The sequence below is a fragment of the Planctomycetota bacterium genome (assembly GCA_035384565.1).
Classification (GTDB): Bacteria; Planctomycetota; PUPC01; order DSUN01; family DSUN01; genus DAOOIT01.
In genome coordinates, this window is record DAOOIT010000033.1 from 1 (window position 1) to 56,719 (window position 56,719).

General features: G+C 68.0%; 52 protein-coding genes and 1 pseudogene (1 of these 53 cut by a window edge). 15 read left to right on the forward strand and 38 right to left on the reverse strand.

Annotation, left to right across the window (positions count from 1 at the left end):
- Window positions 1–327: 327 nt before the first annotated feature.
- The 7 genes from PLE19_13315 to PLE19_13345 form a co-directional block, all read right to left on the reverse strand.
- A complete protein-coding gene (locus tag PLE19_13315) occupies window positions 328–1,935 on the reverse strand; it encodes an arylsulfatase (GenBank protein ID HPD15926.1) in 1,608 nt (535 codons plus the stop codon).
- Window positions 1,936–1,945: 10 nt separating this feature from the next.
- Window positions 1,946–2,827 carry a carbohydrate ABC transporter permease gene (locus tag PLE19_13320; GenBank protein ID HPD15927.1) on the reverse strand — a complete coding sequence of 294 codons (882 nt, stop codon included), beginning with the start codon at window positions 2,825–2,827 and terminating at the stop codon, window positions 1,946–1,948.
- Window positions 2,828–2,871: 44 nt separating this feature from the next.
- Window positions 2,872–3,987, reverse strand: coding sequence for a sugar ABC transporter permease (locus PLE19_13325; GenBank protein HPD15928.1), 1,116 nt, complete (start codon window positions 3,985–3,987; stop codon window positions 2,872–2,874).
- Window positions 3,988–4,054: 67 nt separating this feature from the next.
- Entirely contained in the window at window positions 4,055–5,395 is a 1,341-nt protein-coding gene (locus PLE19_13330; GenBank protein HPD15929.1) for an extracellular solute-binding protein, read from the reverse strand.
- A gap of 309 nt (window positions 5,396–5,704) precedes the next feature.
- Window positions 5,705–7,636, reverse strand: a complete 1,932-nt coding sequence (locus tag PLE19_13335; GenBank protein HPD15930.1) for a hypothetical protein — start codon at window positions 7,634–7,636, stop codon at window positions 5,705–5,707.
- Window positions 7,637–7,750: 114 nt separating this feature from the next.
- Window positions 7,751–8,134, reverse strand: coding sequence for a four helix bundle protein (locus PLE19_13340; GenBank protein HPD15931.1), 384 nt, complete (start codon window positions 8,132–8,134; stop codon window positions 7,751–7,753).
- A gap of 69 nt (window positions 8,135–8,203) precedes the next feature.
- Window positions 8,204–9,202: a PmoA family protein gene (locus PLE19_13345; GenBank protein ID HPD15932.1), complete on the reverse strand. Its 999-nt coding sequence runs from the start codon at window positions 9,200–9,202 to the stop codon at window positions 8,204–8,206.
- A 167-nt stretch (window positions 9,203–9,369) separates the two neighbouring features.
- On the opposite strand from PLE19_13345, the gene PLE19_13350 reads away from it, so the two are divergent.
- The 3 genes from PLE19_13350 (at window position 9,370) to PLE19_13360 (ending at window position 11,760) form a co-directional block, all read left to right on the forward strand.
- On the forward strand, window positions 9,370–10,059 hold the full coding sequence (locus PLE19_13350; protein ID HPD15933.1) for a basic secretory protein-like protein: 690 nt from the start codon (window positions 9,370–9,372) through the stop codon (window positions 10,057–10,059).
- 122 nt (window positions 10,060–10,181) lie between these two features.
- Window positions 10,182–11,249: a uroporphyrinogen decarboxylase family protein gene (locus tag PLE19_13355; protein HPD15934.1), complete on the forward strand. Its 1,068-nt coding sequence runs from the start codon at window positions 10,182–10,184 to the stop codon at window positions 11,247–11,249.
- Entirely contained in the window at window positions 11,242–11,760 is a 519-nt protein-coding gene (locus PLE19_13360; GenBank protein HPD15935.1) for a hypothetical protein, read from the forward strand. Before PLE19_13355 ends, PLE19_13360 begins: the two co-directional genes overlap by 8 nt.
- A 22-nt stretch (window positions 11,761–11,782) precedes the next feature.
- Here the strand turns inward: PLE19_13360 and PLE19_13365 are convergent, their stop codons facing one another.
- A complete protein-coding gene (locus tag PLE19_13365) occupies window positions 11,783–12,127 on the reverse strand; it encodes a nucleotidyltransferase domain-containing protein (protein HPD15936.1) in 345 nt (114 codons plus the stop codon).
- Entirely contained in the window at window positions 12,103–12,492 is a 390-nt protein-coding gene (locus PLE19_13370; GenBank protein HPD15937.1) for a HEPN domain-containing protein, read from the reverse strand. Before PLE19_13370 ends, PLE19_13365 begins: the two co-directional genes overlap by 25 nt.
- A 434-nt stretch (window positions 12,493–12,926) precedes the next feature.
- Here PLE19_13370 and PLE19_13375 point away from each other — a divergent pair, with 434 nt between their 5' ends.
- From PLE19_13375 to PLE19_13385, 3 genes are all read left to right on the forward strand, one after another.
- Window positions 12,927–13,796, forward strand: a complete 870-nt coding sequence (locus PLE19_13375; protein ID HPD15938.1) for a sugar phosphate isomerase/epimerase — start codon at window positions 12,927–12,929, stop codon at window positions 13,794–13,796.
- A gap of 123 nt (window positions 13,797–13,919) precedes the next feature.
- Window positions 13,920–15,098 carry a PmoA family protein gene (locus PLE19_13380; GenBank protein HPD15939.1) on the forward strand — a complete coding sequence of 393 codons (1,179 nt, stop codon included), beginning with the start codon at window positions 13,920–13,922 and terminating at the stop codon, window positions 15,096–15,098.
- On the forward strand, window positions 15,095–15,946 hold the full coding sequence (locus PLE19_13385) for a sugar phosphate isomerase/epimerase family protein (protein HPD15940.1): 852 nt from the start codon (window positions 15,095–15,097) through the stop codon (window positions 15,944–15,946). Before PLE19_13380 ends, PLE19_13385 begins: the two co-directional genes overlap by 4 nt.
- A 3-nt stretch (window positions 15,947–15,949) precedes the next feature.
- Here the strand turns inward: PLE19_13385 and PLE19_13390 are convergent, their stop codons facing one another.
- The 4 genes from PLE19_13390 to PLE19_13405 all read right to left on the reverse strand — a co-directional run bounded on the left by PLE19_13390 (window position 15,950) and on the right by PLE19_13405 (window position 20,064).
- Window positions 15,950–16,777, reverse strand: coding sequence for a prolyl oligopeptidase family serine peptidase (locus tag PLE19_13390; GenBank protein HPD15941.1), 828 nt, complete (start codon window positions 16,775–16,777; stop codon window positions 15,950–15,952).
- Window positions 16,747–17,106: a methylated-DNA--[protein]-cysteine S-methyltransferase gene (locus PLE19_13395; GenBank protein HPD15942.1), complete on the reverse strand. Its 360-nt coding sequence runs from the start codon at window positions 17,104–17,106 to the stop codon at window positions 16,747–16,749. The genes PLE19_13390 and PLE19_13395 overlap by 31 nt, the downstream gene beginning before the upstream one ends.
- Window positions 17,107–17,288: 182 nt before the next feature.
- Window positions 17,289–18,044: a 7-carboxy-7-deazaguanine synthase QueE gene (locus tag PLE19_13400; GenBank protein ID HPD15943.1), complete on the reverse strand. Its 756-nt coding sequence runs from the start codon at window positions 18,042–18,044 to the stop codon at window positions 17,289–17,291.
- Between the two features lie 79 nt (window positions 18,045–18,123).
- Entirely contained in the window at window positions 18,124–20,064 is a 1,941-nt protein-coding gene (locus tag PLE19_13405; protein ID HPD15944.1) for an alpha-L-arabinofuranosidase C-terminal domain-containing protein, read from the reverse strand.
- Window positions 20,065–20,292: 228 nt separating this feature from the next.
- Between PLE19_13405 and PLE19_13410 the strand changes: the two genes are divergently transcribed.
- Entirely contained in the window at window positions 20,293–21,204 is a 912-nt protein-coding gene (locus tag PLE19_13410) for a GGDEF domain-containing protein (protein HPD15945.1), read from the forward strand.
- A 25-nt stretch (window positions 21,205–21,229) separates the two neighbouring features.
- Here the strand turns inward: PLE19_13410 and PLE19_13415 are convergent, their stop codons facing one another.
- From PLE19_13415 to PLE19_13425, 3 genes are all read right to left on the reverse strand, one after another.
- Window positions 21,230–24,982, reverse strand: coding sequence for a hypothetical protein (locus PLE19_13415; GenBank protein ID HPD15946.1), 3,753 nt, complete (start codon window positions 24,980–24,982; stop codon window positions 21,230–21,232).
- A 77-nt stretch (window positions 24,983–25,059) separates the two neighbouring features.
- Complete coding sequence (locus tag PLE19_13420; GenBank protein ID HPD15947.1) at window positions 25,060–26,010, reverse strand: hypothetical protein; 951 nt, start codon at window positions 26,008–26,010, stop codon at window positions 25,060–25,062.
- An 11-nt stretch (window positions 26,011–26,021) separates the two neighbouring features.
- Entirely contained in the window at window positions 26,022–28,565 is a 2,544-nt protein-coding gene (locus tag PLE19_13425; protein ID HPD15948.1) for a hypothetical protein, read from the reverse strand.
- Between the two features lie 150 nt (window positions 28,566–28,715).
- Between PLE19_13425 and PLE19_13430 the strand changes: the two genes are divergently transcribed.
- The 3 genes from PLE19_13430 to PLE19_13440 are packed head-to-tail and all read left to right on the forward strand — an operon-like array spanning window position 28,716 to window position 31,612.
- A complete protein-coding gene (locus PLE19_13430) occupies window positions 28,716–29,549 on the forward strand; it encodes a hypothetical protein (protein ID HPD15949.1) in 834 nt (277 codons plus the stop codon).
- A gap of 4 nt (window positions 29,550–29,553) precedes the next feature.
- Window positions 29,554–30,498, forward strand: a complete 945-nt coding sequence (locus PLE19_13435) for an NAD-dependent epimerase/dehydratase family protein (protein ID HPD15950.1) — start codon at window positions 29,554–29,556, stop codon at window positions 30,496–30,498.
- Window positions 30,499–30,511: 13 nt separating this feature from the next.
- Window positions 30,512–31,612 (forward strand): pyridoxal phosphate-dependent aminotransferase, encoded by a 1,101-nt coding sequence (locus PLE19_13440; GenBank protein HPD15951.1) that lies wholly within the window; start codon window positions 30,512–30,514, stop codon window positions 31,610–31,612.
- Window positions 31,613–31,790: 178 nt separating this feature from the next.
- Here PLE19_13440 and PLE19_13445 read toward each other — a convergent pair whose 3' ends face one another.
- The 7 genes from PLE19_13445 to PLE19_13475 form a co-directional block, all read right to left on the reverse strand.
- Window positions 31,791–33,266 carry a transglutaminase-like domain-containing protein gene (locus PLE19_13445; GenBank protein HPD15952.1) on the reverse strand — a complete coding sequence of 492 codons (1,476 nt, stop codon included), beginning with the start codon at window positions 33,264–33,266 and terminating at the stop codon, window positions 31,791–31,793.
- An 18-nt stretch (window positions 33,267–33,284) separates the two neighbouring features.
- Entirely contained in the window at window positions 33,285–34,718 is a 1,434-nt protein-coding gene (locus tag PLE19_13450) for a phosphomannomutase/phosphoglucomutase (protein ID HPD15953.1), read from the reverse strand.
- On the reverse strand, window positions 34,715–36,727 hold the full coding sequence (gene ftsH, locus PLE19_13455) for an ATP-dependent zinc metalloprotease FtsH (protein ID HPD15954.1): 2,013 nt from the start codon (window positions 36,725–36,727) through the stop codon (window positions 34,715–34,717). The genes PLE19_13450 and ftsH overlap by 4 nt, the downstream gene beginning before the upstream one ends.
- Entirely contained in the window at window positions 36,717–37,250 is a 534-nt protein-coding gene (gene lptE, locus PLE19_13460; protein ID HPD15955.1) for an LPS assembly lipoprotein LptE, read from the reverse strand. Before lptE ends, ftsH begins: the two co-directional genes overlap by 11 nt.
- Window positions 37,247–38,197, reverse strand: a complete 951-nt coding sequence (gene bamD, locus PLE19_13465; GenBank protein HPD15956.1) for an outer membrane protein assembly factor BamD — start codon at window positions 38,195–38,197, stop codon at window positions 37,247–37,249. Before bamD ends, lptE begins: the two co-directional genes overlap by 4 nt.
- 53 nt (window positions 38,198–38,250) lie before the next feature.
- Window positions 38,251–38,928: a hypothetical protein gene (locus PLE19_13470; protein HPD15957.1), complete on the reverse strand. Its 678-nt coding sequence runs from the start codon at window positions 38,926–38,928 to the stop codon at window positions 38,251–38,253.
- Window positions 38,929–39,021: 93 nt separating this feature from the next.
- On the reverse strand, window positions 39,022–40,284 hold the full coding sequence (locus PLE19_13475) for a hypothetical protein (protein HPD15958.1): 1,263 nt from the start codon (window positions 40,282–40,284) through the stop codon (window positions 39,022–39,024).
- Window positions 40,285–40,517: 233 nt separating this feature from the next.
- Between PLE19_13475 and folK the strand changes: the two genes are divergently transcribed.
- The 3 genes from folK to panC are packed head-to-tail and all read left to right on the forward strand — an operon-like array spanning window position 40,518 to window position 42,509.
- Window positions 40,518–40,991 carry a 2-amino-4-hydroxy-6-hydroxymethyldihydropteridine diphosphokinase gene (gene folK, locus PLE19_13480; protein HPD15959.1) on the forward strand — a complete coding sequence of 158 codons (474 nt, stop codon included), beginning with the start codon at window positions 40,518–40,520 and terminating at the stop codon, window positions 40,989–40,991.
- A complete protein-coding gene (locus PLE19_13485) occupies window positions 40,988–41,638 on the forward strand; it encodes a deoxynucleoside kinase (protein ID HPD15960.1) in 651 nt (216 codons plus the stop codon). Before folK ends, PLE19_13485 begins: the two co-directional genes overlap by 4 nt.
- 22 nt (window positions 41,639–41,660) lie before the next feature.
- On the forward strand, window positions 41,661–42,509 hold the full coding sequence (gene panC / locus PLE19_13490) for a pantoate--beta-alanine ligase (GenBank protein ID HPD15961.1): 849 nt from the start codon (window positions 41,661–41,663) through the stop codon (window positions 42,507–42,509).
- Window positions 42,510–42,723: 214 nt separating this feature from the next.
- On the opposite strand, the pseudogene PLE19_13495 reads toward panC, so the two are convergent.
- The 5 genes and pseudogenes from PLE19_13495 to PLE19_13515 form a co-directional block, all read right to left on the reverse strand.
- Window positions 42,724–42,960 (reverse strand): annotated as a pseudogene (locus PLE19_13495) (four helix bundle protein).
- Window positions 42,961–43,762: 802 nt separating this feature from the next.
- Window positions 43,763–44,098, reverse strand: coding sequence for an HU family DNA-binding protein (locus PLE19_13500; GenBank protein ID HPD15962.1), 336 nt, complete (start codon window positions 44,096–44,098; stop codon window positions 43,763–43,765).
- A 354-nt stretch (window positions 44,099–44,452) separates the two neighbouring features.
- A complete protein-coding gene (gene eno / locus PLE19_13505) occupies window positions 44,453–45,760 on the reverse strand; it encodes a phosphopyruvate hydratase (GenBank protein ID HPD15963.1) in 1,308 nt (435 codons plus the stop codon).
- Window positions 45,757–46,149, reverse strand: a complete 393-nt coding sequence (locus tag PLE19_13510; protein HPD15964.1) for a response regulator — start codon at window positions 46,147–46,149, stop codon at window positions 45,757–45,759. The genes eno and PLE19_13510 overlap by 4 nt, the downstream gene beginning before the upstream one ends.
- Window positions 46,150–46,369: 220 nt before the next feature.
- A complete protein-coding gene (locus PLE19_13515; protein HPD15965.1) occupies window positions 46,370–47,173 on the reverse strand; it encodes a sugar phosphate isomerase/epimerase in 804 nt (267 codons plus the stop codon).
- A gap of 227 nt (window positions 47,174–47,400) precedes the next feature.
- On the opposite strand from PLE19_13515, the gene PLE19_13520 reads away from it, so the two are divergent.
- Window positions 47,401–47,604 (forward strand): type II toxin-antitoxin system VapB family antitoxin, encoded by a 204-nt coding sequence (locus PLE19_13520; GenBank protein ID HPD15966.1) that lies wholly within the window; start codon window positions 47,401–47,403, stop codon window positions 47,602–47,604.
- On the forward strand, window positions 47,601–48,020 hold the full coding sequence (locus PLE19_13525) for a PIN domain-containing protein (protein ID HPD15967.1): 420 nt from the start codon (window positions 47,601–47,603) through the stop codon (window positions 48,018–48,020). The genes PLE19_13520 and PLE19_13525 overlap by 4 nt, the downstream gene beginning before the upstream one ends.
- Window positions 48,021–48,035: 15 nt before the next feature.
- On the opposite strand, the gene PLE19_13530 is transcribed toward PLE19_13525, so the two are convergent.
- From PLE19_13530 to PLE19_13575, 10 genes are all read right to left on the reverse strand, one after another.
- Window positions 48,036–49,499: an RtcB family protein gene (locus PLE19_13530; GenBank protein HPD15968.1), complete on the reverse strand. Its 1,464-nt coding sequence runs from the start codon at window positions 49,497–49,499 to the stop codon at window positions 48,036–48,038.
- A gap of 111 nt (window positions 49,500–49,610) precedes the next feature.
- On the reverse strand, window positions 49,611–50,024 hold the full coding sequence (locus PLE19_13535) for an archease (protein ID HPD15969.1): 414 nt from the start codon (window positions 50,022–50,024) through the stop codon (window positions 49,611–49,613).
- 198 nt (window positions 50,025–50,222) lie between these two features.
- The gene (locus PLE19_13540) at window positions 50,223–50,471 is read right to left on the reverse strand and encodes a hypothetical protein (GenBank protein ID HPD15970.1); all 249 of its coding nucleotides are present in this window, start codon (window positions 50,469–50,471) and stop codon (window positions 50,223–50,225) included.
- Window positions 50,472–50,523: 52 nt separating this feature from the next.
- On the reverse strand, window positions 50,524–50,970 hold the full coding sequence (gene tnpA, locus PLE19_13545; GenBank protein HPD15971.1) for an IS200/IS605 family transposase: 447 nt from the start codon (window positions 50,968–50,970) through the stop codon (window positions 50,524–50,526).
- 257 nt (window positions 50,971–51,227) lie between these two features.
- Window positions 51,228–51,938 carry a hypothetical protein gene (locus PLE19_13550; GenBank protein HPD15972.1) on the reverse strand — a complete coding sequence of 237 codons (711 nt, stop codon included), beginning with the start codon at window positions 51,936–51,938 and terminating at the stop codon, window positions 51,228–51,230.
- A gap of 88 nt (window positions 51,939–52,026) precedes the next feature.
- Window positions 52,027–53,076: a spermidine/putrescine ABC transporter substrate-binding protein gene (locus PLE19_13555; protein HPD15973.1), complete on the reverse strand. Its 1,050-nt coding sequence runs from the start codon at window positions 53,074–53,076 to the stop codon at window positions 52,027–52,029.
- 2 nt (window positions 53,077–53,078) lie between these two features.
- Window positions 53,079–53,879: an ABC transporter permease gene (locus tag PLE19_13560; GenBank protein HPD15974.1), complete on the reverse strand. Its 801-nt coding sequence runs from the start codon at window positions 53,877–53,879 to the stop codon at window positions 53,079–53,081.
- On the reverse strand, window positions 53,876–54,772 hold the full coding sequence (locus tag PLE19_13565) for an ABC transporter permease (GenBank protein HPD15975.1): 897 nt from the start codon (window positions 54,770–54,772) through the stop codon (window positions 53,876–53,878). The genes PLE19_13560 and PLE19_13565 overlap by 4 nt, the downstream gene beginning before the upstream one ends.
- Window positions 54,765–55,802 (reverse strand): ABC transporter ATP-binding protein, encoded by a 1,038-nt coding sequence (locus PLE19_13570; GenBank protein HPD15976.1) that lies wholly within the window; start codon window positions 55,800–55,802, stop codon window positions 54,765–54,767. Before PLE19_13570 ends, PLE19_13565 begins: the two co-directional genes overlap by 8 nt.
- A gap of 158 nt (window positions 55,803–55,960) precedes the next feature.
- Window positions 55,961–56,719, reverse strand: the end of a protein-coding gene (locus PLE19_13575) for a radical SAM protein (protein HPD15977.1). It continues 810 nt past the right edge of the window; only the last 759 of its 1,569 coding nucleotides appear in the window; its start codon lies off the right edge, out of view — the gene reads right to left on this strand; its stop codon occupies window positions 55,961–55,963.

The window sequence follows — 56,719 nt, forward strand, 5'->3', positions numbered from 1 at the left end:
TGATACAGCATGGGTAGATGGGCGAGAATGGGCGATTCTCGCGGTTCCGGCCATATTCGCTCATCTGCGCGATGAGCAAGTATGGGAGCGGGAATGGCCGGAAAGCGTAAGGCGTTGAGGCATAGAGGGTTATGGTGAGATCCCGCCGTCGCTGCCGCCCGCGTCCCACGATGTCCGGCGGTTGCCACGCCAGGATCACCAAGCCCTGATGAGCTAAGAATGTCAACTGTCGGCTGGCAATAGCGCTTCGGCAGGAATGAGGGGCGAACGGGCGCTTCCTCAGGGGCGGGAAGGCGGTTGGTTGCGGAGGCGGGTTGCGCTCGCTCTCTACTTCTGTGCCTTGCCCGCCTTGCCGCCCTTCTCGGCGCCGGCGCGACGCACGGGCCACGGCTCGACACTGGCGCGCTTGGCCCAGGCGTCGTAGAGGTCGGAGAGTTCCTTCACCTTGTCGGGGTTGGCGGCGGCGAGGTCGTGGAGTTCGGTGCGGTCGGCCTCCAGGTCGTAGAGTTCCCAGCCGCCGGGGTGCTTAGAGACGAGTTTCCACTTGCCCTGGCGCACGGCGCGATTGCCCTCGTGCTCCCAGAAGAGGACGCGGGGCACGGAGGCCCCGCCCACATTCTCGAACGCGGGCAGCAGGCTCCTGCCCTCCAGGGGCTGAATCTCCTTGCCGTTGAAGGTCTTGGGATATTCGGCGCCGGCAACATCAAGGCAGGTGGGCATAAGGTCAATCGTGTGGCCCACCTGATGGGTCAACGTGCCGCCGTTCTTGATGACGGCGGGCCAGTGGACGACGAGGGGCGAGGCGATGCCGCCCTCGTGGGTCCAGTGCTTGTAGAGGCGGAAGGGGGTGTTGCTGGCGTTGGCCCAGGGCAGGTGGTAGCTGAGGAAGGAGTCCACGCCGCCGGGGGGGACGCCCGGCTTGCCGCGGTCAACGGCCTCGGCGCAGCCGCCGTTGTCGGTCAGGAACAGGATGAGGGTGTTGTCGAGCTTGCCCAGCTCGCGGAGCTTGGCCACCAGCTTGCCGATGTTCTGGTCCATGCGGTCCACCTGCGCAGCGTAGACGGCCATGCGCAGGTCCCACATCTCCTTGTCGGCCACGTCGTCCCAGGCGGGGGCCGCCTTGTCGCGGGGCGTCAGCGCCCACTTGGCGTCCAAGATCCCCATTTCGATCTGGCGGCGGTGGCGCTCCTCGCGGAGCTTGTCCCAGCCCTTCAGGTAGTGGCCTTTGTATCTCGCAATGTCGTCGGGCCAGGCGTGGAGGGGCCAGTGGGGGGCGGTGAAGGCGAGGTAGAGGAAGAAGGGCTTGTCGCCGCGGCCGAACCGTTCTACGTATTCGATGGCCTTGTTGCCGAAGGCGTCGGTGGCGTAGAAGCCCTTCTCGTCGGGGTCTGTCTGCTTGTCGTCCTCGGCGAAGAGGCGGCCCTGGTCAATCTTCCAGTAGTTGGAGCTGCCGCTGACGAGGCCGTAGTAGCGCTGGAAGCCGCGGTCCACGGGCCAGTGGGGGCGCTGCTCGCCGATGTGCCACTTGCCGACCATGAGCGTGGTGTAGCCTGCGGGCTTGAGGGCCTCGGCGATGGTCACGCAGCGGTCGTTGAGGAAGCCGCGGTAGCCGGGCACGCCGTAGTCGCCGACCATGTGGCCGACGCCGGCCTGGTGGGGGTAGAGGCCGGTGAGGAGCGTGGCCCGCGACGGGCAGCAGCGGGGGGTGTTGTAGAACTGGGTGAAGCGGAGGCCGCCCTTGGCCAGGGCATCGAGGTGGGGTGTGGCGATCTCGCTGCCGTAGCAGCCGATGTCGGAGAAGCCCATGTCGTCGGCGAGGATGATAATGATATTCGGCCGCCTCGCCGGCGCGGCACTGACCGGCACGTTCCTGAGGAGGTGGCAAGAAGCTGCGAGTGCGCCCAGGAACCCGCGCCGGCTCATTCCACGTGGCATGAGTCTCCTCCTATCCTTTCACGGCGCCAAGCTGGATGCCCTTGACGATGAACTTCTGGGAGACGATGAAGAGGAGGATCAGGGGGATGATGTTCATGACGCTCGCGGCCATGATGAGGTTGGTCTGGCGGCCATACATGGTGTCGAAGTACAACATGCCGATGGGCAGGGTGCGCAGGTGCTCGCTCTTGATGAGAATCAGCGGCCAGAAGAACGAGCCGTAGTTGCCCAGGAACGTGAAGATGCCCAGGGTGATGAGGCCCGGGCGGGCCAGGGGCAGAATCACGTCCCAGAAGACCTGCCAGTGGCTCGCGCCGTCCATGGCCGCGGCCTCGTCGAGCGAGGGCGGAATGGTGAGCATGAACTGGCGGAGCAGGAAGGTGCCGAAGGCGCTGAAGGCGGCCGGCACGATCAGCCCGGCGTACGAGTCGAGCAGGCCCAGCTTCACCATCAGCGCGTAATTCGGGATCATGGTCACCACGCCGGGGATCATCAGCGTGGCGAGGTAGAGGCGGAACACGTGGTCGCGGCCCCGCCACCTGAGGCGCGCGAAGGCATAGGCCGCCATCGAGCTGGTGAGGCACTGGAGAAACGTGACCCACGCGGCCACGAACAGGCTGTTGAAGTAATAGCGGCCGAACGGAATCTGCTCGAAGACCTTGGGGTAGTTGCTGGGGAGCCACTTGGTGGGGAAGGGGTTGAGCTGCTCGACCTCGGCGAGCGGCTTGAAGCTGGCGAGGACCATCCAGAGGAAGGGCACGAGCATGGTGGCGGCGATGAGGCCGAGCATCGCGTGGCTCGCGCCGAAGCGGCCGCGGCGAAACCACCAGCGGCGCCAGGCGGAGGGAGCCGAGAGTTCCGCGTGCACGCAGGCACGCCCTACCTTACCCATGCGTCCGTTCTCTCCCATTCGCGCCGATTCGCGCGATTCGCGGTCTAATAGCTCAGTTCCTTGGCCCCGAATTTCCAGTTGACGAGTGTGACGGTGAAGATGATGGTGAAGAGCACCCAGGAGATGGCCGAGGCGTAGCCCATCTGGAACTCCTCGAACGCCTTGGTGTAGATGTGATAGACGAGCGTGGTGGTGGTGCCGGCCGGGCCGCCGTAGGTCATCACGCGGGCCTGCTCGAAGCCGCCCTGGAGCCCGCCGATGAAGCTCATGACGACGATGAAAAACGTGGTCGGCGCGAGCTGGGGCCAGGTGACGTTCCAGAAGGTGGCCCAGCGCCCCGCGCCGTCAATCTGCGCGGCCTCATAGAGCTCCTGAGGCACGTTGGACAGGGCGGCGAGGTAGAGGAGCATGTTGTTGCCGCCGATGGCGATCCAGACGCCCATGAGGATGATCGCGTCGCGCGCGCCCAGGCCCCACTGCTCGCGGCGGAGGCCCACCGTTTCGACCTCGAGACCTCTGGCCCACGGCCAGACGACGAGGAACAGCACGAAGGCGCACGCGGCGCCCGCGAGAGCGGCCCGGGCCGGCACCCGCACGAACGCGCGAAGCAATCTGCCCGCGCCCAGCAGCCCGAGCCCCACGGCGACCACCACGGCGAGGCCGAAGATGTTCTTGGTCGAGAGCAGCCACACGGGGGCCTGGACGTTCCGGAGGCCCACCGCGCCGAGGACGGCGTTGATCGCGGCGTTGATGGGGCCGAAGTCGGGGTTGTACAGCGCCTTCCACAGGATCATCAGCGCCACGCCGCTGGTGAAGGTGGGCAGGTAGAAGAGCGTGCGGTAGACCACGATGCCGCGCAGGTTCTGGCTGAGCAGCAAGGCGAGGAGCAGCGACCCCGCGATGGCGAACGGCAGCCCCATCATCAGGTACACAGTGTTGAGGAAATAGAGCCAGAACTGCTGGTCGCCGAAGAGCTCGGCGAAGTTCCGCAGGCCGATCCAGCCGAAGGGCACGGTGCGCTGGAGGTCCCAGTTGGTGAACGCGATGGCGAGCGAGAAGAGCACCGGCCCGGCGGTGAAGACGAGGAAGCCGAGGAGATTGGGCATGAGGAAGCCCATCGCCGGCCAGAAGTCGCGCTGGTGTCCGCTCGTGGCTTTCACGTGCCTCCGTTCCCCTGCCGCAATCTCGCGCAGGTTGGCAACCTGCGAGAGGTCTTCTCGTGGCCGGTCACTTGCGCGTCAGCGCCTCGTAGCGCTCGCGCAACTCAGGGTCGCGCCGAACGGTCTTCTCGATCTCCTCGTTGATCTGGCGTGCCGCGGTGCGCAGGGCGTCGGCGGCGGGTTTGGTGCCGTTCTTCACCAGGTCGAGCTGCTTGGCGATGATGCGGCCGGCGGCGTTGCCGTTGACGAACGGGCTCACCTCGTCGGGGAGGCCGTACTGCATGATGTCGCGCCACACCGCATTGAAGTCCTCATTCGGGAACTGGGGGTCGTGGAGATAGAGGTCGGTGTAGCAGTAGCGGATGACGGGTGCGAGGGCGTCGGCCTGGCGGTTGATCAGCTCGTTGTATTCCTTGCCGGCCAGGTACTTGAGGAAGGCGACGGCCTCGGCGCGGCGGGGACTGTTGCGGTTCACGAGGGTCGAGCGGCCATAGCCGCGGAAGACGCGTTGGGGCCCGTGGGGGCACTCGACGGCGCCCAGGCGCAGCCCCTCGTAGTTGCGCAGGGTGCACAGCCACCAGCGTCCGCCGAGGGCCATGGCGGCCTTGCCGCCGCCGAACCAGGTGATGGTGCCCGAGCCCCAGCCGCCCGCGGTGGCGATGGCCGCCTCCTCGACGGGGTTCGGCGCGACGTGATGCTTGTAGACGAGGTCCTGCATGAGCTGGACGGCCGCGATGTTCTCGGGGCTGTCGAGGGTGCAGCGGGTGCCGTCGGGGGTGTAGACGCGCCCGCCCCACTGGAGGCAGAAGTGGCGCCAGTTCCACCAGTCCATCATGAACCCGAAGTGCTCGATGCGGCCGCTCGCGCCCCGGACCGTGAGCTTCTGCGCCAGGGGGATGAAGTCGTCCCACGTCCACGGCCCCTTGGGATAGGGGATGCCGTGGCGGTCGAAGAGGTCCTTGTTGATCCAGAGGGCGTTCACCGAGGCATTGGTGGGGAAGCCGTAGGTGCGTCCCTCGTAGAGGCAGTTGGGGTGGGCGGCGGCCCAGCAATCCCTCTCGACGCTGATGCCGGCCGCCGCCAGTTCGTCCGTCACGTCCATCGCGATGCCGCTCTTGACGTAGGCGGAGAGCTGGAAGCCGTCGTAGCAGTCGAAGAGGTCGGGTCCCACGCCGCCGATGCACTGCACGATGACCTTCTGCATGCCGACGTTGGAGGGGTCGAGGCGGAGGGCGTACTGGGGATGAAGCTGGTTGAAGACGGCGATCTGCTCGCGGCGCGCGGGGTTGTCGTCGCTGATCCACACGAGCGGCGTCTTGCCCTCCTCGGCCAGGCGCGGCTGGAGCAGCCACGCCACGCCCGAGAGCAGGGCGAGAACCGCAAAGGCGCCGGCGAAGACGTATTTCATCAGGACCGCCTGACTGCAATGCCCCGGCTCCCGCGGGCATTCTAGCCCGGCGGCGTCGGCGGGTCAAGGAAGCCTTGCGACGCAGCGGCGCGGCCATCGTGCTCAGGGCGGCTCCGAGCGCGGCGCACAGGCTGCGCACGGAGCCGGGCGGGAGCGGACACGACGTGAACGGACCCTATGGACGTGGTAGACAAGGCTCCGGTCCCTCCTCGGTCCGTCCCGTCCATCGCGGCCATCCCGTCCGTAGAGTCCACCACGCCTGCGAGCCCCCTCCCGCGGCGGGGCTGCCTGGGAGGCGTGGGGCGCTCTCTACCTGAGCAGCACGAGCATCAGCCCGACCAGCCCCAGGCAGATAGCCAGGGTGACGAGGAAGCCGACCCACGACTGGGTGGAGGGCTTGACGAGGAAGAGCCCGCCGGCTGTGCACAGACGCTTCTCGGGCGGCACGGCCTGGTCGAGGGGCAGCTCCAGGTTCGCCTCCTGGCCGATGGGGGTGTAGATCCTCTTCAGGAAGGCGTCCACGGCCTCGGCCTTGGGCCGCCGCGTGAGCAGACTGCCCACGACGCCGCCCACGAAGCCCGTGAGCAGCGGCAAAGCCGTGACCACAAACCGGCTGCACACCAGAACGTCCCGGCCCCCGCTGTCCTTCGCCCAGTCGAGGAGGCCCTGGGCCGTGAGACGCTGGAAGAGCGCGCCGTCGGCGGTCCAGGAGCGTGCCCCGTCGGCCACGGTGAGCAGGCCGGCCTGCACGAGGCCCTCCTGGCTCCATCCGAGGAGGTGGCGGGTGAAGAGGAACGAGGCGGCGGCCAGGAGGATGCAGCCGAAGACGCCGCCGGCGTTCATGCGCCGCCACAGGATGCCCATGGCCGAGGCGATGCCGATGAAGGACATGATGTTGACGTAGTCGAGGATGGCGCCGACCACGCTGTGGCGCAGGTAGATGGCCATGCCCGTGGCGGCCGCGATGATGGCCAGGCCTGCGAGCTTGGTGACCTGCACGCACTGGTCGTCGCCCGCGTGGGGGCGGATGTAGCGCCGGTAGATGCTCTGGGAGAACAGCCCGGCCACCGTCACCTGGATGGCCGAGCCGGTGGACATTCCCGCGGCCATCACGCAGGCGAGCATCAGCCCCTGGAGCACGGGGCTGAGGAGCGCCCGCACCGAGTCGCCGAAGGCCGCGTCGGGCTGCACGCGCTCGCCCGTGCGGAAGAGGAACACGAGCCAGCAGAGCGCCAGGATGCACCAGCCCATGGTGCAGATGCGCTTGAGCACGTTGCCGTAGGTGAAGCCCATGCGGCCCTCCCACTCGGTCTTGCCCGCGCCGCACACGGTCATCAGGTGGGGCTGGGCCAGCATCGAGATGGGCGAGTTGATGCACAGCAGCAGCACCGTGGCCAGCGAGAAGGTCTTGAGGTCGAAGAGGCTCAGATAGTCCAGTTGCGCCGTGCTGCGCTCGGAGAGGGCTTTCACCGCGCCCGACCAGCCGCCCACCTGGGGGAGCGCGAGCGCGGCCGGGATGGCGAGGAACGAGAGCGCGATGATCATCAGCCCCTGCACGAAGTCCGTGCGAATCGCGGCGATGATGCCGCCCCAGTAGCTGTAGACGATGAAGACGGCGGTGGTGGTGAGGAGGATGCCGTAGAACCACATGTCGGCCTCGCGCTTCGGCACGCCGCGGGCGGCCCACGCGGGCGCCTTTTCGGCGGCGGCCCCCGCGGGTGCGGCCGCCGGGGCGGCCGCGGCCGGTGCGCCGGGCGTCGGCTTGGCCTCAGTCACTTCGGCCTTGCCCATCATCCCCTGCACCGTGCGCGCGGTGGCCAGCAGCATGCTGGCCGTGGCCACGGTCATGCCCACGGTGGCCATGACGACGTAGAGGATCGTGGCCGCCTTGCCGAACCGCTCCTCGAAGTAGTCGGCGAGCGTCAGGCAGCGCATGCGGCGGATGATCGGCGCGATGAGCCAGTAGAAGGGGGTGCCGAACATCCACATCCACGACACCCAGATGCCCGAGGCGCCCGACTTCACGGTGGCGCTCATCACGCCGGTCACGTCGCCGGGGTGGGTGCCGGCGCCGAAGGCGTGCATGATCATCATGGGCACGCCGAACTGGCGTTTGCCCATGAGGAAGCCCTCGCGCCCCTTCGCCTCGCGCTTGCTCCACCAGCCGAGGGCCAGCATGCCGGCGAAGTAGAGGACGAGCACGAGCCAGATGACGTAATGAAGGCCGAGGATTTCGTTCATTGCCAAGTCCTAACCATCGCCCGAAGCCACAAGCCACAAGCTACAAGCGGCAAGCTCCGAACAGAGAGACCGAGGGTGCGAAAGGGCTCGCTGGATGCGAGCCGACACCCCCGTTCACCTTCGGCTGCCATCTCTCTCGAGGTCACCCGTGATCCTCGCAATGAGGCCAGTGAGGACTCTGGCCGCCTCCTCCTTTGCAGCAGCAAGCTCGGCGGCCTTGTCTGTCGGAAGGTAGCCGAGACGATGAGCGAAGTCGAGCAAGTACCCTGCCTCCTCGATGGATGCTTCGGCACGGTTCAGGAACAGCAGGTAGTCCCGTTGCGTGCGCCTCCCACTCCCCTCGACGATATTCGTCGGGGCCGAGAGGGCCGCACGCCGAACCTGCGAGGTCAGCCCGTACTGCTCATCGCGCGGAAATGTGCGCGTGGCCGCGTACACGGCGATCGCAAAGGCATCGGACTTCTGCCACGCCTTGTTCCTGCGGTAATCCTTGCCCACGATCTGTCCTCTTGAGCGGCGGACCCATCTCCAGCTTGCAGCTTGCAGCTTGCAGCTTGTAGCTTGCAGCTACTTCCCCTCGGCGTAGGCCGCATACCGCTCCGCCACCTTCCCCTCCTTCTCATCCCCCACATGGAAGAGCACGCGGTAGCGCAGGGTGAGTTCCTTGCCCTCGTCGAGGGTGTAGGTGCCCTTCTCGGGGTTCTTCTTGTCGAAGCTCTGGATGGCGAAGGGGTTCGAGCCGAGCAAGCCGTAGGTGCGCGAGTGCCAGTAGACGCCGTCGGGCTGGCCCTGCATCTTGTGCCGGAGGTTCGAGGGGTGGTCGAAGATGGCGTAGCCGTAGCGTTTGCCGTCCACCTCGCCGGAGGCGTCCACCCACAGGGCGCGCTTGCCCCACGAGGCATTGCCCTCGTCGCCGTTGGAGTTCACGAGCCGGCCGTTCTTGCCGTCCTTGTCGGCGCGGAACTCCGTGCGCATGCGGGTCGAACACATGCCGCCTTCCTTGGTGTCGCCGAAGACCACCTGGCCGTACTTCGCCTGGAGAGTGATCTCCAGGTCGAGGACGCGATAGGTGTCGTCCCTCGGGCGCGGGATGCGCACGGTGCGCACCTCGGCCAGTATGGGCTTCTTCTCGGCGTCGGTCCAGTCGAGGGTTTCGCGGAAGAGGCCCATCTCGGCGCCGCTCTCGACGGCCTCGAAGCTCTTGTGGATCTGCCAGCCCGCCTTGGCTGCGTTCGACCAGTTGTCTACGCCGTTCACCGCGCCGTAGGCCACCCACAGGCTCGTGTGGTGCGGATGGTCGGGCTTGGTCTCCTTCGGGTCGCCCTCGGCGAGGGGGTAGTGGCGCATCATCTGGGTCTGGTTCGGGCCGAACACGGGGTAGAAGCAGGGGCGCAGGATTCGCTGGTTCATCGAGGGCTTGGGCGCGAAGCGATAGGTGGTGAACGGCTTGCCGTCCAGGGTGATCTCGAGGGCGTCGTCCGTCTGCTTCAGTTGCACGCCGGCTGCCTCGCTGCCCAAGGCGCTCGCGGCCGCAAGCGCCAGCAGGCACCACACAGGTGTACGCATCGCAGGGCCTCCTGGGAAAACGTCGTGCCGTCCAAGACGCAGGTAGTCTGCCCGAAACGAGCGGCCCTGTCAAGCGCGCCTGCGGTTGGCGCTGGACGCGCCGCCGCAAGCCGTGTAGAATGCGGCCATCGACGTCGTTTCCACGGACCCTGGAGAGGAAGGAAGCCATGGTGCCAGGCTCGGCTCGCGTGCTCGTGTGCTCGGCGGCGCTCGTCGCGTGCGTTACGCTGGCGGCAGGAGGCGACGCCGAGAAGGCGCGGCCGCCCGCGGCCCCGAAGCTGGAGATGACGGTGGACACCTCGGAGGCGCCCGACATGGCCCAGTGGGCGGCCGAGGCGCGAGCGCTCTGCGAAAAGAACTACGCCATGATCCTGGAGCACCTCGGCGCGCCCGGCTTCACGCCGCCCACGAAGGTGCGCCTGGTGTTCAAGCAGGACAAGGGCATCGCCGCCACCTCGGGCACCACGATCACGTGCATGCAGGGCTGGTTCCAGCAGCACCCCGACGACTACGGCGCCGTGATCCACGAGCTGTGCCATGTGGTGCAGGCCTACGGCCGCCAGCGCGTGCCCGGCTGGGTGACCGAGGGCATCGCCGACTGGGTCCGCTGGTTCAACTACGAGCCGCCGAACCGCCGCCCGCGCGTCAACCCCGCCCGAGCTCATTACACAAACGGCTATCAGGTCACCGCCGCCTTCTTCGACTGGATCGTGCGCACGAAGGACAAGACGTTTGTCAACCGCCTGAACGACGCCGTGCGCAATGGGCGCTACAAGCCGGAGTTGTTCCAGGAGTACGCAGGCAAGCCGCTCGACGGCCTGTGGGCCGAGTTCCTCGAGTCGCTTGCCAAGAAGTAGCCCCCGCCGCGACACCCGTAGCGACAAGCGACCCGCTTGTCGAAGCGCCGAGAAGCGGCGCAGCGCCCATTGCCAGCAATGGGCTCCCGACGCTCGCGGCTACGACAGATGGAGAAGAGCGCATGGCCGATCTCTTCGAGCCGCTGCCTCGGGAGGAAGTGATCAAGGCGGTGGAGCGCAAAGGCCCCCGCCGGATCCCGCTCGTCATGGCCAAGTGGTGGGGCGAGGGCCTCTGGGAGCAGTACGGCGAGCGCCTCCAGCACTTCGACCGCTATCCCCACGACGCCGCGATGGTGATGTTCAGCCCGCTCGACGTGGGCAAGATGGGCCTCTCGTGGCTCGGTGAGAATGCAGGCGTGAAGAAGGGCCACGACGCCGGCGGCCCGCTGTGGGACTGGAGCCATCTCGACGAGTTCATCGCCAGGATGCCCGACCCCGCGGCGTCGCCCGTCTTCGACGAGTTGCGCCCGCATGTCGAGCGTGCCCGCGCCGCGGGCCGCTACCTGCTCTTCGGTTGGTGGGGCCTCTTCTTCGAGCGCCCTTGGGGCCTGCGCGGCATGGCCAACCTGATGACCGACTACTACCTCGAGCCCGAGCGCATCCACCGGCTGCACGACGCGTTGTGCCGCCTCTACGTCGGCTACATCGAGCGGGCGGCGCGGGAGTTCCGCCCCGACGGCTTCTGGACGAGCGACGACTTGGGCAACCAGCGGCAGCTCATGATGAAGCCCGCCCACTTCCGCGAGTTCCTCAAGCCCTACTACGCCCGCGTCGGCGCCGCCTGCCGAGCCGCCCGCATGCACTTCTGGCTCCACAGTTGCGGCAACAACACCGAGGCCCTCGACGACCTCATCGAGGCCGGCGTGCAGGTCTTCCACCCGGTTCAGAAGCACACGATGGACGAGCGCGCCGTCGCCGCCCAGTATGGCGACCGCCTCACCTTCCTCGTCGGCTTCGACGTCCAGCACCTCCTCCGCGAGGGCACCCCTGAGCAGGTCCGCGCCGAAGTCCGTTACCTCGTGGACACCTTCGACCGTCCCGATGGCGGCCTGTGCCTGGCCGCTGGCAACGGCATCGTCGCGGGGACCCCGTTCGAGAACATAGACGCGTTTCTCGATGAGGGGGTGAGATACGGGGTGGACCGTCGCCGAAAAGCGACATGCCTGCAAGAAGGGAGAGCAAGTGACTGAGGCATTGTCCGCGATTCTTGGCGCTGCAGTCGCGTGGTTGCTGTTCCGCCTCGGTCTTCAGGCCGAGACACACCGACATGTGGGCGAGCTTTATGACAAGCTGGTGGACTACCGCAAGGAGTACCCAGAGGTCCTGTCACTGGCCCGTCTCTGGAGGCCCGAGTACCTTACGCGTGTCTACCACCAGAGGTCGGACGAAGACAGGCAGTGGGCGATGTACTACGGCTATGCCGAACTGGTCTTGGGCTACTGCACGCAAGTGTTGGTGACGAGGGGCTGCGCTCTGGCGGGGCGGGCGTACACCCAACACCATCATGGCCTCGTGAAGCTGCTGCTGACCGAACACTACCCCATCGTCAAGCAGCTGGCCGCACCTGGGGGATATGCGTCTCCCCTGATCGCCCGGTTCATCGAACGACAGAGAGCGCAAGGATGGGACTGGGAGAGCAGGCATTCGGCGCTGGACAGGGTTGCCGGGCATCAGATTGCGCCGCCGACCAGCGACGGCTAAGATGCGCGGCGCCTTGGCGCGGCTATCGACGCGCCATGGGCGGAAGAACGGGGACGCAGGTGGGGCGGATGGCTTCGAGGAAGCCGCCGCGGAGAGGGCTGGCGAATTCGGACGGGGTGTACGGGAGGGCCTGGATAGGCTCGAGAATCTCTGCCGCGGCTTCGCCCAACAGGGCCAGTGATCTCAGATAACCCATTCGGCGGAAGGCGCGCGAGACCACCACAAGATCAATGTCGCTGTCCGCGCCCGCTCGCCCGCGGGCGCGCGAGCCGAACAGGTAGATGGCCTCGGGGCGGATGCCGCGCCGCGAAATGGCGTCCGAATAGCGCGCGACAATGCCTGTTACCTTACGGCTTGCTCGAACCACTTCAGCACCTTCCTGGTCATCTGGGCGCAACGGGTGGCAAAGGCCCCGCTGAACGTGCTCGCCGAAACGCGCAGGTCGTCCGGGTATCGAGTCGGAATGCTCAGTCCCGACAACTGCCCGATGAAGGCTCTGAGTTCCTCTGGCGGATCGACGCTCGCCTTGCGTAGGAGAATCAGCAGGTCGTGCACCTTCGGCGGCAGCTTGCCTGACTTGCTCTGGATCACCGCCTTGATCGCCTTCTCGACGGCGAGATGGCACAGGAAGACCACATGCCGCCAGTGGCCCCCTCGGAGCATGGTTCGGGCGGCGCGGAGTTCCTCTCGCGCAGACGAGACCCAATGCCTGACGGGGTCGGCAGAAGCCATGCGTCGATCCTCTCACCCGCGGGGCCACTTGCGCGTATTGTATGTGACCACAGGCCGGAATGCAATTCCAGCGCGCGGAGGGCATGGCCCCCGATCCGGGCGGCTGTCACCGGGAGCTACCAGGGCCGTGCGCCCCTCCTATCTGTATCACCTCTGAGGGGGGAAGTGGTACAGACAGCCAGGAACGGCCACGGAGGGCACGGTATCGCCCTGGCGCCATACTTGCTCAACCTCGTGGGGGAGAAAGTGAGCAAGTATGGGGAGAAAGGCCGTAGAAGCCCGCGAATCGCCAAACCGCCATACTTGCTTAATCTGGACGATGAGCAAGTATGGCGGCGGGCCGTCTGGTTTTTCGGACTGCGCGGCCAGGCAGTTGGCTTTCCCCGACGGGTTTGGTATGATTGGCCGCGGGGAGAGGCTAAGGAGCGATGATGATGGGTCTTCGCAACAAGAGCGGCGTTTCACGACGTGAACTGCTGAGGTTGGGCGGGCTGGGCGCGGCTGCGAGCCTGGCCGGCTGCACGCGGTGGGCTGAGCGGCTGCGAGTGACCGAACAGCCGGCCGTGGCGGCGCCGTTCCAGGTGCGGCTCGGGCTTCAGAGCTATTCGTTGCGCTCCTTCAAGTTCGACGAGGCCGTGGCGAAGATGAAGGAGGCGGGCATCGGCTTCGTGGAGTTCTTCCCCGCCCATTTCCCGATGGGGATGAAGCCGGAAGAACTCGCCGCGGCGCAGGCGAAACTGGCCGACGCCAACATCAAGGTCAACGCCTACGGCGTGTGCGGCATCGGCAAGGACGAGGCGGGCGCCCGCAAGCTGCTCGAGTTCGCGGCCAAGGTGGGGATCGAGCTGGTGTCGGTGGACCCCGCGCCCGACGCCTTCGACGCGATTGACAAGGTGCTGGCCGACTATCCCGTGAACATCGGCATCCACAACCACGGGCCGGGCTCGCGCTGGACGACGGCCGACGGAATGCTCAAGGCGCTGGAAGGCCACCACCCGCGCTTCGGCGTGTGCCTGGACACGGGGCACCTGGCCCGCTCGGGCGACGACCCTGTGGAGGCCACCCGCAAGATCGGCGCGGCCAAACGCCTCCACGGCTTCCACTTCAAGGACGTCAATGCCCAGAAGCACGACGTGGTGGTGGGGAAGGGCACGATTGACCTGGTGGCCACCTTCACGGCGCTGAAGGAAACCGGGTTCACCGGCCCCTTCTCGCTGGAATACGAACTGGATGCGAACAACCCGATGCCTGGCATCGTGGCCTCGTTCGCCGCCATGCGCGAGGCCCTGGCGAAGGTGGTGTGATGATGGACAGGATGGACAGGGGGGACTCTGTGGACCTGGTGGGCAAGGCCCAGCAGCCTTCTTGCTGTCTCGCGCACAGCGTCCATGCTGTCCATCGTGCCCCTAGGCTCTAGGAGGTCCCCAGTGAAGGCGCTCGCTGCGCTCCTGCTCGTGGTTTCGTCGGGCGACTACGACCGCCTCGACACCCCGGTATCGGTCGCGCTGAAGCTCGGCGATGTCGGCCTCACGCCGGAGCAGGCGGGCGTGGCCCGGTTCCTGCTCGTGGAGAGGGGCACGGAGAAGGCCGAGCCGATCCTGGCCCAGTGGGACGGCGACGGCGGCCGCCTGGTCTTCGTGCTGCCGGGCAGGACACCGAAGGGCTCGACCCGCACGTTCGATCTCCAGGTGAAGACGACCGAGCAGGTGCCCGCCGCGGCCACGGCGAAGGTCACGGAAGGGAAGTGTGTGGACGTGGCGCTCGACGGCAAGCCCATCTTCCGCTATAACCACGGGGTCGTAGCCCAGTTCCCCGACAAGGCGAGCAAGTTCGACCGCGCGGGCTACTTCCATCCGCTCTGGGCGCCCTGCGGCGAGATCATCACGGGCGACTACCACCCCGACCACGCGCACCACCGCGGCGTGTGGTTCGCCTGGGTGAAGGCCGACGCCGGCCCGATCCAGGCCAACTTCTGGGAGATTCAGGAGGGGCGCGGCAAGTTCGTCAACAAAGCCCTGGCGCCGGTCAGCGGCCCTGTTTTCGCCGGCTTTGCGGCGCAGAACGACCTGGTCAGCGGCGACAAGGCGATCCTCAGGGAAACCCTCATCGCCCGCGTTTACGCTGTGCCGAGCAACCTGCGCCTCGTGGACCTCGCTGTGCGCCACGACGCGACAGACGAGGAGGTGGTGCTGGGCAAGCTGCACTACGGCGGCCTCGGCTTCCGCGGACGCGACGAGTGGAACGAGAAGAGCGCGATCGTGGACGTGTTGACGAGCGAGGGGAAGACGCGCAAGGACGCCAATGCCACGCGGGCGAAGTGGATTGACTTCACGGGCCGCTTGGGTGCCGAGGGATGGGGCGGCATTCTCGCCATCGAGCATCCCGCGAACCCCCGTTATCCCAACGGCGTTCGCGTGCACCCCTCGATGGCGTTCTTCAGCACCACGCTCGTGCAGCCCGACGCCTACACGATCAGGAAGGGCGAGCCGCTCATCTTGCGGTACCGCCTCGCGATCCACGACGGCAAGCCCGACAAGGCGCTGGCCGAACGCCTGGCCGCCGACTTCGCGACGCCGCCCACCGTCACGATCAGGAGAGAGCAATGAAGCCCAGTCGCCGAGAGTTCCTCGCCCAGAGCGTTGCCATCGGCTCGCTCGCCGCCGGCGTGGCGCTCTCCGCCGAGGAGAAACCCCGCATCCGCATCGGCACCGTGACCTATATGGTCTGCGCCCAGATGGACCTGCCCACGCTCATCAAGGCATGCGAGGACTCGGGGATGGAAGGCGTGGAACTGCGCACCACCCACAAACACGGAGTCGAGCCGAAGCTCGATGCCGATGGCCGCGCGAAGGTGAGGGAGACGTTCGCCAGGACAAAGGTGAAACTCGTCGCCCTCGGTTCGGCCTGCGAATACCACGCCGCCGACCCCGCGACGGTGAAGAGGAACATCGAGCAGACCCACGCCTTCGTGCAACTCGCCGCCGACGTGGGCGCCTGGGGCGTGAAGGTGCGGCCCAATGGCCTGCGCAAGGACGTGCCCGAGGACGCCACGCTGCGCCAGATCGCGGGCGCCGTGAGGGAGTGCGGCGCCCTGGCCCAGGAGAAGGGCGTAAAGATCGTCGTCGAGTGCCACGGCGGCGGCACGTCGCGCCTCGACCGCATGGCCAAGATCATGGAATACTGCGACCACCCGGCCGTCGGGCTGTGCTGGAACTCGAACAGCGGCGAGACCGACGCGAACGGCTCGCTCAAGCCCAACTTCGACCTGTGCAAGAAGTGGATCTGGCACGCGCACATCACGGACTGCGGGGGGAACTACCCCTTCAAGGAGTTCTTCGACCTCCTGAAGGGCATCGGCTACAACGGCTACACGATGTTCGAGACCTCGTGCAAGGGCGACCCGGTCGAGTTCCTCAAGGAGCGCCGCGCCGTGTGGGAGAAGCTGGCGCTGTGAGGCTCACTTCGCCTCGCTGCCGCCGCGGAGGAAGAAATCCACGAACCGCTGGCACTTGAAGAACTCGTCGCACACCTGGTGCCCCTTGCCTTTGATGACGATGAGCTCAGCCGGGCCGCCCAGAGCGCGGTAGCGGCGCACGAGTTCCCCCGCGTTTGCCTCCAGGGGCACCACGCTATCGCTGTCGCCGTGGATGTGGAGGATGGGCACCTTCGCCTTCGCCAGCGGCTCCAGGCGGTCAACGGGATTGTGTTCTCTCAGGCGCTCGCGCAGCTCGGCCTCGCTCAGGCCGTAGGCGCCGCAGGCGCGGGCGAGGCCCGGATAGCTCGTCAGGTCGCACACCGTATAGATGCCGCCGATGCACTGGACGCATTCGGGGTGCTCGACGGCCCAATTGTAGAGCATCAGGCCGCCGCGGCTCTGCGGCAACAGGCAGGCCTTGGGCGCGAGGCCATAGGCTTTCGTCACGTGCTCGTAGAGCGCTGTGTAGGCGGCGCGGCCCTTGGGGCTGCCGAACGATTCCCCCACCTCGATGCCGCAGATGGCGAAGCCCCGGGCGAGAAGCTGCCCGAACATCCAGGCGTGGCTCGGGTCGGGGTGGCCGCCGATGAACGTCGGGGCGTACCACAGCCACGGCTTCGTGCCGTCGGGTGCCGCCTTCGTGGGCTGAATGAGGAAGGCCCGATGGCCGCCGAGGACGAAATCGAGACGCGGCGCGCCGAACTGCTCGGAGACCTTCGGCGGCCCGGCCTCGCCCGCGCGCGCAATGCTCAGAGACGCGACGCAACAGACGGCGGCGATCACAGGCACCCCTCGTGGCGAAGAAGCCATCGCTTGATCTCCAGTCCCGCGCTGAAGCCGCCCAGATCGCCGTTCGAGCGGATCACGCGGTGGCACGGGATGACGATGGGAATCGGGTTGTCGCCCACGGCCTGGCCGACCGCTCTCGCGGCGCGCGGCGCGCCCACGCGCCGCGCCAGCTCGCCGTAGCTGAGGGTCGTGCCGAACGGGACACGCCGGAGCTCCTCCCAGACCTTTCGCTGGAATGGCGTGGCCGAAGACAGGTCTAGCGGGGTGAGGAACCGGCTGGCCTCCCCCCGGAAGTACGCTGCCAACTCGCGCACCAGTTGCCGCGCCCAATCGTGCCCGGCGCGAGCCATCCCGGGCGCGCGGGGGGAGAACTCCAGCCGGGCCAGGCCCCTCTCGCTGAATGTGGCGCCAAGCGCGCCGCGCGGGAACGGGACACGGACAGGGACGGACAAACACGGACTCACAGAACCGCGGGAGAGAGCCACCTGTCCGTGTGTGTCCGTGTGTGTCCGAGTGCGGAGCAGTCGTGTTTTCATTTCTGTCCCATCAGCTTGTGAACTTGCGGGATAACGCGAACGTTTAGGACGCGCCGCGCGAGGAACTCGTGCATTCGGAGCATCACGGCAGGCGATGGAGGCCGCATGCTGCCCGTCGCCGTCACGGGCTGGAGCACGACCGGCGCCTTGAACCACCCCTCGTTCACCACCTTGGCCACGCGCTCCAGCTCGTCGTCGGTCGCCATCGAGCTCACGACGACCTTCACCTGCACGTTGCGCGCCGCCGCAATGTGGAGGAATTGCCGATGGGCATCCCAGGGTGTGGGCTGGCCCGTCGCCGATGTCAGCTTGACGTCCATCGCTACGTGGCGCACTGCATCAATCACCTGCTCCAGGGCGTTGGGCAGGGTGCCGTTGGTCTCGAGATAGATGGGCAGGCCGAGATCGAGCAGCATGGGCGCAAGGGCGCGGATGAAGTCGGGGTAGAGCAGCGGCTCGCCGCCCGTGAGGCTCACCGAGTGGTGGAGCTTGGGCGAGGTGTTGAGGGCCGCAACCGCCTCGGCCACCTGGAAGGGCAACATCGGGTTCGGCTGCGCGACGCATCGCCGCGAGCCGGGCTCCCGCTCTACGGCGCAGGTGGGGCTCGGCTCGATGGCCTCCCGCGTATCACAGTAGGCGCAGGCGCGGTTGCAGCCGCAGAAGCGTACGAAGACCTGGCGCGTCCCGACGAGGATGCCTTCGCCCTGGATGCCCGAGAAGATCTCGAGGATGGGGGCCGATGGCTCGCTCATTCCTGCACTCAATGGTAGAGCGTGCCTGCTTGCACGCGAAATCCTCGGCATCGGTGTGCAGGCATGCACACCCTACCGCTCAGCGGCTTTCCAGCTTGGCCTTCAGCACCGTCACCGAATGGGCCGGCAGATCGAGCGGGCCGTCGAGTTTCACCCCATCGGGCAGCGGCATGGTGGTCACCAACTCGGGCTGGCCCGGGGCGTTGGTCGCGCCGAGATTGGGGCCGTTGATCCGCCAGCCCGAAACGCCCGTCGCTTTGGCGCCTTCCGCAATCTTGAGCGTCACGGAGACCTCATCCCGCGGTGAGAAGTTGATGAGGCCAATCGAGAGCGTGCCTGCCTTCCGGTCGAGCGCGGCGACGGCGTCAACCGTTGCGCCGTCCGAGACGGTCACGGGCACCAACTCGCCGTCCACGTGCGCGCGGTAGAGCGCGAGCACGTGGCCGGCGGGGTCGAGGCAGGCGTGGTTGCGGGTGGTCTTGATGGCGCCGATGACGTTCACCGTCTGCGCCCAGTTGGCCATCGCCACGAGGTCGGCGGAGCGCAGCAACTCGTGCATCGCGCGGGCGGTGGCCACGGCGTCGGCCAGGGTATAGTAGTGCTCGAAAGCGCCCACGCCGGGCGGGTCGGGCCGCGGGTTCCACTCGCGCACGATGCCCCACTCGTCCACGGCCAGGCGGAGGCGGTCAATGGCTGCGTGGCCCTTGCCGAGACGCTTGCGGAAGTCAGCTACGAGGCCCCGCACACCACTCGCCACGTGGCCGGAGTAGGCCAGGAAGCCCTCCTCACACTTCCTCAGGTCCTCGGGCGAGAAGGGCAGATTGAGCTTCCGCTCGGTGTAGTGGTGGGCGCTCAAGAGGTCCGTGTGCTCCGCGCACAGCGGCACCACCACGTCGTTCCAGCGGCCGGGCGCGCCCACGGCGATGACCTTGATGCGCGGGTCGCGCGCCCGCATGGCCTCCACGAAGGCGTTGTGGCGCAGGGCGTAGCGTTCAACCGGGACGTTGCCCAATTGCCAATTGCCGTACATCTCATTGCCGATGCCCCACCAGGTGACGCCATAGGGCTCGGGGTGGCCGTTTCTCGCGCGTTCGGCGCCCCAGCGGGTCGTCGCCGCGCCGTTCGCATACTCCACCTCGTCGGCGGCATCGGCCACCGAGCCGAGGCCCGTGTTCACGGCGATGTACGGCTCGGTGTTCACCTCGCGGCAGAAGGCCAGGAACTCGTCGAGGCCGAAATCGTTGTCCTCCACGTCGTTCCACGCCCGCTCCCAGCGGGGCGGACGCCGGTCGCGGTCGCCGATGGCGTCCTTCCAGTTGTAGCCCGACACGAAGTTGCCCCCCGGCCACCGCGTGATGGGCGGGTTGAGACGCCTGATCAGCGCCAGCGTGTCGGGCCGCATCCCCTTCACGTGGTCGGCCGGCATCAGGGAGAGGCAGGCGAGCCACACATAGGCCGGCTTCGCCAAGAGCACGGAAAGCGTCGCCCCATCCGTCGTCGCTCCCGCCTTGAAACGGAGGGGGAACTTCTGGTACTCGCGCCCCACCTTATCGAGCGCGACCGATTGCCCATCGGCCTCGGCGTCTCCCCAGGCGAGCCGAATCTCGATTGGAGCGGGCTCGCCCAGGCAGGCGAGGATCGCGTAGCCGACGTACTCCTTTCCCTCGACGAGTCCGATTCCTCCCTGTCGGATGCCGCACTTGCCGCCCTTCGCGTCCCGGAGCCAGAGCGCCAGGCACTTGTCGCCCGCGTAGGCCCCTGCCGGGTCGTTGAAGGCATCGAACGCGGCCCCCTCGGGCTTCACCACCTCCCACGACTTCCCCGGCGCGAGCAGGAACTTCCTGTCCTTCAGCTTCTCGGCCCAGATGCCGTCGCGGATGCAGCGTCCCAAGTGCTCGATGAACTGGCCGTAGAGATAGGGCGAGATGGCTGCCCCGACCTTCCGGGGCTCGACCGAGACCTCGGCTCTCCCCGCGGCTTCGGCCCCTGAGAGGCCCGCACCCAGAACCGTTGTGCACACCAAGAGACTCCTCACCAACGGACGTTGCCCGAGCATTGACGCGCCCTCCAACCAAGGCGCACAGCGGGACCTGCACGCGACACCCTATTCTAACAGCGCCTCCCGCCCCGCGCCACAGAGAATCCCGCACGGAACGCCGCCTTGACAACGGACTGATCTTAGCCCGGAATTAGAGTACACGGGCTGCTGGGGCGGTGTCGGGCCGGCAAGAAGGGGCACGGAGGCAACATGAGCGATGCGCACATTCTGCGAGCGGTGATGGACCAGCTCCACGATGGAGTCTACGTTGTGGATCGCTCCCACCGCATCACCCACTGGAACCCGGCCGCCACCGCTCTGACCGGCTACCGCAGCGACGAGGCCGTGGGACGACGATGCAGCGACGGCATGCTGGAGCACGTGGATGGCCAGGGCAGGCCCCTATGCTCCGAGGCATGCCCTCTGGCGCAGACCATCGAGGATGGGCAGGCCCGCACTGGCGAGGTCTACCTGCACCACAAGAACGGCCACCGCGTGCGCGTGGCCGTGAGAGTGGCGCCTGTGTACGACGGCGATGGCCAGATCTGTGGCGCGGCGCAGGTGTTCGCGGAGGACATCCGCGTCGTGACCGCGATGGCGCAACTGCGCGAGATGGAGCGGCTCGCCCTGCTCGACCCGCTCACGGGGCTGCCCAACCGCCGCCACCTCGAGGCGGTGCTCGCCGCGCGGCTCGAAGAGGCCCGCCGCCTGGGTGGCTCGCTGGGAGTGCTGCTCGCCGACGTGGACCACTTCAAGCGCCTCAACGACCGCCACGGCCACAGCCTGGGCGACGACGCCCTTCGGATGGTGGGCATGACGCTCGCCTGCGACGTTCGGGCCTACGACCTCGTCGGCCGCTGGGGCGGCGATGAGTTCCTGGGCATCTTCCCGCGCGTCACCCTCGACGAACTGCGCTCCATCGCCGAACGCAAGCGAGTCCTGGTCGAAGGGGCATTCCTCACGACCGACGGCGGGCCGGTGCGCGTCACCACCTCGATCGGCATTGCCCTGGGCCAGCCCGGTGAGGCGGCCGAGAGCCTGCTCGCGGCGGCGGACGAGCGCCTCTACGAGAGCAAGGCCCGCGGCCGCAACTGCGTCAGCGCTCGCGCCCCGGCCGCGTGAGCCGCCCCCGTTCCAGTGTCTCGCGCTACTCCACCATCGCGGTCCCCCACTCGGCGGGCTCGAGGCGGCTTTCGTTGGGGATGTCGTTGGTCACGTTGGCCGAGAAGCTGTTGTTGGTCCAGTAGGCGCGGAGCGCGGCCTGGGTGCCGGCGGCGTTGCCGAAGATGTAGCCGAGGTCCATGCGGACGCTCGCCCCCGCCTTCGGCGCGAAGCCAATCAACTCAAGCGGGATGGTGGCGACGGCTTTGAAGCCGCCGGGCTCCTTGTGGTAGTCCAGCTTCACGGCCTCCGTCGACTCGATGGCGTCGAAGCTCTCCTTGCCCGTGGGCGAGGTGAGGACTATGGGTTGGCCGGCGAAGCCCTTGACCTTGGGGCGATAGATGACGGCGAAGGGCTTGCCCTTCTGGCGGGTGATGAGGATTCGGATGTCGCCTGGCGCGGGGGTCTTGCGCTTGTGGTCAGCGGCCGGATCGGTGGCCAGTTGAATGTCGAGGAGGTTGCCGCCCTTGAAGACGAGGCGCGGATCGGTGGTCTCGTTCACAAGCTCGGCGGGGCTGGTGACCTCGTAGGCGATATAGAGGTTCTTCTCGTCGTATGCGGCGCGGGCGGTGAAGGCGCGGTTCGCGTCCACGGTCTTGGTGACGCCTTTGGCGAGGTCGAGGGCGGGACGCCCCCGCACGATCTCGAGCCGCTGGGCTTTGGCCTTCGCAAGCTCGTAGTCGGCGAGGGCCTTGGCCGCGAGCTTCGCGTTCTCCTCGGAGTGCACGTAGGTGCCGCCGGGCAGGCGCTTCACGGTGTCGAGGCCGAGGATCTCGGTCACGCGGCCATCCTGGTCGCCGGCGAGGAGGAAGATGCGGTTCATCCCGTCGGGCTTGACCAGTTGGCCTGTGACGACCTCGGAGGCCGTGATGTCGGGGCCGAGTCCGCCGCTCCGCCCGTCCCGCATCACCATCCCCACGTAGATGCCGTCGCGGGTGAAGATGTGGTAGGGGCCGAAGTAGGTGGCGGCGCCGGTGAAGTCGCCGGCGATGCCGAGGGGCATAGTGAGGCCGTAGAGACGGCCGGGCGTGACCATCGGCAGGCTGAGGGCCTTGTTCCAGTCAATGATGCCGCCGTAGCCCCACACGAGCTTGCCGTCGCGGGTCCAGCGGGCGAAGCCGGGCTCGCGGCCGGGGCTGAGGGTGTAAACCGCCCCGTCGCTGTCGTCGTAGATCAGGCTCGTGCCGTTGGAGTTGTTGCCCTTGAACGGCACCTCGACCCGCTGGGCGAAGTCGTAGACCGGCCGCCCGTCGGCTTCGAAGCGGACGGGCTTGAACATGAACCCCGTGTCGCTCCAGGCGTTGAGGTCGGCGTCGAGCCAGTTGAACGCCGTCTCGCCGCGGCCCGTGGGCGAGGTGGTCAGCTCGGCGGCCTGGACGGTTTGGTCGTTGTTGGCGTCCTGCCACAGGTAGGCGCCCTCCTTCATGCCCTTCATCACGGGATACAGCACGCCGCCGCCGTACGGGCCGAAGGCGATGCGGATGGTGCCCGCAAAGGGCTTGAAGATGTCGCCGTCGCGGATGAAGAGCATGTTCGAGTAGTCAATCATCCCCCAGCCGAACTGCTTTCCGTTCTTGGCGGTCATCACGCGGAAGTGGCCGGCGTAGCCGCCGGGGTTGGGCATGTCGATCATGTTCTCGGCGGTCGGCCGCCAGATCGTGCTCCAGGGCACGCACGTGCCCTTGTTGAGATCAACCTTCCAAAGGACGTTGTGGCAGTACAGCTCGTCGGGGTGTTTAGGGTCCATGTAGGCCCAGCCGAAGTAGGACGAGCCGCCGAAGAACTCGGCGACGAGTTTCCCACTGGTCGTGTCCCAGACGCTATGTCGCTTTGGCCCGTCCAGGGTCTCGGCGACCCACAGGTTGCCATTCTTGTCGAGTGCGATGCCGCCTGGCTCCAGGATGCCGTTGGGGTCATATCGCCCCACCCTCGGCCTCCCGCCCTCCTTGCCGATGCTCTTGAGGTACTTACCATCGCGCGAGAAAACCGAGATGTTCTGGAGCTTTCCGCGGTTCGCCACGTAGATCGTCCCATCAGGGGATGTGGCTACTCCCGAGGGCTCATCCACGCGAAGGCGCCTTGCGGTGTCCCTGCTCGTCAGGGGATGCATCTCCACTCCATTGCTAGTGACCACCACCAGCCCGTCGGGATGAGGTGCCAAGCGCCGGGGAGCATCGAGGCCGATCTTCAGCCAGGCTTGCGCGCTCGGATCACCGCTCTTGGCGTCGTAGGCGCACACTAGGTCGCGCTTCGTCCACGAGACGAAGACGAGTCCATTGCGGTAGGCCACAGCGGTTGCGACGTTGGACTTTTCGTCGCCACCGGGGGGCGGGGCGAGGAAGGGCTTGCCGTTGCCCCAGTTGAGGGGGCGGCCATCCTTGGCGTCGAAGACCTTGACGGAATGCTCGCCCTCGTAGCCGTGGTCGCCGACGACGAAGAGGCGCTCGCCATCGGTCGCCATGTCCTCGGCGTTGTGGCGGATGCCCCAGAGCTTCTTGCCCTTGAGGTCGGTCTTGATGATGCCCCAGCCCGATTCGCTCATGTTCCAGGAGAGGAACATCGCGTCGCCGCAGGCGCACACAGAGGTCGGATTGCCGTGGTCGCCGCCCCAGCCGCCCGTGTTGTCGTCGGTCTTGTAAGGCGGCTGGCCGCTGTTGTGGGCGGAGAGGATGAACTTGGTCTTGAGCGGCTGATGGGTCAGCCCCTTCCAGGTGTAGGTGCCGGGGGCGAGGGGCTTGCCCGCGTCGTCGAGGCCATCCCACCGCTCGACGTTCTGCCCCGCCCGCCGCGCGCCGGAGGCAACGAGGATGCGCCTGACCATCCCCGTGGCATCGGCGAGGCAGATGCTCACCTCGCTCTCCTCGGGCACGTCGTAGGCGAAGGTCAGCGGCATCGGCTTCTCGGGCGGCAGGCCCTCCTCGACAAGGTCTTTGGGCAAGTTGCCCTTGTCGGAGAAGATGATCTTGCCCCAGACGGATGACGACTGGTAGACGAAGCCCGGCCCGGCCATGACGTCGTAGCACCAGGCCCCGCCGCCGGCGGTCTTCAGCCCGTCGGGCGTGCCCCAGAATACGCAGATGGAGCCGGCCAGGATGTCGCCCGCCTTGACCGGCTTGACGCCGAAGGTGGCCCACGGGATGCGGTACTCGAACGTGTAGCCGCGGCCGTCGTCGGCCTTGAGGTAGGCGGCCTGGAACTTGTCGCGCGGGATGACCCCGTTGGCCGAGAGGTCGGGGCGGAGCGGCTTGCTGAAGGTCATCGCCCGCATCGCCACGAGGTTCGGCTCCTTGCGGTCGGTATAGTACCAGAGCATCAGCGTGCACATCTTGTCGCTCTCGTCCTTGTTGAAGGACGACTTGTGGATGGGGTAGCCGAGGGCGGGGTCGAGCGACAGGAAAATCTGGCAGACATCGGCGTCCCAGGCCTTGTCGGGGTCAACGTTTGGGTCGTGGCGGTTCATCATCGGCGAGGGGTCTCGGACGACCCCGCTGATATAGAGCGCCTCGGCGTCGTACATCAGCGCGCAGCGCGCGCTCTGCATCTCGCTCGTCTCGGAGACCACATACATGAATATCTGGCCCGAGAGGTCCCAATCATCGAGCTTCCCATCAATCACCACCTTGCCTGGGACGGGCACGGCATATGCCTTCTTGTGGCGCCCGAGGCCCGTGTCGGCCAGGGCCGTGAGCGAGGTGGCGAGAAGGGCGAGGCACACGGTCGCCCTAGGACGTAGGTGCATGGGATGCTCCTGAAACGAGGCGCCAGATGAACAGAACAAACTCGATGGACGCGTCGGCGTGTTTCGCGGGCATTTCTTCAGGCCTTTGGCGTGCCGTAGCGGCGGACGAGCTCGGCGCATTCGGCAGGCTGGTCGCTGTAGCGGTCGTAGATGCCGACGATGACGCCGTCGGTGGGCTTGATGCTGGCGAAGGTCTCGCGGAAGGCCATGTCCACCATTGCCGGGTGCTCCGAGAGGCGGCCGGCGGCGAGAATCTTGAAGGCGAGGCAGGGGCGTTTGGTCGCCTGCATGGCTTTGTACATGCGCGGCGGGTCCTCGCGGAGGTAGACCTCGCCAATTGGGATGGGCGTGTAGCCGAGGAGCTGCTTGAGGGCCTCGGCGCTGCGGTGCCGCTCGTAGACGCAGGTCATGTAGTAGTCTACGTCCCAGCCCTTGGACTCCACGTAGTCCACCACGTCGGGCATGTGGGTGGAGACGCCGACCTGGAGGCCGGCGTCGCGGATACGCTTGAGGTAGTCGTGGGCGTGGTCGAGCCGCTTGTTCTTGAAGAGCGAGTCGGTGCGCTCGCCGTGGTGCGCGATGCCGATGCAGCCGCCGGCCTTGAGGGTGTCAATCACCGCGGGGTTGTCGCACTCGATGGCGAGGAAGTGCATCTTACCGCCCTCTTCGAGGAAGCGGCGGTAGAGGGCGAGATTGCCGCAGCCGCTTTGCCAAGCGTTGATGCCGACCTCCTGGCAGCGGCGGAGGGTCTTGAGGATCTGCTCGGGCGTGAAATAGGCTTTCATCTCGCGGTTGACGAAGGTGGAGAGGTGGGAGCCGGCGTTGAAGCAGTTGGCGCCGACGATGAGGCGCGAGACAGTGTGGGGGCCGAGCTGGATCATGGGCATCTTGCCCGGCTGCTCGGCGGGGGCTTCGGCGGCAACGGCGGTGTGGGCGACGGCGCCGGCGACGACGGCCGCGGCGCCAACTTGCTTGAGAAACTCGCGGCGGCCTTCATCGGGGCACGCGTCGGGTGCGGACGGGCACATCAGCGTTCCTTTCAACTGGAAGGGGGCAGGCGTTTCTTGAGCTTCTGTGGGATTGCGGGCGACTGGGCGAGAGTCCGCACGAGGGCGGCTGCCCGCTCGATTTCGCGGTTGCGCGCGTCCACCACCGCGCCCACGATCCGCTCGCGCAGACGCCCGGCCGCGCGGCCGAGGGCCGCCGCCGTGGCCAGCCGCACCAGCGTCTCGAGGAGGATGCCGTGCTCGTTTGCGGTGAGCTGGCGGTCGGTGGCTTCGCGGTGGAGGAGTTCTTCGGCCAGTGCGGCGGCGCGCGGGGCCATGGCACTGCCCGCTGCGACCAGCACATCGGCCAGCACGCGCACCGTGGGCAGGTAGTCGCGGCGGAGGGCGATCGCCTCGGCGATGGCCTCGCGACGCGCGAGCGGCAGGTCGGGCAAGGTGCCCAGATCGCGCAGGGCCTGGAGCAGGAGATCGGTGTTGCCCGGCCCGAGCTGGAGCGAGCCGTCGGCGATCTCGCGCCAGGTGCGAATCAGGCGTTCGACCGCCCTCTCGTGGGGCACGCCGCTCGAGGTCAGCGCGATGTTGCGCAAGCCGGCGAGCACGCCGGGCACCAGCTCGGTGTAGGCAGACACCTCGCCGCCGAGGGCGTAGACCACCTCGTCCTTCTTCGTGCCCAGGCTCTTGGCCTCGATGTCCGGCAGATCGCGGTCGAGAATGCGGCCGAAGAAATCGAGCAACTCCACCTTGAGCGCCGGCTCCACGCGCGGGCTGAGGCACAAGCGGCCGAGCCCGTCCAGGGCCGCGTGAGCCATGCCCTTCTCCAGGATCAGCGAGCGCAGGGTGGCGGCGGCCGTGGCCACGACCTCTCTGGCGGCGGCCGGGCCGGAGCACATCTGGCCCAGGGTGCGGGCGAGCACGGCCCGGTCGGGAAACCCGCTGCCGAGCTGCCGAATCACGACGGAGACGGCCCGGGCCACCTGGGCGGCCTCGCGCGGGCGCAACCGAGCCGCGAGCTCGCCGAGCACCCGCGCCGCGGCCAGGCGGGAGGCGGGCCGCTCGCCCCGCTGGACCATCTCGAGGAGCGGCGGGAGCGCCGGGGCGCCCAGCTTGGCGACCATGGCCTCGATGGCGGCCAGGATGCCCGGGCTGGCGTACTCCTGAAGCGAACGCAACAGCTCGGCTGCCAGCGCCCTGCGCGTGGACGAGGGGAGCGCGGGGTCGGCCGCGGCCAGGGAATTGATCACGGCGAGGCGCGCGGCCCGGTGCCCGCGGCGGAGCGCGTCGAGCAGCAGGAGGCCGATCCGAGCCTTGACGGCGGGCGGCGTCTTCGGGCGGCCCCCCAGAATGTCGAGCAGGCGCACGAGGGCCTCCTGCGCCGCCTCGGGCGCGCCGAGGAGGCGCTCGGCCACCGCCGGCACCACCGGGTCGCCCGTCTTGCCCAGAGCGTTGAGAATCTGGAGGCACTCGACGCTCGGGTCAGCGCTGGCCTCGATCTCGGCGATGCCCTGCGCGACCGCGCGGTCGCGGGCCTCGGCCGTGGAGGCCAGCTCGATGGCGGCGGCCACCAGGGGACGACGGACGCGGTGGTCGGCGATGGAGGCCAGCTCGTGCTCGAGGGTCCGCGAGACGCCCTCGGGGTTGGCCTCGCCGAGGAGAAGCAGCACGCGGCGGACCTCGGGGCCGAGCTCCTCGGCGGCGTCGCGGAGCTGCGTGAGCAGCACGTGGACCAGCTCCTGGCAGCCGCGCGCATCGCGGGCCACAGAGCGGCAGGCGCCCTCGATGCCGCGGATGAGCAGGCGGCGAACGTCCACCGACGTCTCGTATCGGAGGGTGCCTGCGATGAGCCGCAGGAGCACGCCCAGCTCGGTGTCGGCCGCGGTGCGGAAGCGACGGCCGAGGCGCTGGGCCGCCGATTGCCGCTGCCGCTCGTTGCCCTCGGCCAGGAAGCGGGCGTCCTCGGCCACCTCGGGGGCCAGGCCCAGCGAGGCGAGGGCCTGCGCCGCCTCGCTGCGGACCTCGGCCTCCCGGTCCATCAGCGCGGCGGCGAACAGCGCCATCTTCTCGCGGTCCGAGGCGGGCGAGAGCGCCAGGCGGCGGATCGCGGTGACCTTCTCCTTCGGGTCCGCGCTCGTGCGCAGAGTCAGCTCCAACTCGGCGATGTCGCGGCGGGTGAACAGATCGTGAATCTCGCTGGGATGGAGCACCTGCCCGCGCGGCGTGAGGGCAGGCAACTGGGCGGCCTCCGGCTCCTCGGGTGCGCCTTGCTCGGCCAGCAGTTCCTCCTCCAGGGCGATCGTCTTCCAGCCCCCGGCCTCGCACACGACGAACGACCCCGGAAGCTGCTCGCCGGGCAGGGCTAGCGACTTGAGCGAGTCCGTGTCGAGCGACGCCGTGGCCTCGAACAGCCGGGGGTGCAGCACGACGTGCTGAAGTGCAGGCGAATCCCGCAGACACTCGATGGCTGCCGCCGTGAGGTCCACCTTGTGCGCCAGCAGCGCCGCCAGACGCACGGCCAAGCGGTCGCTCAGCCCGAAGCGCTCCTTGTAGAAATCTTTGGCTCCGCGCATCCCGGTCGGCATGGCTACTCCTCCGTCCCGATGGTACTAGGGAGTGCAGGGGGAGTCAAGGCGAGACAGCGGCGCGATTTGACGCAGGGCCTCTGCCCGAGTACCCTCTGTGAACATGCTAAGTCGGGAGCCTGGCCACATTCGGAAGGGGCGACGAACCAGATGAGCGCGTTTCCACGCACCAGCGTCGGCGGGGTGTCCATTTCGCGGCTGATTGTCGGCACGAATTGGTTCCTGGGCTATTCGCACACGAGCGCGGCCAAGGACCGCTTCATCCGGGAGTTCATGACCCGCGAGCGGGTGGCCGACATCCTCACCGTGTTCCTCGAGCACGGGGTGGACGCGGTGATGGGGATGCCGGTGCCCATGCTCAGCGGCGCCATCGAGGACGCCCAGTACCGCACGGGCCGCAAGATGCACCTGATCCTCACGCCCACGTTCAACATCCGCCCCGGCGGGCCGCCCGAGCAGGAGCCCGCCCCGGTCTTCGACCGCTGCAAGGAGCTGGGCGCGACCTTCTGCTTCCCGCACTCGTCGCTGGTGGACTGCCTGGTGGATCGCCTGCACCGCACGATCCGCGGCTACGACGGCTACGCGCGGCTGATCCGCGAGCGGGGCATGATCCCCGGCCTCTCCACCCATCTGCCCGAGAGCGTCGTCATCGCCGATCAGACGGGCGCCGACGTGGAGACCTACATCCAGATCTACAACTCGGCCGGCTTCCTGATGACCATCGAGGCCGACTGGTGCATGCGCATCATCCACAACGCCAAGAAGCCCGTGATGACCATCAAGCCGCTGGCGGCGGGCCGCCTCCTGCCGCCCGTGGGGCTCGCCTTCGTGTGGAACACCATCCGCGACCAGGACATGGTCACCATCGGCACCACCACGGCCGACGAGGCGCGCGAGGCGATCGAGCTTTCGATGGGCTTCCTCGAGCGCCGGAAGCCCAACGTCGAGCTCCAGACGACCCGCAGCAAGAAGGGGCTCGAGTGATCCCATGAAGTGCTTCGTCACGGGCGCCGCGGGGTTCATCGGCTCGCACCTGTGCCGCCGGCTGCTCGCCGAGGGCGCGGAGGTGGTGGGCATTGATTCGTTCACCGATTACTATCCGCGCCCGGTCAAGGAGGCCCGCGTGGCCACGCTGGCCGACCAACCCGGCTTCACCTTCGTGGAGGGCGACGTGCTGACGGCCGACCTCGACGAACTGGCGACCGGCTCCGACTTCATCTTCCACCAGGCCGCCCAGGCCGGCGTGCGCGCGAGCTGGGGCCAAACCTTTAAAATCTACACCAACAACAACGTGCTCGCCACCCAGCGAATGCTCGAGTGCGCCCGCCGCGTCAGGCCGAGGAAGTTCGTCTATGCCTCCTCGTCGTCCGTCTACGGCGAGGGCCGCGAGCGCCCGACGAAGGAGAACGACCCGAAGGTGCCACTCTCGCCGTACGGCGTGACGAAACTCGCCGGCGAACACCTGTGCCACCTCTACGAGCACAACTTCGGCGTGCCGACCATCTCGCTCCGCTACTTCACCGTCTACGGCCCGCTCGGGCGGCCCGACATGTCGATCTGGAAGTTCACCCTCGCCATGCTTCGCGGCGAGGAACTGACGGTCTACGGCGACGGCGAGCAATCGCGCGGCTTCACCTACATCAGCGACGTGGTCGAGGCCAACCTGCTGGCCGCCCGCTCGAAGCTCAGCGACACCGCGTTCAACGTCGGCGGCGCCAGCACCGTCACCGTGAACCAGCTCATCCGCCAGATCGAGCGCATCCTGGGCAAGAAGGCCCGTGTCCGCCACGAAGAGTTTGCCAAGGGCGACGCCCGCCACACCGAGGCCGACATGAGCCGCACCCGCAAGCTCCTCGGCCTCACGGCCCGCACGCCCCTCTCGAAGGGCCTGCCGCCGACCATCCAATCCATCCGCGATTTCTACGGCCTCTGAGACAGGAGCCGCCATGCTCTCCGACCGCGTGAGGCACATTGACGCCTCGGGCATTCGCAAGGTCTTCGACCTCGCGGCCACGATGAAGGACCCCATCAACCTGAGCATCGGCCAGCCCGACTTCGACGTGCCCGAGCCGATCAAGCTCGCGGCCATCGAGGCCATCCGCGCCGGCCACAACCGCTACACCCAGACCCAGGGTATCCCCGAGCTGCACGCGGCCATCCGCAAGATGCTCAAGGAACGGAAGCAGTTCGAGCCCGAGGCCACGCTCATCACCTCGGCTGTCTCGGGCGGCCTGCTGCTCGCCTTCCTCGCCACGCTCAACCCCGGCGACGAGGTGATCATCCCCGACCCCTACTTCGTGATGTACAAGCACCTGGCCACCCTGTGCGGCGCGAAGGTGGTGTTCCTGGACACGTATCCCGACTTCCGCCTGCGCCGCGAGGCCCTCGAGCCCCTACTCACCGACCGCACGAAGATGATCGTGGTCAACAGCCCGTGCAACCCCACGGGCGCTGTCTACACGGCCGACGAGCTGCGCATGGTCGCCGACCTCGCGCGGCCTCGCGACATTCTGGTGGTGTCGGATGAGACCTACGAGGCGTTCGTCTATGACGAGCCCTACACTTCGATGGCCAGTATCTATCCGCCCACGCTGCTCCTGAGCGGCTTCTCGAAGACCTACGCAATGACCGGCTGGCGCCTCGGCTACGCGGCGGGGCCAGGCGAACTCATCTCGGCGATGACCAAGCTCCAGCAATACACCTTCGTGTGCGCCCCCTCGTTCGCCCAGCGCGCGGGGCTCACCGCCCTCGACTACGACGTGTCGGACCTGATGGCCGCCTACCATCGCCGCCGCGACCTGATCTATGGCGGCCTGCGCGACGCCGGCTACGAGGTGCAGAAGCCCGGTGGCTCCTTCTACATCTTCCCCCGCGTGCCCTGGGGCAGCGACATGGAGTTCGTCGAGGCGGCCATCCGGCACAACCTGCTCATCATCCCGGGCAGCGTCTTCTCCGAACGCAAGACCCACTTCCGCATCGCCTTCCCCGTCGCCGACGCCACCATCCGGCGCGGCATCGAAGTGCTTCAACGCCTCGTGAAGCGTTAGCGACCTGAGGGCACCTTCCTGGCAGAAAGGTGCCCCCAGGCCCCGTCCAAGGACTCTCGAGTTGGTGCGAGCGTTGCGTGAGGCACGCAACGCTCGCACCAACCAGGGAGTCTTTGGGAAGGTGGGGCTGTGGGGGAGGAAGCCCTTCCTGCCAGAAAGGGTTTCCTCCCCCATACGACTACTTGGCGGGGTCGTCCACGATCTTGGCTTTGAGGCGGCCGAAGATGGCGATGATGCGGTAGAGGTTCTCGGCGCCGCCCTGGGCGAACTTGATGTGGGTGGGGTCAGCGAGGTCCTGGTTCAGCGTGGGGTCCATCGCGATCCAGTCGCCGACCCACACCTCGGGCCAGGCGTGGTAGTAGAGGCCCTCGCCGCGCTCGATGGCGGTGACGCCTGCCACCTCGCGGGCGGGGATGCCGGCGGCGCGAGCCAGCGCGACGAAGAGCACCGTGTGCTCGGTGCAATCGCCCTCGCGGGTCTTGAGCACCTCGGCCGCATTGGAGAGGGCGGCGGTGCCGACCTTGCGGATGTTGGCGTAGACCCAGGCGTTGATCTTCTTCGCGGCGGCGTAGGCGTCGCGCTCGTCGCCCACGATCTGGGCGGCGAGGGCCTGGATGGCCGGCTCCTCGCTCTGCACGAACACGGTTGGCGCAAGGTCCGTGGCGAATTTCGCTTTGTCCACCGGCAGCTTGGCCAGCTTGTCGGGCGGCACAGGTTGGGCCGTCACCTCCACGAGCCGCGAGCCGTCGGGCCCCTGGCTCCAGCGCTGGCGGCCATCCGTGAGCATCAGCTCGGGGTCTTCGACGCCCGTGAGCTGGAAGCGCAGCTTGCGCAACGTGGCCAGATCGCGCGGGGGCGGGTCCAGCTTCACGCAGCCCACGCGCACTAGGTCGGCGGAATACTGCACATCCTTGGCCTGCTTCTCGGTCTCGAGGCGCAGAATGAAGGTCTCGCCTACCTTCTGCTCGAGCACCACACCGCGCCCGTCCACTACCACGTCGCCATCCATGCCCAGCTTGGGCACGCGGTTCTCCATGACGGCCACTTGGGTGGGCACGCCGTTGAAGACGATCTGCTTGCGCTCCTTGAGGGTGATGGTGCCCTCGAACTCGGCGAGCATGAGGGGTTCGAGCATGGAGAAGGAAACCTTGTCGCCCACCTTGGCGTCGGAGGCGGCCAGGCGTTCGGCGGCGGCCCAGTCGCGCAGGCTCTCCTTGGGTTTGGGCAGCTCCTTGGGCGGCGAGGCCAGGCCGGCCATGGTCATGGTGATCACGGCCTTGTCGGGGTGGACGACGGCGGTGGCCTGGGCCTCGGTGGTGTCGGTCTTCATGCGGCAGGCGACCTCGTGCAATTCCCCCGAACGGAGATAGGTGCGGGTCTGGAAGACTCGCACGTCCTGCTTCTGCCCGAGCGCGACGAGCTTCAAACGCATCTTGAGGTCCACGACCACGGCGTCCTGCTCGCCGACCTTGCCCTCCTTGCATTCGATGAGCGCGTAGCCGGACTTCGTGCCGTCCACGTAGACGCCATACCAGTGGCTCTCGCCGAGGTGCCGCTTGACGAGGGCGTCGAAGTCAGTGTCGGTGGCGCCGGCGAAGGCGTTCGCGGCGAGGGCGGCGAAGATGGGGAGGGCGACACGGCGGCGGTAGTTCATGGGGTTCGTGTCTCCAGGTCAGGCGTTGTCGAGGGCATCGAGACGCGAGAGCACGGCGCGCAACAGGTCGGGCGCCGGCGCGAGAAAGCGCTCGGCGATGGCTCGCGGCGAGCCGGCATAGGCTTCGAAACGGAACGTGAGCAACGGCTCGGTCACCGAACAGCGGGCGAGGGCCCAGCCGTCGGGGTAGGCGATGCGGACGCCATCGAGCCGGAGCACATCCCCGGTGGCGGCCGCGGCGAGTTGCTCGAGGCGCTGCGGCCCGTCGGCGGCCTTGTAGCGCACGCGAATGTCGGGCGTGATGGCGTAGTGGGGCAGGGCGTTGACGAGGGCCGAGACGGGGCGCTCGCTCTGTCTGGCCAGTTCGGCGAGCCGGAGGACGGAGTAGAGGCCGTCGTCGCCGCCCTCCAGTTCGCGGTAGAAGAAATGGCCGCTCACCTCGCCGCCGAAGCGGGCGTTCTCGGCGATCATGCGGGTCTTGATGAAAGTGTGGCCCGAGCGCTCGAGCAGAGGGACCGCGCCGCAGGCGGCCACCACGTCGGCCACGGCCTTCGAGCACTTGAGGTCGAGCACGACCCTGTCCGCAGAACGGGCTTCAGCCCGTATCTTCTCCGCCTCGCCATCGGACGCGCGCGGCCTGAAGGCCGCACTGCGAGCGGGGTCGAGAACGTGTTGGGCCAGGAGCATGATGCTCTGGTCGCCGGTGAGGGCTCGGCCGGCGTCGTCCACCACGGCCACGCGGTCGCCGTCCCCGTCGAGGGCCACTCCGAGGGCGGCGCCGGCGCGCGGCACGGCGTCGCAGAGGGCCGACAGGTGCTCGGGCACGCTGGGGTTGGGCGCTCGGTTAGGGAAGGTGCCGTCGGGCGTGCAGAACAGCTCGACGACGCGGTAGCCGAGGCGCCGCAACACACGGGGGGCGAGGGCCGAATAGGTGCCGTTGCCGCAGTCGAGCACGAGTTTCAGCCTGCCGCCGGGCGCGGCCGAGGCGCAGAGCCACTCGATGTAATCGGCTTCGAACGACTGCACCGTCACGCTGCCGCAGCCGGCCGCGAAGCGGCGCGCGGCCAGGGTCTGCTCGACGCGGCCCATCTGCTCGAGCGTGATGGGCAATGGGCCGAGCATGAGCTTGAGGCCATTATCGCCGGCCGGGTTGTGCGAGGCGGTGACGATGGCGAGGCCGTCGGGGCGCAGGCGCCGGGCGGCGAAGTAGGCGAGGGGGGTGGGGGCGATGCCGAGGTCGGTGACGCGGCAGCCGGCGGCAGTGAGGCCCTCGATGAGCGCGGCCTGGAGCGTTGGGGTGCTCGTGCGCACGTCGCCTGCGACGAGAACGCTGGGCCGGTCGGCCTGCCCGCGGAGCACGGTGCCGACGGCGCGGCCGAGGTCGGCATAGAGCGGCTCGGCGAGTTCGGTGGGGTAGGCCCCTCGGATGTCGCAGGCCTTGAAAATGCTCATGCCGGTTGGGGCGGCTCGGCGCTCCCCTCGGCGGGCCTGGCCGGGGCCGAAGGCGTGGCGCGGCCGGCGCCGTTGTAGTCTTCGCGCTCGAGCTCGCCGCCGGCCAGAAGCGTGTCCACTTCGCTGCCGTCGAGCGACTCGTACTTGAGGAGAGCGGCGACGACGCGCTCGGCGGCCTCGCGCTGGCCGCTGAGGATCTCGCGGGCGTGGTTGTGACATTGGTCAATGATGGAGCGGATTTCGCGGTCAATGGCCACGGCGGTGGCCTCGCTGACGCTCTGCACGCGGGTGATCTCGCGGCCGAGGAAGAGGTGCTCCTCGTTCTCGGTGTAGGAGACGGTGCCGAGGCTGTCGCTCATGCCCCATCGGCAGACCATCATGCGGGCCAGCTCGGTGGCGCGCTCGAAGTCGTTCTGGGCGCCCGAGGTGATGTCGTCGCAGAAGATCTCTTCGGCGGCGCGGCCGCCGAGCAGCGAGGTGATCTCGCTGAGGATGCGCCGGCGCGGCATGATATAGCGATCCTTGTCGGGCAGGTACATGGTAGCGCCCAGAGCCATGCCGCGGGCGACGATGGCCACCTTGTGGATCGGCTCGACGTCGGGGAGGGCCTTGGAGACGACGGCGTGGCCGGTCTCGTGGTAGGCGGTGAGGCGCTTCTCCTCCTCGGCGATGACGCGGCTCTTCTTCTCGGGGCCCCAGAGCACCTTGTCGCGTGCCTCCTCGAGCTCGGCCATCGTGATGGCGGGCAGGTCGCGCCGCACGGCGAGCAGGGCGGCCTCGTTGAGCAGGTTCTCGAGGTCCGCGCCCGAGAAGTACGGGGTGCCGCGCGCGATCACCTTGAGGTCCACGCCGTCGGCCAGCTTCATGCGGCGGGCGTGCACGCGGAGGATGGCCTCGCGGCCTTTGACGTCGGGCAGGTCCACCACGATGCGGCGGTCGAAGCGCCCGGGGCGCAGGAGGGCGGGGTCGAGCACGTCGGGGCGATTGGTTGCGGCCACCACGATGACGCCGAGGTCGGAGTCGAAGCCGTCCATCTCGACCAGGATGGCGTTGAGGGTCTGCTCGCGCTCATCGTGCCCGCCGCCCAGGCCGGTGCCGCGGCGACGGCCGACGGCGTCAATCTCGTCGAGGAAGATGATGCAGGGGGCGTGGTCCTTGGCCTGCTTGAAGAGGTCGCGGACGCGCGAGGCGCCGACTCCGACGAACATTTCGACGAAGTCGGAGCCGCTGATGGAGAAGAAGGGGCGGCCGGCCTCGCCGGCGATGGCGCGGGCGAGGAGGGTCTTGCCGGTGCCGGGCGGCCCCACGAGCAGCACGCCGCGCGGCACGCGGCCGCCCAGGCGGCGGAACTTCTCGGGGCTGCGCAGGAACTCGATGATTTCGATCACCTCGTCGCGCGCCTCGTCAATGCCGGCCACGTCGTCGAAGGTGGTCTTGGTCTGCTCGGGGTTGGCGGTGCGCGCGCGGGCGCGGCCGAAGCTCAGGACGCCCGAGCCCGCGTTGCGGAGCTGGCGGATGAACATGTAGTAGAGGAGGGCGAGGATGAGGATCCAGGGCAGCATGCCGACGAGGTTGGTGACGAGCAGGCTCTGCTCGCCATAGGAGATGCGCACCCGCTCGGCCTCGGGCAGCGCAGGTTTGCCGGGCGGCTGGTTGTGCTCGTCCACCGCCTTTTGAAGGTATTCGATGACCTGGGGGCTGACGGTGATCTCGAACTTCTCGCTGGGGAAGACGCCCTGCGGGGCGCCCTCGCGCGGCGTGACGTAGAGCGTGGTGCCGTGGACGAGGAGGCTGCGGACGTTGCCCGCGCGGACCGCGTTGAGGACCTCGTCGAACGAGGGTTCCTGGCGGCCGCTGCGTCCCATGCGGCTGGGGGCGAGGCTGACCACGAGGATCACGCCGCCGATGAGCAGGAGCCAGATGAGCAGGCCGCGCGAGCGCCGAGGGGCCAGCCCCTCGTCCTCATCGCCGGCGCGGCGCGGGGGTCGGTTGCGCGGGTTATCCGCCACTGGCCTTGGCCTCCGGGGGTTGGTGTGGCCAGTGTTCGAAGGCGAGCGCGGCCACGCGGCGGGCCAGCTCGCGCACCAGCTCGTCGCGCCCGTCGCGCGGGGTCTGGCCCAGGTTCAGGCTGAATTCGACCCGCTCCACGATGCGGCGGGCCTGGAAGAAGGGGACGTTCTTGCGGGTATCGAACATCTCGACGTTGACGGAGAGCAGGTTGCGCATCTCCATCCGCTCGCCGTAGCGCTTGCGGCGCAGGGCGTGGCGCTCGAAGCTCTCGATTTCGCCGTCAATCTCGAGGTCGGCCTCGCCGGGGCGCGCGACGCGCAGGTTGGTGCGGGCGCAGATTTCGTGGATCAGGGCCTCGGTGAACTCGAAGTCGAGGTTGCGCTCGAGGGTCTTGTTGCGGAAGGTGTTGACGGAGAAGGTGCGGATGTGCTCGGGGAGCTCGAACTTCGTCTTGTAGCCGCAGCCGGCCAGGGGGAGCAGAAGGAGAATGAGGCGCGGAACGCGGGCTCGGCGGGGGGTCATCGGGCGGCCTCCTCGGGCCGGGCCTCTTCCACCAGGCGCTTGACCAGCGCGAGAATGCGCTCGGCGCGCTCGGAGTACTCCGAGTCGGGGTAGCGCGCCATGACGGCTTTCATGTAGCGCGTGCCGCCCTCGATGCTGAAGCGCTCGAAATAGAAGAGCCCCGAGTCGTAGTCGGCCAGGGCCATGGTGTCGCGCAGGCTGCGGGCGTACTGGGCGACTCGCTCGTTGCCGGACATGCGTGCGAGGTCCTCCATGTCGCGGCGCGCGGCCTCGGCGGGGGCGAGGTCGTAGGGCGGTCCCTCGGTGAGGCGCTGGTTGGCGGTGGCGCGGCGCACGCGCGCCCGGATGACGAGCGGGCTGTTCGGGTACTGGCGCAGGAGGCGGTCGTAGGCGTCGTGCGCGGCCTGGTAGTCCTCGGCGCGGTAGTGGGCCTCACCGATCTCGTAGAGTGCGCGGTCGGCGAGCGGGCCGAAGGGGGCGTGCTCGATAATGCGCTCGAAGGCCTTGACGCCCTCTTCGCGCCGGCTGACGCGGAAGAACAGGACGTAGGCGTGGCTGACGGTGAGGGCCTTGGCGATGTCGAACTCGCGCTGGAGCACGGCGGAGCGGTGCTTGGTCTGGGGGTGGGCCTCGAGCAGCTTCTCGCATTCCTGGTAGGCGCGCGGCCAGTTGCGCTGCGCCATGTGCGAGTCGATGACCACGAGGCGGGCGTCCACTGCGAGGGGCGAGGTGGGGCTTCGGCGGAGGAGGCGTTGGGCCAGGGAGCGGGCGTGGGAGTAGTTCTTGCGGTCGTAGGCCCGCTTGGCCTCGGCGAGCGTTTGCTCGGGGGTCTGGCGCGCGGCCCAGGGACCGCCGCAGCCGGCCGCCAGCAGGAGGGCGGCGCCGGCCAGGCCGCGGGCGAATCGCGCCGCCAGGCGGAGGCCGCATGGGCGGGCGGGGGTGTGCAACGGTCGTCTCCTTGCGCTCATGGCCGCCTCTCGTCGGGGGCGCCTGGCGGCTCCTAGCTCCACCACACGCGGAGGCGAAGCTCCTCGATGCGCCCGGCGATGGCCTGCTGAAGCTCGTGTCCCTGGCGGAGCAGGGCTTCGCCCTCGCTGGGGGGCAGGGCGCGGCGCCGGAGCAGAGCGCCCAAGGCATTGAGGCTGGCGCCCAGGGCAGCCAGGGCTCGCTTGCAGCAGACGATGTTGCCGCAGAGCCAGCCGCGCTCGTAGCCTAGGCCGTGGCCGTCGGCGAGGCGGGCCTGCGCATCGGCGGCCGCGTCGGCGGCCAGGCGGCCATCCTCATCCTCACCACCGTCGTCCTGGGCCGCACCCGACGGGGCAACGCCCAGGAACTGGGCCAGCGCCCGCGCGTAGTCCTTCGCCAGGCGGAAGACGGGGACGCTCTCGATGTCCTCCTCGGACTCCTCGCCGCGGGCCTCGCACTCCTCACACCCCTCGGGGCAGGAGGCGCCGAGGATGGCCTCGGGGAGGGCCCAATGCATCTCCCGGCCGATGATCTGGTCGCGCTGGGGGTGGTCGCCGAGGGTCTCGGAGAGCTCGCGGTATTTCGCGAGGAGAACGTCCTGGCGAGTGAGGAACGCCTCCCAGTCTTCCTCGCCCCAGTCGTCCCGCGCCATGCCGTCGCGGGGGTCGTCGGGGGAGGAGGGGTCCCAGGCTTCGTCGCGGTCATTTCTCACGGCCACGCCTGCCACACGTGGGGAGGGGCAACGCCACCGCCTCATGCGCCCATGATAGGCAGTTACGGGCGGAAGTCAAGTGCCGCCGGCGCGCTACCGCTCGCCCAGGTAGTGCAGGATCTCGCGCTCGCGCATGATGGTGATCTTGTTCTCCTTGGCGAAGAGGACCTCTTCGTCCTCATCCCAAGGCACTTCGCCCCGCGACTCGTCGGGCTTGGCGTCGCCCACGATCACGTAATCGGTGGTCATGGACACCTTTTCGGCGAGGGTGCAGGGGTAGCGCGAGAGCATCTGTTCGATGCGGGGTTCGAGGAATCTCCCCTTGAGGCGGAACTCGAGTTTGGTGCCGCGTTTGAAGGCGGGGTTGACGATGAGCATGCCGGGCAGGATCGGGTCGAGCTCGTCCTGCTTGATGACCTTGGCGCGGGAGATCTGGTCCATGACCTGGCGGATCTGGATCTGACCCTTCTCGCGGCGGCCGTCCTCGTCGCCCTTCTCGAAGACTGAGAAGAACATGCCCACTTCCACCCAGTCCTTGCGGCCGACGTCCACCATCACGTGCTGGCCGTCGGCGTCCGCCGTGAGGATCTTGCCGTCGGCCGGCTCGGCGCCGGTGCCGCTCACGAGGGCTTCGAGCTTCTTCTTCGGGAACTGGAGGTCCTTGATCACCTCGGCGTCCTTCTTGCGCTGTTCTTCGAGCACGCGGATGCTCTTCTCGGCCGAGGCGAGGTCCTTGGTGAGCTTGGTGGCGCGCGTCTTGAGTTCCTCGACCTCGGCGGTGAGGCGCTCGCGGATCTCATCGCGCTCCTTCTCGACCTTGGCGAGGTCTTCGCGCACCTTTGCGACGGCCTCTTGTTCGACCTTGATCTGCTTGTCCTTGGTCTTGGCGGCTTCCGCGCCGTCGCGGAGGGCGGTCTCGCGCTGCTCCTTGGCGGTGGCGAGTTCGCGTTCGAGGCCGGCGACCACTTTCTCGAGGCCGGCGCAGCGGTCGGCGTAGCCGGCGACGAGCGTCTTGAGGTCCACGAACGCCTTGGCGGCGGGGCCCTCGACGTCGGCCAGGGCCGGCAGGGGGGCCTTCTTGAGGAGTTCTTCCTTGAGGGTGGTGAATTCGCGTTCGGCGCCTTCGAGCGTGAAGCCGATGAGGCGCTCGTACTCGCGGAAGCGGTTCTGCGCCTTCTGGCCCTCCGCGGTCTTCTCCTTGAGGCGGTCCTCGGTGACCACCAGCTTCTTCTCAAGGTCCCCGACGCTGAGGCCCAGCACCACCGTGCTGCCGATGAGGCCCACCACGAGAACCGTGAGAACGATGATCGGCACAGGGGAGCCACCGCGGCCGCGAGCGATCCGGCGGGTCGCCATTCCATCCACTCCTATGCTTTAGGTCCAGACGCCGGGGGGCGCTTGAGCGCCGCCCCCGCTAGTGTGCGTATTCTACCGTTGCGGATAGAGATATGTCAAGCCCAAATGATGGGGTGGGGAAAAGTGCCGGGTGCGCGGCGATTCCGCCGTGGCTGAGCGGGCATCTTGCAAAGTGCGCAGGCTTCTGCTAGAATGCCCCGCCGTGGGCGAATCCACAGCCCGCGGGGCGCGCCATGGCGGATGCATACGTGGGCTTGGGCAGCAACGTGGGCGACCGCGCGGCCCTGCTGGCCGAGGCGCTCCGCCGCCTGGCGGGCTGCGAGGGGGTCGAACTCGTCGCCGTGTCGCCCTTCGCCGATACGGAGCCCGTGGGCGGGCCGCCAGGCCAGCCCAGGTTTCTCAATGCCGTGGCGCACGTGCGTGTCTGCCTGTCGCCCGAGGCGCTGCTCGACCGGCTGCTGGCCATCGAGGAGGCGCTGGGGCGCGTGAGGGCCGAACGCTGGGGTCCGCGGACGATTGACCTGGACCTTCTGCTCTATGACGACGTGGTGAGGCGGGGGGAGCGGCTGACGCTGCCGCACCCGCGGATGCACGAGCGGCGGTTCGTGCTCGAGCCGCTGGCCGCCCTCGCCCCGGGGGTGGTGCATCCGGTTCTGGGGCGCACCGCCGCACAACTGCTGGTCGCACTGGGGACAGAGCCATCATGAGCCGCAAGTTCACCTACATCGCCGTCGAGGGCCCGATCGGCGTGGGCAAGACCACCCTGGCCCTCGCCCTCGGCAAGGCCCTGGACGCGCGCGTGATCCTCGAGGAGTCCGAGGCCAACCCCTTCCTTCTCCATTTCTACGAGAACCCCGCGCGCTACGCCTTCCAGACCCAGCTCTTCTTCCTCGCCTCCCGCTACAAGCAGCAGCAGGAGATCTTCCAGCGCGACCTCTTCCACCAGACCACCGTCACCGACTATCTGTTCGAGAAAGACAGCGTCTTCGCCAGCGTGACCCTGAGCGACGAGGAACTGCGCCTCTACCACCGCTTCGCCAGCTACCTGGCCTCGGGCATTCCCAAGCCCAACATCGCCATCCTGCTCCAGGCCAGCGTCGAGTCGCTCATGGCCCGCATCCGCAAGCGCGGACACGACTTCGAGGCGCCGATGGAGGTGGACTACCTGCGCAAGGTGGTGGAAACCTATAACCGGCACTTCTTCGACTACTCGGCCACCCCGCTGCTGGTCGTGAATACCGACGAGGTGAACGTGGCCGCCGACCCTGCCGAGCTGGCCAACCTGATCGAGCAGATGGGCCGCCTCGAGAGCGGCGTGCAGTTCTATGCCCCCGTTGCCCGAAAAGGCCGCTGAACGCGGGGAGCCCGCCCCTTCGATGGAAATCCTCACGACCATCGCCTCCCTTCGCGCCTTCCTTCGGCCGCACCGAGCCGCGGGCCGCACCCTGGGCTTCGTGCCCACCATGGGCGCGCTGCACGAGGGACACCTGAGCCTCCTGCGCCGCGCCAAGGCCGAATGCGACCTCGCCGTCGCCAGCATCTTCGTCAACCCCACCCAGTTCGCCCCCACCGAGGACCTCGCCCGCTACCCGCGCGACCTCGAGGGCGACCGCCGCCTGTGCGCGAGCGTGGGGGCGGACGCCGTTTTCGCCCCCGCCCCTGCCGAGATGTACCCCGAGGGCGCCGCCACGTGGGTGATCCAGGACGATGCGACCGCCCGCTGCCTCGAGGGCGAGCACCGGCCCACGCACTTCCGCGGCGTGCTCACCGTGTGCCTCAAGCTCTTCCATATCGTGCAGCCCGATCGCGCGTACTTCGGCCAGAAGGACTTTCAGCAGGCCCTCCTCGTGCGGCGCATGGTGCGCGACCTCGATCTGCCGATGGAGCTGGTCGTGTGCCCCATCGTGCGCGAGGCCGACGGCCTGGCGATGAGCTCGCGCAACCGCTATCTCGACGCCGCCGCGCGGCGGCAGGCGGCGAGCCTCTCGCGCGGGCTGGAGAGGGCCCGCGCCGCCGCGGCCGTCGGCGAGCGCAGCGCCGCGAAGCTCGCCGATGTGATTCGCTCGGAGATCGTTGCCGCCGGCCCGTGCGAGATTGACTACATCGCGATCGCCGACCCCGAGACGCTGGCCCCTGTGGCCGTCGTCGAGAAGCCTGTGGTGGCCCTTCTCGCCGTCCGCATCGCCGGCACCCGCCTCATTGACAACCTCATTCTTGCCCCGTGATCGCGTGCGAGGCAGCCGCGAAGCTGCGCGTTGAAGCCAGGGCGTCGGCGGTGGGCGCTCCGGCATGAGAGATGGACACGATGGACGGAATGGACGGGTGGCAGTGTTTGGTGGATTCTGCCCATTGGGCGACATCGTCGGCGGTGGTGGGGCGAAGGGCGATGAGGCGGGCGAGGCGGGGGTCGTGCAGCTCCCAAAGCGCGAGGCGGTGGTGGCGGAGGAAGTCTTCGTAGTCGCGGCGGAGTTCCTCGAGGCTGGCGTGGGCGATGTTCTGGACGCCGGAGCGGGCGGCCTGGACCATCTGGTCATGGGTGCGGCTGCTTGGGGGGATGAAGCGTCCGCAGAACCGGACGGTGAGGTCGTAGATGAGCTGGGCCACCTGGAAGCTCTTGAGGCGCCGGTAGCCGCCGTGGGGAGGAAGGATGAGGTCGGGCGAGGGGGGCAGCTTCATTCGAGGGGCTCCTGGGGGAATGGGCATGATGGACAGTATGGACAGGATGGATCGGGGCGGGATGGGCCTGTCCATCTTGTCCATAGTGTCTATTGGCTCAGCCCCTCCTGTCCAGGAAGCCAACCGCTCGCTTCTGCCGGTGGCGCCAGGGCCTCGCGCTCGATCGGCGTTATCTTCGCACGGCAGGGCCTGGGTTTCAAGGACGGCACCAGGCCCGGCAGCGTCGCTTGACCCTGCCCCGAAGCGGGCTCGAGCGCCGGAGGGGGCGGGTGTCGTGTTGGGAGGTCTAGGCCACTTGATGGGTCTCGCTGGACCGCGAGGGCGGCAGACCTGAGGTGCTTTGGCCTCGATGGCCTGAATGACTTGCTCGCGGCCGTCAATCAGGGTTCCTGGGGGTCTGGCGGGTCTGCGGGAGGGCTCTCCCGGGTGGGTGGTGGGTGCACCCTGTCCATACTTGCTCAACCCTGAGAGGAGGGAGGTGAGCAAGTATGGGTAGAAGGGCGAGGATCGGCGATCCTCGCGGTTCCGGCCATTCGCGCTCACCTGGGGGATGAGCAAGTATGGGAGGGGGAATGGCCGGGAGCGTAAAGCATTGTGGGATATATGGTTGCGGTGTGGCCGCACTGACGCTTCAACACCAGTCCCGCGCTCTCCGACGGCTCGCGCGACGGGATTGCTGAACCCTGGGGAGCCGCGATTGAGATGCGAGCCGTGGGGGCGGCTACCAAGCCGCGGCGTATCAATGGGCGCTGTGAACGCGCACCCCACGACCACGTGCGGGTGAAGGACGCCCTTGGGTCTTCTAGACTTGCGGTGCCGCGTTGGCTTGAGCCGCAGCCTGCGCGCCGGCGCGGCGGTCGTTGATGATCCCCTTCATCCGCTTCCCCATCTTGAAGTCCACCACGGTCTTGGGGGGGACTTCGACGACCTGGCCTGTCTTGGGGTTGCGGGCCTTGCGGGCGGCGCGCGAGACCGTCTCGAAGACGCCAAAGTCGCGGAACTCGAGGCGATTGCCGTTGGCGAGTTCGTTGATGCACTCGTCGAGGAAGGCCTGAACGATGTCCCGCACGAGCATCTGACGGTGCTTGAGCTTCTCGGCAATGGTGTTCGTGAGTTCCTTCTTCGTCGTCGTTCCCATCGGCGAGCCCCCTTTCTCTGGCAGCCGCGGTGCCCCGGCAGCACGATACGCCAGGCGGGTCGGAGCGGCTGGCCGTCCTGCCTGTGGGTCCCCAGAGTTCACGCACTTATGTCTTCGCGCTTGATGCTAAGCATTGTGGCAGCACAGCGCTTACGCCGTCAGGCGTTGACACATGTAGCCATGTTCCGGGGGTATGGGAATTGTAGCATGGCCCGCGCCGTTTTGCAACGAAAAATCATAAATTTCATGAACTTATGGTGTTTGGGCGTCGGGTGGGCGTCGGGTGCATGAAGAGGCCCTGCGGGTCGCGGGGCGTCCGCAGGGCCTGAGGGTGCGAAGGGGGAAGCTCGACGGTTACCTCTTGCGCCAGAGGGCGGCGCCGTAGCGGGCCTGGGCGCCGAGTTCCTCCTCGATGCGCAGGAGCTGATTGTACTTGGCGATCCGGTCGCTGCGGCAGGCCGAGCCGGTCTTGATCTGCCCGGTGTTCGCGGCCACCACGATGTCGGCGATCGTCGCGTCCTCGGTCTCGCCCGAGCGGTGCGAGACCACGGCGGTCATGGCGTGGGTGTGAGCGAGCTGGATGGTGTCCAGCGTCTCGCTCAGGGTGCCGATCTGGTTGACCTTGATGAGGATGGAGTTCGCGGTGCCCTCGGCGATGCCGCGCTGGAGGAACTTGACGTTGGTGACGAAAATGTCGTCGCCCACGATCTGGATTCTGGCGCCGAGCGCTTCGTTGAGCTTGCGCCAGCCGGCCCAGTCGTTTTCGGCCAAGCCGTCTTCGAGCGAGCGGATGGGGTAGCGGTCGCACAGGTCGGCGTAGAAGGCGATCATCTCTTCGGCCGACAACTGGCGGTTTTCGGAGGCGAGCACGTACTTGCCGGGGGCCCGGATGCCGCGGCCCTTGGCATCCTCGCCGTAGAAGGAGCTGGCCGCGGGGTCGAGGGCGATGAAGACGTCCTCGCCCGGCTTGTAGCCGGCCTTCTCGATGGCCTCCATGATCACCTTCAAGGCGTCCTCGTTCGACTTCAGGTCGGGCGCGAAGCCGCCCTCGTCGCCCACGGAGGTCGAGAGGCCGCGCTTGCTGAGGACCTTCTTGAGGCTGTGGAAGACCTCGGCGCCGATGCGGAGCGCCTCGCGGAAGCTGGGCGCGCCGAAGGGCATGATCATGAACTCCTGGAGGTCCACGTTGTTCGCGGCGTGCTTGCCGCCGTTCAGGATGTTCATCATGGGCACAGGCAGCACCCGGGCGTTGGTGCCGCCGATGTAGCGGTAGAGGGGCAGGCCGAGGGCGTTCGCGGCGGCCTTGGCCACGGCCAGCGACACGCCCAGGATGGCGTTCGCGCCCAGGTTGGCCTTGGTCGGCGTGCCGTCGAGCTGGCACATCCGCGTGTCAATGCCGGCCTGGTCGAGCGCGTCGGTGCCCACGAGCTCGGGCGCGAGGACCTCGTTGACGTTGGCCACGGCCTTGGTGACGCCCTTGCCGCCGTAGCGGGCCTTGTCGCCGTCGCGCAGCTCTACCGCCTCGTTCTCGCCCGTGGAGGCGCCCGACGGCACGGCCGCGAGGCCCACGGCTCCGCATTCCAGCTCCACTTCGACCTCGACGGTGGGGTTGCCGCGCGAGTCGAGAATCTCACGCCCCTTGACGCCGACGATCATGGTCACGGTTTCTTTCTCCCAAAGATGTTCAGGCAGTTCCGCACCTCGCCGAGCAGTTCCTCGGGCTTGAAGGGCTTGCGGATGAAGGCGTAGGCGTCCAGCACCGAGGCCAGCGCCACCGTATCGTCGTCGCCCTTCGCCGACAGAAAGATGATCGGCACATCGCGCGTCTTCGGGTCGAAGCGCAGCTTGTCGCACACCGCCAGGCCGTCCATGCCCGGCATGGCGATATCCAGCAGCACGAGATCGGGGAGTTGCGCCTTGGCCTTCGCGATGCCCGACGGCCCATCCGTCGCTCGTTCCACCGCGTAGCCCTCGCCCGCCAGCAGGGTGGCGATCAACTGAAGCGTATCCGGATCATCGTCCACCACCAGAATCCGCTCATTGCGCGCCATGGCGAGGCTCCTCGACACGCTCCGGCCCTGAGGACACACTGCCTATTATACCGAGCACGCTTGCCCGGTCAAGTTCGGCGGAGTGCGGACGGGGCCCTCGGCCGCCGCACACCGGGCTCGATCCGGCGCAGCCACCGGCGGCCGACCGCTGCCGACATGCGCGCGGCCGCCCGTGTGGGGGCGGCCGCGTCGGGGGTGTGCGTGAGGGCGCACGCGCCGCTCAGCTACAGCAGCAGTCGTCGTCGCAGCAGCCGGCGCCTTCGGCGAGGCCCTCGTTGATCAGGTATTCGGCGCTCTGGCGCACGGCGGCCTCCATGTCCGTCGCGCAGTTGTCGAGCTCGACCAGCAGCCACTTGGTGCCGGCCTTCTCGGCGGCCTTCACGGCGGCCGGGATGTTCACCTTGCCGGCGCCCACGGCCGTGTGCGGCGTGCAGGGGCGGCCGTCCTTGTCCTTCTCGAGCGTCCCGTCTTTGACATGCAGCAACGGCACGCGGCCCTTGAGCATCGGCAGGTACTTCTCGGGGTCGGTGCCGCCGAACTTCGTCCAGTAGATGTCGAGCTGGGCGAACGCCTTCTTCGTGAGCGACATGAAGAGGGCGTGGGGCAGCTTGCCCTCGACCAGGTGGTCGAACTCGCACCAGTGGTTGTGGATGCCGACCTTGAGGCCGTAGGGCGCGACCAGCTCGGCGCCCGCCTCGACCTTGGCCGCGAACGCCTTGATGGCCTCGGCGTCCTTGAACTGATCGATCCAGCCGCCGGTCACGATGTAGCCGATGCCCAGGGCCTTCGCGTCGTCCACCACCTGGTTCAAGTTGTTCTTGTCGGGGCAGGGCATGTGGGCCGAGACGGCGATCAGGCCGAGGTCGGCCACGATCTTCGCCACGTCGGCCGCCTTCATGTTGTGCAGGCCCGCGTACTCCACGCCCGCGTAGCCCATGTCGGCCACCTTCGCCAGCACGCCGGGAAAGTCCTTCGCGGCGGCTTCGCGCAGCGAGTAGAGCTGCAACCCGAGCGGAAGGGCCATCCGATTCTCCTTATGCACCCTCGTGTTTGCGCCTGGCCTGCCCAATGCTGGCCAATGTAGGCCCATATTCTACGACTCCGCTCCCCGCCTGTCAAAGCGTGGGCCGGCTCCCCCTCACAAGGGCATCCGGGCCGCGCGGCACCACTTGACGCTACACATAGCAATGTGTAGACTGGATACCGGTGGCGAAGGGTACGCAGGGAGCCCCTGGCAGGGAGGACACGACGATGGCGACGAATCTGGCCTTGGACGATAGGCTGATCGAGACGGCGCGGCGGATTGGCCGGCACAAGACAAAGAAAGAAGCCGTCACGACCGCGCTCAAGGAGTACATTCAGTATCGGCGGCAGCTTCGCATTCTGGACCTGGCGGGGACGATAGACTACGACCCCTCCTACGACTACAAAGCCGCGCGGAGGGGGCCGCGGTGAGCGTGGTCGTTGACACCTCGGTCTGGTCGCTCGCCCTGCGCCGCAAGCGCGAGCACCTCAACAGCACTGAGACCCTGTTGGTCGCGGAGTGGGCCGGACTCATCCGTCGGAGGGAGGTCATGCTGCTTGGCCCGATTCGGCAAGAGGTCCTATCAGGAATCAGGAACGAGGGGGCATTCGCCAAGCTTCGCCTGGCGCTCCGCGCGTTCCCCGACGAGCGGCTATCCGCCGAGGACTATGAACGCGCCGCCTGGTGCTTCAACTTCTGCCAAAGCAAGGGTATCGCGGGCTCGTCCGCGGATTTCCTCATCTGCGCCGTTGCCCTGCGCCGCGACGTTGCCATCTTCACCACTGATGGCGACTTTGCCTGCTACGCCCGCCATCTCCCCATCCGCCTGCACCGGCCCGCCCTCTGAGCCCGATCCCCCGCTTTACCCCTTGATCACGCCCAGCGGCCGCATGCGGCACACCTTGCGCGAGAGGCCGGCGCGGTGCACCACGTCCACCACCTCGTTCACGTCCTTGTAGGCCGCGGGCTGCTCCTCGGCCAGGCCCTTCCAGTCGGTGCCGCGCACGATGATGCCCTTGTCCTCGAGGCGCTTGGCCACGTCGCGGCCGTGGGCGGTGCGGATGGCCTGACCGCGCGACATGACGCGCCCGGCGCCGTGGCAGGTGGTGCCGAACGTCTCCTCCATCGCCTTCTGGGTGCCGACGAGGAGGTAGGAGTTGCGGCCCATGTCGCCGGGGATGATGACGGGCTGGCCGATATGGCGGTACTCGGGCGGCAGCTCGGGATGGCCGGGCGGGAAGGCGCGTGTGGCGCCCTTGCGGTGGACGCACAGCGTGCGCTCGCGCCCGCCCACCGTGTGCCGCTCCATCTTGGCGATGTTGTGGGCCACGTCGTAGAGGAGGTCCATGCCCAGCTCGTTGGGGCTGGCCTTGAAGAACTCCTCGAAGGCCAGGCGCACGAGGTGCATGAGGGCCTGGCGGTTGGCCCAGGCGTAGTTGGCGGCGCAGCGCATGGCGCCCAGGTAGCGCTGGCCTTCGGGCGAGTTGACGGGCGCGCACGCGAGCTGGCGGTCGGGCAGGCCGATCTGGTAGCGCTGCGCGGCCTTGACCAGAGAGTGGACGTACTCGTCGCAGACCTGGTAGCCGAAGCCGCGCGAGCCCGAGTGGATCATCACGGTGATCGAGCCGACGCCGAGGCCGAAGGCGTCGGCCGCGGCCTGGTCGTACACCTCGTCCACGACCTGCACCTCGACGAAGTGGTTGCCGGAGCCGAGGGTGCCGCACTGGCCGGCTCCGCGCTGGTAGGCGCGGTCGCTCACCAGGTCGGGGTCGGCGCCCTCGAGGCAGCCGCCGGCCTCGGTGTGGGCGATGTCCTCGTGCCGGCCGTAGCCCTTGCGGACGACGTAGCGCGCGCCCTCGGCGACGAGTTTGCGCTCCTCGGACGGCGAGAAGTGGATGTGGCCGCTCTTGCCCACGCCGCAGGGCACGGTAGCGAAGAGTTTCGCGACGAGGCCGCGGAGATCGCGGCGAACGGCGTCCTCGGTGAGCTTCGTGCGGAGGAGGCGCACGCCGCAGTTGATGTCATAGCCCACGCCGCCGGGCGAGACCACGCCGCCCTCGTCGGGGTCGGTGGCGGCCACGCCGCCGATCGGGAAGCCGTAGCCCCAGTGGATGTCGGGCATGGCCATCGAGCGGCCCACGATGCCGGGCAGGAAGGCCACGTTGGCCACTTGCTCGGGCGCGTTGTCGCTCATCACCTGCTGGATCATCGCGTCGTCGGCGTAGATCACACCGTCGGTGAGCATCCCGTGCTTGTACGAACGGGGAATGCGCCAGCGGCAGTCGTCCAGGCGGTCGAGGGGGCCGTGCCAGGCTCTATCGCTCATGGAGGCAACTCCTGTGAGGATGGGGGATGAATGGGTGGGCTGGATGAATGGATGGGTGAAACAGCCGCTTGGCAACCATCCATGTATCCACCCATCCCCCTTCATTATACCTCAAACGTCGAAGAGCACGTCGGCGAGCCAGCCGTCCGGCGTCCGTTCCACCCGGAAGCCGTGATAGGTGACGGCCTTGATCTCAGTGCCGCCGCGGTGGCGGCCGGGGTCGAAGCGCTCGCCGTGGCAGCGGGCGCGGAGATGGGTCTCGCTCGCCTCGATTTCGAAGCGGTGGGGCAGGAAGCCCTCGGCGCTGAAGCGGAAGAGCAGCTCGCGCAGCCAGGTGTGGACGAGTTCCTCGGCGTCGTCGGCCTCGAGGGCGATCTCGGCGGCCAGCTCTTCGCGAGCCTCGCCGGCCTCGACGAGGATGGCGAACATGCCCTCGGCGCAGGCCGCGAGCAGCTCGGGCAGCGAGTCGCCGCGGGCGCGGATGCCCACGTCGGCCGTGTGGTCGAGGAAGTCGAAGGAGTGCACGGGCGGCTCCAGTCCTCAACTCGTCGGTCGGTCGCGCCACTCCAGTCGATCGGCAGCGTCTCTCAGCGTCCCACCGAGGAACCACAGATCGACGGGGCGGCTGGTCCGCCGGTAAAGTTGCGTGAGAAGCGAGTGCCGGAGCGGATAGACCTCAACCCGCGGCCACTCGAACGCAATGCTCTCGAAATTCCTGCGATCCTATGCAACGAACGCTGCATCGGCGAGCCGCCCCGCGGGATGTGTGATGCTGTCCATCTCCGCAAACTTCTCCAGGGCCTCCGTAGCCAGTCTGAGTTCTCGCATCCGTCTTGCCCTCTGGACCTTCCCATGGTTGGGGTTGCCCACGTAGACGGAGCCGTGGACCACCTCCGAGTAGTGGAAGCTCAGGCCGAACATCAGGAGTGCGTTCGCGAGCGCCAGCCCGTTCATCAGTCGCTTGTTGGCCACACAGAGACCCCCACGGACGCCCACCAGGCAGTCCCGAAGGGACGGTAGTGCGTCACCGCCAGATGTAACGGTCGTCGTAGGCCACGCCGTGTCGCTTGAGCAAGGCGATGAACTCCTGGCGGAAGTCTACGGCCTTGTGGTGTTCCTCCTGGGCCTGAATGTAGGCCATCAGGCGAGGAAGCCCCGAAGACGACACGGTGAAGGCGCCGTAGCTTTCCTGCCAGTACAGATCCCTGAGTTCGGGGAACGTCTCGTGGATCCACTTCGAGGAGTTGCCCTTGATGAGCTGGATGAACTTGGCGAGGGCGAGGGTCGGGCCAGCGATCGCGGCCAGGTGAATGTGGTCTCGGGTGCCGTTGGCTGCGAGCAGTTGTCCGTCGGCGTTGCGGATGATGCCGCCGATGTACTGGCAGGTTCTGGGCAGAGCCTCGGGGGTGATGAGCGGGCGCCGCTCCTTGGTGGAGAACACGATATGGTACATGAGGCTCGTGTAAGCCACGCCTTCTCTCGTGCTGTCCCTTCGGGACTGCCTTTCGTGAGTCTCGAGGTCCGGCGGCTGAAGCCGCCGGCCAAATCCTGCCGTCGCTTCGCGACAGAGAGCGGCCGTTTCACCGCCGTGCCTCGACGCCCGAAGCCGCAGCCAAGTCCCGCCGGCGCTTGACGACTGAGAGGCCAGGCTCGATCTATGAGCACCGATGCTGGGGGAGAGCATCGGTTGATAGCGGCCCCCTGTTCGTCCCGCAGGGATGGCAGAACTCACCGCCGGCTCAGCGGCACGCGGGTGGTGACGTCCTTGAGCACGAGGTCGAACTCGCGGGCGCGCGGCGGGACCACGAAGACGTAGGTCTCGATCGTGGCCTCGCCGGGGGTGAGGAGCAGGGTTTGCTTCTTCTCTTCGCGGTCGAAGGTCGAGCGCGTCATGCCCGCGATGCGGCGCACGAAGCCGTAGGGCAGCGACTTGCCGTCGCGCCCATAGCGCAACATCACGTCGGCGGTGCGCTCGTCGGCCCAGGAGAAATAGACGCGCTGCGGGCTCTTGTCGGTGGGCTCGAACTTCACGCGCACCTCGAGGAGCTGCTGGCCGGGCACGATGTGGTCCTTGCGGGCGTCGAACGGGTCGCGGTAGACGTCCACCGGCCACGCAGGGGCGATCTTCAGCGGCACGTCGGCCAGCGAGTCGGGCGCGGTCATGGCCGTGCGGATCCAGCCCTCGAACCAGGCCTGGCCGAAGAGGGCCCGCACCCGGCACCACTCCCCGCGCGCCTCGTGCATCTCCACGCGCATTCCCTCGCTCAACTCGCCGATCTGCGCCTGCTCGAACTGCACGGGCACCCGGTCCTGGATGATCACCACGTGGCGCAGGCCCGCGGGTCCCTTCTCCTTGTCTTTGGGCTCGGCTTCGCCGGCGGAGGCCGAGCACGCCAGGAGCAGCACGGTGACGGGAAGGCTGAGTTTGAGCGGGTTCATCGGTTTCCTCCTGTTCCCCACAGGCGAGGCGAATGCTCTATGGGCATCATAGACCCGGATCGGGGGCTTGTCAAGGATGGCGTGCGCGCTATCGCGCCTTCACCGCCGTCCAGATCTCGTCGTAGAGCTTGCTGTCGTCGCCCAGGTCCTCCAGGTATTCGAGCTTCTTGAGGGTTTCCTCGGGGGGATAGATGGCCGGGTTCTCGCGGTCCTCCTGCTTGAGGAGGGGCAGGCTGGCCGCGTTGGGCGTGGCGTAGCAGGTGAACTCCGAGAGGCGCGCGCCCACCTTGGCGTCGAGGATGAAGTTGATGAACTGGTGCGCGGCGTCGGGGTTCGGGGCATTCACGGGAATGGTCATGGCGTCCACCCAGATGATCGAGCCCTCCCTGGGCACGCCATAGGCCAGTTGGTCGTTCTCCTGGCAGGCCTTGAGGGCGTCGCCGCTGTAGACCACGGCGAGCGTGGCCGTGCCGTCGGCCACCTTGTTCTTGCCGCCCACGCCGCCCTCGAAGCCGAGGCACCGCGTGCTCCTCTTCGCCGCCAGGATGAGGTCGCTCGCGGCCCGCACCTCGTCGGGCTTGCGCGAGTTCACCGAGGCCCCGTGCATCTTGAGCGCCACGGCCATCATGTCGCGCATCGAGTCGATCAGCACGAAGAGGCCGGGCTGCTTCGCGGGCTCGAGCAGCAGCGACCACGACAGCTCGGCGGCCTGCGGCACCTTGTCCTTGCGATACAGCAGGCCCATCGTGCCCCACTGATAGGGGAGGCTGTACTTGCTGCCTGGGTCGTACGGCGGGTTGGCGAACTGCGGGCTCACGTTCTTCGCGTTCGGCAGCTTCGCCGCCTCGAGCGGCTGGAGGAGGCCGAGCTTGGTCAGCACGGGGATCGCGTGGTCGCTCACCACCACCACGTCGTACTGGCTGGCACCGCCGGCCTGCTGGAGCTTGGCCATCATCTCCTCGGTGGCCTCGTACACGTCCAGGCGCACGCGGATGCCCGTCTGCGCCTCGAACTCCCGGGGCAGCTCGGGGTCAATGTACTCCGAGTACATGTAGACCGTGACCTGCGGCTTCGGCTTCTCGGCCTGCGAGCAGCCGAGGGCGAGGGCGGCCAGGGCCAACGCGGCGACGCGGCGCATGGTCAATCCTTTCGATAGCGGGTCAGAGCCTCCAGCGACACGACGAGCAGCACTGTAGCAAGAACGATGAGCGTTGACAAGGCGTGGAGCTCCGGCGTGATGCCGCGGCGGAGCGAGGCGTAGATGTAGAGCGGCAGGGTGGTGGAGTCCGGCCCCGCCGTGAAGAAGCTGATCACGAAGTCGTCGAGCGACAGCGTGAAGGCCAGCATGGCCCCCGCCGCAATGCCCGGGGCGAGCAGCGGCAGCGTCACGCGGCGGAAGACGACGGATGGCGTGGCGTAGAGGTCGCGCGCCGCCTCGTCGAGCGTGCGCCCCATCGTCGCCAGGCGGCTGCCCACCACCAGCGCCACGAACGCGATCTGAAACGTCACATGGCCCAGCACCATCGTCAAGAGGCCGGGATTGAACGCCCCGCTCACGGCGCGCAGAAACTGGTAGGCCACCACCAGGGCCGCGGCGAAGAGGATGTCGGGTGTCACCACGGGCAGATAGACCAGCAGATCGAGCAGGCGGCGCACGCCCTTCGGCCAGGGGAATCGCGCCAGGGCCATGGCCAGCGCCGTGCCCAGCACTGTGGCGATGGCCGTAGAGGCGGCGGCGAGCACCAGGCTGTTCCACGCGGCCTCGAGCACGGCCGGGTTATCAAGGAGGCGCGCATACCACCGCAGCGTGAACCCGCGCCACACCGTGCCCACGCGCGAAGCGTTCACCGAGAAGACGGCCACGGCCATCAGGGGGGCGTACAGCAGCACGAAGGTGGCGATGGCCAGCAGACCCACGAGCGGGTGGATGCGGCTTCTCATCGCGCGGCCTCCTGGCGCGCCGGCCTGTGAATGACGAAGAGCCCGACGAGCGTGAGGATGAGCAGCGCGAGGCTCACGGCCGCGCCGAACGGCAGGTCGCGGCTCGCGCCGAACTGCTGCTGAATCAGGTTGCCGACGAGCATGTACTTCGCCCCGCCCAACAGGTCGGGCACCACGAACGCCCCGATGGCGGGGATGAACGTGAGGATCGTGGCCGCCGCGAGGCCGGGCAGCGTCTGCGGCACGATGGCATGCAGGAACACGCGGGGGCGCGAGGCGTACAGGTCGCGCGCCGCCTCGACCAGCGACCAGTCGAGCCGCTCGACCACCGCGTAGAGCGGCAGCAGCGCGAACGGCAGCTCGCTCGAGACCATGCCCACGAACACGGCGAACGGCCCGGGATACAACCCCGCCTCCGCCGGCACGAAGCGGAAGATCATCATCCAGCCGTACGTGCGGATCACCAGGTTGGTGCAGAACGGCACGATGGCGAGGCCGAGCAGCACGTAGCGGGTCACCCGCGACCGCCCGGCGATGAAGAAGGCCAGCGGATACGACAGGGCCACGCACAGCACGGTCGTCACGAAGGCGACCCACAGGCTCCGGCCCAGGATGCGCACATAGTCGGCCGACCAGCCGAACGCCCCGTAGCCGAGCAGGCGGCGGAAGTTCTCTGTTGTGAAGTCCCAGGTGATTTCGCCGTACGGCCCGCGCTGGGCGAAGGCGAGGGCGACCAGGGCGATCATCGGCAGCACGAGAAGCACCAGCAGCCAGACCACGGCGCCGAGGCCGAGCAGCGCGCCCTCGCCCCAGAGCCGGCGGCGCGTCACGAGGCGCCCGTACCACACGATCAGCGGCAGCGCGCGCACATTTGCACGCCGAAGCTCAGCCATCGAGCGCCTCCAGGTGGTCCGCCGGCAGCTCGAGCCACGTGTCGTCGCCGATGCGGAGGGCGGCGGCCGGCTCTGCCCGCACGCGCAGCGGTCCGGGCTCCATGAAGAGGTCCACGTGGTCGCCGCAGTAGATCACCTCCCGCACCCGGGCGCGGACGGCGTTGGCGGCGGGACGCTCCTTGCAGAGTCGCACCCGTTCGGGCCGGATGGCCAGCGTGCCCTCCTCCCAGAGCGGCCGGCAGCGCGGGGTCAGGGCGCCGAGCCGCGTCTCAACGCTCCCGCCCGACGCCGTGCCCGGGATCAGATTCGCCGAGCCGAGGAATTCGGCGACAAAGCGGGTGCGGGGGCGCTCATAGACCGCGGCAGGCGGGCCGCTCTGCTCGATCTGCCCCTCGCGCATCACGAAAAGGCGGTCCGAGACGGTCATCGCCTCGTCCTGGTCGTGGGTCACGAGCAGAAACGCCCTGCCGAGCTGGCGCTGGAGGCGGCGGAGTTCGAGCCGCACCTCGCCCCGCAGCTTGGCGTCGAGGGCCGACATCGGCTCGTCGAGCAGCAGCACCTCGGGCTCGTTCACCAGCGCCCTCGCGAGGGCCACCCGCTGCTTCTGCCCGCCCGAGAGCTGGTGCGGGTGGCGGCGGGCGAAGTCGCCCAGGCGCAACAGGTCGAGCGCCGCCCCCACGCGGCGGGCCACCTCGGCCTGCGGCACCTTGCGGCTGCGCAGCCCGAAGGCCACGTTCTCGAACACGCTCAGGTGGGGGAAGAGCGCGTAGTCCTGGAACACCGTGTTCACCGAGCGGCGGTGGGCGGGCAGGCGCGTGATGTCGTGGCCGCTCAGGATCACGGAGCCGGCGTCGGCCAGCTCGAGGCCCGCGATGATTCGGATGAGCGTCGTCTTGCCGCAGCCCGACGGGCCGACCAGGGTGACGAACTCGCCGCCGGCGACCGCGAGGCTTACCTCGCGCAGCACGGGCGTGCCGTCGAAGCTCTTGGTCACGCCCTCGACGTGCAGGTTGCCGCGGCCCTCAGGCATGGCCGGTTGCCCTTTCTGGCCGCCATTGTGCCAGATGGGGCAGGGGAGTCAAGCGGCAAACCTCCCGAAGCGGCCAACCGCTCACCGACCTCCCAGGGGTTGGGAACCCGCGGGAGGTTCTCCGGCGGTTGCGGGGGTCTCTCGTGGGAGGCGAGCGCCTACTTTGCGGCGGCCTCGGCGGGCGCCGCGGCCAGGGCCTTCGCCCAGGGCGCCGAGCCGTAGCGCTGGGCGATCCTGGCGAACATCTCGCGGCGGTGCAGGCACCACATGCAGAAGGGCGTGAACGCCACCTGGTCGGTCTCGGGGTCGAGGTAGACGAACGCCGACGAGCAGCGCTTCATCCGCCCCGACTCCAGCGAGTGCCACTCCTCGAAGGGCAGGATCACGATGGGCACGCCGTCCTGGATGTGCGTGTGCTTGCGGAGCTGTTCGGAGAAGCGCCGGCCGATCGCCAGACCGCCCAGGATCTTCAAGAGGCCGAAGAAGCGGCTGCCTTTCATGATCTTCTTGAAGTTCGCCGCGCCCAGCAGCAGGCCGCCGTAGGTGCGCAGCACGAGCAGCCGCCCGCGCAGGCGCGCGAACCAGCCGCCGCGGGCCAGGCGCTCGAGCGTCGGGTTCACCCGCTTGGCCCGCGTGACCAGCTCGGGCAGCAGGTCGTGCAGCGGCCGCTTGAGGAAGTGGGTGAGCGGCACGTACTTCTCGCCGTCGGAGAAGACGAACGCCGCCGACTCGCAGTTGGGGTGCACGCCGGCGAAGCGGATGCGCTCGGTGCCGAACAGCCGCAGGGCCGGCAGCACGTAGCCGAGCAGCCCGGCGGGGAAGAACTCGAGGTTCTCGCCGGGGAACGCCTCCTCGAGGATGTGCTCCACGTCTTCGGGCGTGGTCATCACACGGGTCTCGTAGCGCCCATCTTCCCA

Coding starts and splice junctions, on each gene's coding strand:
- PLE19_13315 (HPD15926.1), bottom strand. CDS start 1,935: ATGCCACGTGGAATGAGCCGGCGCGGGTTCCTGGGCGCACTCGCAGCT.
- PLE19_13320 (HPD15927.1), bottom strand. CDS start 2,827: ATGGGTAAGGTAGGGCGTGCCTGCGTGCACGCGGAACTCTCGGCTCCC.
- PLE19_13330 (HPD15929.1), bottom strand. CDS start 5,395: ATGAAATACGTCTTCGCCGGCGCCTTTGCGGTTCTCGCCCTGCTCTCG.
- PLE19_13335 (HPD15930.1), bottom strand. CDS start 7,636: ATGAACGAAATCCTCGGCCTTCATTACGTCATCTGGCTCGTGCTCGTC.
- PLE19_13345 (HPD15932.1), bottom strand. CDS start 9,202: ATGCGTACACCTGTGTGGTGCCTGCTGGCGCTTGCGGCCGCGAGCGCC.
- PLE19_13350 (HPD15933.1), top strand. CDS start 9,370: ATGGTGCCAGGCTCGGCTCGCGTGCTCGTGTGCTCGGCGGCGCTCGTC.
- PLE19_13355 (HPD15934.1), top strand. CDS start 10,182: ATGGCCGATCTCTTCGAGCCGCTGCCTCGGGAGGAAGTGATCAAGGCG.
- PLE19_13370 (HPD15937.1), bottom strand. CDS start 12,492: ATGGCTTCTGCCGACCCCGTCAGGCATTGGGTCTCGTCTGCGCGAGAG.
- PLE19_13375 (HPD15938.1), top strand. CDS start 12,927: ATGGGTCTTCGCAACAAGAGCGGCGTTTCACGACGTGAACTGCTGAGG.
- PLE19_13385 (HPD15940.1), top strand. CDS start 15,095: ATGAAGCCCAGTCGCCGAGAGTTCCTCGCCCAGAGCGTTGCCATCGGC.
- PLE19_13390 (HPD15941.1), bottom strand. CDS start 16,777: ATGGCTTCTTCGCCACGAGGGGTGCCTGTGATCGCCGCCGTCTGTTGC.
- PLE19_13395 (HPD15942.1), bottom strand. CDS start 17,106: ATGGCTCGCGCCGGGCACGATTGGGCGCGGCAACTGGTGCGCGAGTTG.
- PLE19_13400 (HPD15943.1), bottom strand. CDS start 18,044: ATGAGCGAGCCATCGGCCCCCATCCTCGAGATCTTCTCGGGCATCCAG.
- PLE19_13410 (HPD15945.1), top strand. CDS start 20,293: ATGAGCGATGCGCACATTCTGCGAGCGGTGATGGACCAGCTCCACGAT.
- PLE19_13415 (HPD15946.1), bottom strand. CDS start 24,982: ATGCACCTACGTCCTAGGGCGACCGTGTGCCTCGCCCTTCTCGCCACC.
- PLE19_13420 (HPD15947.1), bottom strand. CDS start 26,010: ATGTGCCCGTCCGCACCCGACGCGTGCCCCGATGAAGGCCGCCGCGAG.
- PLE19_13425 (HPD15948.1), bottom strand. CDS start 28,565: ATGCCGACCGGGATGCGCGGAGCCAAAGATTTCTACAAGGAGCGCTTC.
- PLE19_13430 (HPD15949.1), top strand. CDS start 28,716: ATGAGCGCGTTTCCACGCACCAGCGTCGGCGGGGTGTCCATTTCGCGG.
- PLE19_13435 (HPD15950.1), top strand. CDS start 29,554: ATGAAGTGCTTCGTCACGGGCGCCGCGGGGTTCATCGGCTCGCACCTG.
- PLE19_13440 (HPD15951.1), top strand. CDS start 30,512: ATGCTCTCCGACCGCGTGAGGCACATTGACGCCTCGGGCATTCGCAAG.
- PLE19_13445 (HPD15952.1), bottom strand. CDS start 33,266: ATGAACTACCGCCGCCGTGTCGCCCTCCCCATCTTCGCCGCCCTCGCC.
- PLE19_13450 (HPD15953.1), bottom strand. CDS start 34,718: ATGAGCATTTTCAAGGCCTGCGACATCCGAGGGGCCTACCCCACCGAA.
- lptE (HPD15955.1), bottom strand. CDS start 37,250: ATGACCCCCCGCCGAGCCCGCGTTCCGCGCCTCATTCTCCTTCTGCTC.
- PLE19_13475 (HPD15958.1), bottom strand. CDS start 40,284: ATGGCGACCCGCCGGATCGCTCGCGGCCGCGGTGGCTCCCCTGTGCCG.
- folK (HPD15959.1), top strand. CDS start 40,518: ATGGCGGATGCATACGTGGGCTTGGGCAGCAACGTGGGCGACCGCGCG.
- PLE19_13485 (HPD15960.1), top strand. CDS start 40,988: ATGAGCCGCAAGTTCACCTACATCGCCGTCGAGGGCCCGATCGGCGTG.
- panC (HPD15961.1), top strand. CDS start 41,661: ATGGAAATCCTCACGACCATCGCCTCCCTTCGCGCCTTCCTTCGGCCG.
- PLE19_13500 (HPD15962.1), bottom strand. CDS start 44,098: ATGGGAACGACGACGAAGAAGGAACTCACGAACACCATTGCCGAGAAG.
- PLE19_13510 (HPD15964.1), bottom strand. CDS start 46,149: ATGGCGCGCAATGAGCGGATTCTGGTGGTGGACGATGATCCGGATACG.
- PLE19_13515 (HPD15965.1), bottom strand. CDS start 47,173: ATGGCCCTTCCGCTCGGGTTGCAGCTCTACTCGCTGCGCGAAGCCGCC.
- PLE19_13520 (HPD15966.1), top strand. CDS start 47,401: ATGGCGACGAATCTGGCCTTGGACGATAGGCTGATCGAGACGGCGCGG.
- PLE19_13530 (HPD15968.1), bottom strand. CDS start 49,499: ATGAGCGATAGAGCCTGGCACGGCCCCCTCGACCGCCTGGACGACTGC.
- PLE19_13550 (HPD15972.1), bottom strand. CDS start 51,938: ATGAACCCGCTCAAACTCAGCCTTCCCGTCACCGTGCTGCTCCTGGCG.
- PLE19_13555 (HPD15973.1), bottom strand. CDS start 53,076: ATGCGCCGCGTCGCCGCGTTGGCCCTGGCCGCCCTCGCCCTCGGCTGC.
- PLE19_13560 (HPD15974.1), bottom strand. CDS start 53,879: ATGAGAAGCCGCATCCACCCGCTCGTGGGTCTGCTGGCCATCGCCACC.
- PLE19_13565 (HPD15975.1), bottom strand. CDS start 54,772: ATGGCTGAGCTTCGGCGTGCAAATGTGCGCGCGCTGCCGCTGATCGTG.
- PLE19_13570 (HPD15976.1), bottom strand. CDS start 55,802: ATGCCTGAGGGCCGCGGCAACCTGCACGTCGAGGGCGTGACCAAGAGC.